A 54,729-nucleotide genomic window follows, 5' to 3' on the forward strand; every position below is an offset into this window, starting at 1 on the left:
AGGGCGTCGTCGACGCGGTCCTTCTTCTCCTTGACCTCGACCTCGGTCGAGCCGCCGACGCGGATGACCGCGACGCCGCCGGCCAGCTTGGCCAGACGTTCCTGCAGCTTCTCCTTGTCGTAGTCCGAGGTGGTGTCCTCGATCTGGCGCTTGATCTGGGCGATGCGGGCCTCGATGGCGTCCTTTTCACCCACGCCGTCGACGATGGTGGTGTCGTCCTTGGTGATGGTGACCTTCTTGGCCTTGCCCAGCATGTCCAGGGTGACGTTTTCCAGCTTGATGCCGAGATCTTCCGAGATCACCTGGCCGCCGGTCAGGACGGCGATGTCCTCCAGCATGGCCTTGCGGCGATCGCCAAAGCCCGGGGCCTTGACGGCGGCGACGCGCAGGCCGCCACGCAGCTTGTTGACCACCAGGGTGGCCAGGGCCTCGCCCTCGATGTCCTCGGCGATGATGACCAGCGGACGGCCCGACTGCACCACGGCTTCCAGGATCGGCAGCATGGCCTGCAGGCTGGACAGCTTCTTCTCGTGGAGCAGGATCAGCGGCTCCTCGAGGTCGGCCTCCATCTTGTCGGCGTTGGTGATGAAGTAGGGGCTCAGATAGCCGCGGTCGAACTGCATGCCTTCGACGACGTCCAGCTCGGTTTCGGCGGTCTTGGCTTCTTCAACCGTGATGACGCCTTCATTGCCGACCTTGTCCATGGCGCGGGCGATCATTTCGCCGACTTCGACGTCGCCATTGGCCGAGATGGTGCCGACCTGGGCGATTTCCGAATTGGCCGAGACCTTCTTGGCGTTGGCCTTGATCTCGGCGAGGACGGCGGTGACCGCCTTGTCGATGCCGCGCTTCAGATCCATCGGGTTCATGCCGGCGGCGACGGACTTGAGGCCTTCCTGCACGATCGACTGGGCCAGGACGGTGGCGGTGGTGGTGCCGTCACCGGCCTTGTCGTTGGTCTTGGAGGCGACCTCGCGGATCATCTGGGCGCCCATGTTCTCGAAGGCGTCTTCCAGCTCGATTTCCTTGGCGACCGAGACGCCGTCCTTGGTCGAGCGCGGGGCGCCGAACGATTTCTGGATGACCACATTGCGGCCCTTGGGCCCCAGGGTGACCTTGACGGCATTGGCGAGGATGTTGACGCCGCGCAGCATCTTGTCGCGCGCATCGGTGTTGAACTGTACGATCTTGGCAGCCATGGAGGCAGCTCCTTTGAAGTAGTGAGTGGTGAGTGACGAGTGGTGTGTGGCGAGGGTGATCGAGGTCAGGTCTGAGCGGCGGGGTCACGCTGGACCGGTCTCGCCACTCGCCACTCGTCACTCGCCACTGGGGCTGAGCCTTAGCTCAGCACCCCCAGCACGTCCGATTCCTTCATGATGATCAGGTCTTCACCGTCGACCTTGACCTCGGTGCCCGACCATTTGCCGAACAGGATGCGGTCGCCGGCCTTCAGCTCCAGGGCATTGACCTTGCCGCTGTCGTCACGGGCGCCGGGCCCGACGGAGACGACTTCGCCTTCCTGGGGCTTTTCCTTGGCGGTGTCGGGGATGATGATCCCGCCCTTGGTCTTGGATTCTTCTTCCACGCGCTTGACCAGCACGCGATCGCCGAGAGGACGAAACGCCATCTGTGATATCTCCCTTTGGAATGGTCTCCCGACCGGGGCTTTGGCAGCCGCAGGGCGAGAGTGCTAATGCGGCCTGCAGGTAGGGTCTGACACCCCGGCGCGTCAAGGGTTCGGGTGCCTGCCGAGCGAGAAAAATCTCAGCGCGGGGCGGTGTCGGCCAGCTGTTCGGCCCGGTCCCAGCTGGCCCGGACCTGCTGGGCGAACAGGGGCGCTGCCCGGCGCAGGGGATCGCCGCCTTCCAGCGCCAGGCCGCTGCGCGTGAACAGGTCCCGCCGCGCCGGCCGCAGCACCGCCAGCGCCTCACCCGGCCGGTCCTGGTCCGACAGGAAGCCCGCCATCGTCCCCGCCAGCCGCACGGCCTCGGGATGCCCCGGCGCCAGTCGCGCGGCCAGGATCGCCTGCGACCGCTGGTACAGGGCCTCGGCCCCGGCGGCGTCGCCGGTCTCTGCCAGCGCCAGCGCCCGCCCTTCCAGCGTTGTCACCAGATCGGGGCTGTCGGCGCCCAGCCCCGGCTCCAGCACCGCCAGCGCCTCGGCGAACAGCGGCAGGGCCTCGGCGTGGCGTCCCTGACCGGACAGGGTGATGGCCAGATTGGCGCGGGCGATACCGGTGAAGGGGTGCTCGGGCCCGGCCAGTTCGACCGCCATGGCCAGCACCCGCTCGAACACCGGCTGGGCCTCGACGTCCCGGTCGGCCACATGCAGATACCAGCCGAAATTGTTCAGCAGCTGCGCCAGCAGGAAGGGATCCCCCACCCCCTCGGCAATGCCCACCGCCCGGGCATAGGCGGCCTCGGCCTGATTCAGCCGGCCGGTCCGGCGCAGCACGTTTCCAAGGTTGCTGAGCACCAGCGCCACGGTGTCGCTGTCGCGGCCATAGGCGACCTCATAGATGCCCAGTGCCCGGCGAAAGATCGGCTCGGCCTCGGCGAACCGCCCCTGGGCCATCAGGGCATTGGCCAACTGGTTCATGGTGTCGGCGGTCAGCGGATCATCGGGCCCCAGCAGGTCCAGCCTCAGGCCCAGCCCCACCCGCGCCGCGCTCTCGGCCTCGGCGAACCGGCCCAGCGCGTCCAGCGCCCGGCCTTCCTCGAACAGCAGTTCGGCAACCGTCGCCGTGTCGGCCTGGTCCGCCAGCAGCGCCCGGGCCCGGGCGATATTGACGAGCGCCGCCTCATAGCGCCCCTGAATGTAGAACAGTCGCCCCTGGATCTGCAGCGGCGTGACCAGAGCCGGATCTGCCGCGCCGCGCGCCGCTTCAATGACGGCGACTGCGGTGGCGAGGGCCTGCTCTGCCTCGGCGGCGCGGTCGGTCGCCAGACGCAGGCGCGCCACCTCGACCCACGCGGCCGAGGCCTCCTCGACCTTGCCGGTTTGCGCGAACGCCGCTGCGGCCTCGACATAGGCAGCTTCTGCGGCGGCCACCTCCCCGGCTTCGCGGGCGGCGACGGCAGCCTGCAGACGTTCGCGGGCAAGGGCATCGGGGCTGGAGATGCGCACATCCGTCGGTCCGGCCGTCGGAGGGGGCGGCGGCGGCGGTGGTGGGGGCGGCGGCCTGTCCTGGGCCAGGGCGGTCCCGGCGATCATCAGGCTGCCTGCCAGCGCCGCACAGGCAGACAGCGCCCGGGTGACCAGACGGCGCAGCGAAGGATCAAGTCGGGGCGGGGCAAAGGACATGACGCGGCAACCTGCGCTGAACGCCGTTCTGAGACAAGCCCGCACACGGGATGAGCCGCTCGATGAACGCGGCATGAACAGACCCCTCTCATCGGGTTCAGGTGGGGCGCGCGAGTATGGGGCCATAGTTTCACCCGACCCTCCACGAAAGGACGGATCCATGACCCGCACCCTGACCTCCGACACCGCCCAACGCACCGCCGTGACGGGCGCCCTGACCGCCGGTGTGCTGGCGCTCGGCCTCATGGTCGCCAACCCGGTCTCAGCCCAGAACTACCGCTATGACCGCTATCCGGACCGCGACCGCTCTTCCAGCGGCGAGGATGTCTTGCTGGGCGCGGCTGTCGGCGCTATCGCCGGGGCCATCATCGGCAATGGCGAGGGCGAATATATTCTGGGCGGCGCTGTCGCCGGGGCCGCCATCGGCGCCACCGCCAACCGGGGCGATGACTGTAACTACTATCGTGGGGGCCGCTGCTACCGGAACCAGGGCCACTGGGAGCGCGAGCACGGCATCAACAGCCGTGATCCCCGCTACTATGGCAATGACCGTCGCGACCAGCGTTACGACCAACGGTACGACCGCCGCTACGATCGTCGCGATGACCGCCGGGATCGCCGCTACGACCGCCGGGATGACCGTCGCGACTACCGCTACGACCGTCGCTGGTAAGGTCTAGATCAGCCGCTCAAACAACGACCGCGTGGACGGGTCCCAGCTCTCTGGGGCCCGTTTCGCTGAGTCGCGGCTCTCTTGCGCAGCCCCCAGCACTCGCTTCGCCAGCACCTTGCCCAGTTCGACCCCCCACTGGTCAAAGCTGTTGATGTCCCAGATCACGCCCTCGATGAAGGTCTTGTGCTCATAAAGCGCCAGAAGCGCGCCCAGCGCCTGCGGCGTCAGCCGGTCCATCAGGATGGTGGTCGAGGGCCGGTTGCCCGGAAAGGCGCGGTGGGGCGCCAGTCGTTCGGCCTCGCCCTGGTCCATCCCCTGCTCCATCATTTCAGCCAGCGCAGCCTCGGCCGTCCGTCCCCGCATCAGGGCCTCGGACTGGGCCACCGCATTCGACCACAGGGGCGCGCCGTCCCGGCCCTCCAGAGTCTGCTTCACCACCACGAATTCGGCCGGCACCACATCGGGTCCCTGATGCAGCTGCTGGAAAAAGGCGTGCTGGCCGTTGGTGCCGGGCTCGCCGAACACCACCGGCCCGGTGCCGCGCGTCGCCGGCTTGCCCTCGCGGGTCACCCGCTTTCCGTTCGACTCCATCTCCAGCTGCTGCAGAAAGGCCGCAAGACGCCGGAGGCCATGGGCATAGGGCGCGACCGTCCGCGCCCGCCGCTTCAGCCCCTCGACATTATAGACCTGCGCCAGCGCCATCAGCACCGGCGCATTGTAGGCCAGCGGGGTCTCGAGAAAGTGCCGGTCCATCTCGCTGGCCCCGGCCAGCAGGCTGCGAAAGACCTCTCCGCCCAGACCGATCGCGCACGACAGGCTGACCGCCGACCACAGGGAATAGCGCCCCCCGACCCAGTCCGAAAAGCCGAACACCTGACCACAGCCGAACGACTCGGCCTTGTCGGGCGCCGCTGACACGCCGACCAGATGCCGCCGCAAGCCCTCTTCCGGCAGGGCGGCGGCCAGCCAGTCCCGCGCGAGCACGGCATTGGTCAGGGTCTCCTGCGTCGTGAAGGTCTTGGAGACGACGATAACCAGCGTCGAGGCCGGATCCAGCCCCGTCAGCGCCTCGGCTATCTCCTGCGGATCGATATTGGCGACGAACCGCACGTCGATCGCCGGGTCCAGCGGCCTCAGCGCGTCCCACACCAGACGCGGCCCCAGATCCGAGCCGCCGATGCCGATGTGAACCACCGCCCGGAACCTTTCGCCCGTCGCACCAGCCTCTTCACCGGCCCGGATCGCTTCGGCATAGGCGACCATCTGGTCGCGCACCTGTTCGACCTCGCGCGACACCGGCTCGCCCAGCGCCTCGAAATGCGCCCCGTCGGGGGCCCGCAGCGCAGGGTGCAGCACCGCCCGCCCCTCGGAGGCATTGACAGCAGCCCCGTTGAACAGGGCCCGCTTCCAGTCGCCGACGTCACAGGCCTCGGCCAGCGCCAGACAGGCATCCAGCCCCTCTGCGGTAAAGGCCTGTTTCGACAGGTCGAGGGTCAGGCCCGCTACCTCCAGCGTCAGCCGCCCGACCCGCCCTGCCTCCTGATCGAACAGGGTCTCGATCCGGGCATCCCCGTCGCGGGCGGCGACCGCATCAAACCGGGTCCAGGCCTCCGCCCGGCGCTTTTCATCAGTCAGGGGCAGGGCGATGGACATGGGCGACTCCGGATCGTGGGGTGGGCGTCAAGGGCTCGTTTACGGCTGGGGCGTAAACCGGTGCAATCCCCAAGGTCGCCCCGATTCGGGAAACGACCAGAAGATTGATGTCATCATGGGCGCTCTGGCGCCCGGAAAGGTTCCCATGTCCTGCGGACTGGCCCTCGCGACTGCCCTGCTGCTCACAAACCCCGATGTGGCGCTGGCCGCTTCGGTGGATCCGGCCACCGTGCCCGCCGACCTGACGGGTCTGGCCGCCGAGCCCCTGTTCGTCGACATCGTCTCCCGGTCCGGACGCCTCAAGGGTGTGGCCGAGGGCTGGGCCGCGTCCGGCGCCGTTCACGCGCCCGGTTTTCTGACCGGCAGCGAATGGCTGACCTTCCGCACCGAGGCCACGGCGCTGGGTGAGCTCAATATGCAGGGCCATCTGATCCTCAAGTCGCGCGAGAGCGAAGGCGACATGACCTGCATCCTGCGCGGCCTGTCCGAGGACCTGCCGGTCCGTCTGGCCGATATGGAAGCCGCCGATAGCGCGGGTGCCCGCGATCTGGCCCTGGCCGAACTGGTGCACCTGTTCGACGACAACATCGCCGTCATCACCAGCCCGGCCCAAACCTTCCCGGAATAGGGGCGTTTCCGGAATAAAGCCGTTCCGGAGTAAGGGTCCCTACGCCCCGTCCAGCTCGTCCGCATATTTGATCGAGCAGCCATAGGGCGTGGCGAACGGGGTCGCGACCGGACGTCCGGCCTCCATGTCCGTCAGCGCCGCCTTTACATAGTTGGTGGCACCTTCCAGATCCTCGATCTTGTTGGTCGGGCGGTCGTCGATGCCGCCCACGAACAACAGTCGTCCTTCCGGATCGATGATCCGCATGTCCGGCGTGGTCTTCGCGTCATACAGGCGGCCGACCGTGCCCTCGGGGTCCAGCAGCAGATGGGTGGCGGCGGCATTGTTGCGCGACTGCCATTCCCGCGCCGCCTCGCCCTCGACATAACCCTGCTGGCCGGGGGCCGAGGATATGATGGTCAGCCACACGACGCCGTCGCCGGTCGCCTCGCGCTGGAGGGCCTGCATGGCGCCGGCCTCATAGTGTTTCTGGACATAGGGACAGCCCTCATTGGTCCATTCCAGAACGACCGTCCTGCCGCGGAAATCGGCCAGGCTGCGTTCCACCCCCTCGGCATCGACCAGGGTAAAGGCCGGGGCCATGTCGGCGGTCGGGGCTTCCGCGGTCTCTGTCGCCCCGGTCTCGGGGGCCTCGGTGGCGGGGCTACAGGCGGCCAGAAGCGCCAGGGCGGCGCCGGTGGCCAGCAGTCGGATGATCATCGCAGTCTCTCCGTCAGGGTGGGCAGGAAATCAGAACCTCATGAACCGGCGTCGCGGATCGCCTCGGCGACCAGTCCCGGCGTCAACAGTTGCGGCAGCACGCGCGGGGCCTCGGCGCCCGGCGCATACAGCAGATAAAGCGGAACGCCCGACCGCCCGTGGCGCTCCAGCTCGCGGGTGATGGCGGGATCGCGCACCGTCCAGTCGCCGACCAGATAGACGGCATTCGTCTCGTCCATGGCCGTGCGGACCTGACCGGACGACAGCGCCACCCGCTCATTGATCTTGCAGGTCACGCACCAGTCGGCGGTGAAATTGACCAGCACAGGGCGTCCGTCGGCCTGTGCCGCCGCAACGGCCTCCGCTGACCAGACCCCGGCCTGTGGCCCGGCGTCTGCCGATGCGGTGGCCTCCGTCGGCGGGACCGGCTCCATCCGGCTGACGACGACCAGTGATGCGATCATGGCGACCCCCGACACGGCGGCGAGGATCAGGGCCCAACGTCCTGCCCCGGCCTGCCGCACGCCCCACAGCCACAGGGCAAGGGCCAGCATCAGCCCGGCGATCAGCCCCAGCGCCAGCACCTCACTGCCCGCCTGCCGCGCCGCCACCCAGGCCAGCCACAGGGCGGTCGCATACATGGGAAAGGCCAGCAGGCCCTTCATCCGGTCCATCCACAGCCCCGGTCGGGGCAGCCGCGCCAGCAGGGCCGGGCTGAACGCCACGACCACGAACGGCAGGGCCAGTCCCAGCCCCAGCATCAGGAACACGATCAGGGCCGCGGCCCATGGCATGATCAGGGCCGCCCCCAGCGCTGCGGCCATAAACGGGGCGGTGCAGGGCGCGGCCACGGCCACGGCCAGCACGCCGGTAAAGAAAGCACCCGTGCCCCCGGGCAGGCGCGACAGTCGCGCCTCGCCCAGCCCCTGCAAGGACTGGCCGATGTGATAGACGCCCGACAGGTTCAGCCCGACGGCCAGCGTCAGCAGCGACAGCGACAGCACCACGACCGGGCTCTGCAGCTGAAAGCCCCAGCCAACCGCCTCGCCCGCCGCCCGCAGCCCCAGCATCAGCCCGGCCAGCAGCAGGAAGGTCACCAGCACCCCGGCCAGGAACATCAGACCGTCGCGCCGCGCCTCCTGCGGGGCGTGTGCCGCCCGCGCCAGCGCCGCCGCCTTCATCGCCAGAATGGGAAACACACAGGGCATCAGGTTCAGGATCAGTCCCCCGACCAGCGCCAGCAGCGCCGCCTGCATCAGGGCCGAGGGGTCGAATCCGGCCGGACCGGCGGCATCTTCCGCCCGCAGGGTGCCGCCGCCGCTGATCCCGTCGGGCAGAGGGCCGGGCTCGGCAACGATCTCGAAGGCGCCCTGTCCGGTGGTGATGACCCCGGCCACCGGCCCGATCAGCCCGCCCGCGCGCACCTTGCCGCCGGGTGTCAGGTTCAGTCTCAGCCCCTCGGGACCCCAGGTACCGGTCTGGGTCGCAGCATGGTCGATGATCCCGCCCTCGAAGGGGAAGAAGTAGACAGGCCCGGGGCCCTCGGGCCCCTGAACGGCCTCGCCGGTGATCGCCAGGGTGAGGCTCCCGTCGTCGCCGCGCGCGACCCGGGCGGCCAGCCCTGCCGGACGCGGCGAGGACTCCAGCACAGTCTGAATGGCGCTCGCATGGCGGGTCTCCAGCGGGGTCTGGTCCGCCGCCCCGACCGGGAGGCGCAGGCCCAGCGTCAACTCGTCCGGTACGCACATCTCGGCGCTGCACACCAGAAACAGGGCCGTGACCGACAGGTTCAGAATCCGGCCCGGCTCGGCGTCGGCGGGCACGGTGATCGGCACCGGCAGATAGACCACGTCCGAATAGCCATAGTTCATCAGACCCGAGAGCGGCTGCCGCTCCGGCAGGGGCCAGACGATCTCGCCCGCCTCGAGGCCATCGGGCAGGCGCCAGTCCAGGGTGGTGGCCCCGCCCGAATCTCCGGGATTGCGCCAATAGGTATGCCAGTCCGGCTCGATGTCCTGACGCACGGCCAGGATCAGCGTCGAGCCGGGCGTCGCGCTCGCGGTCATGGAGACCAGTTCGGCCGTGATCCGTTCGGTCGAGGCCGGACCGACGGTCGACGAGGCGTCCTGCGCCGGGACCGGCACGGCCACCAGCGCCAGCCAGCCCCCGATCAGGAGGGCGAGCAGGCAAGCCACAAGGGAAGTCGGTCGCCGCAGCCTCGTCACCCGGATCCTCGTCAACAATCGATCTGGGCCTACCCTAGACAGGGAAGGGCCGACAGGTCACGCCCCGGGGCTCTGTGCGACGGCAGGTCGCGGTTAGCGGCGCGGGGCCGCGTCCACGATGACCTCGGTGCGGCGACGCAGCGGCTCGGCTGTGCCATCGGCAGTGACCGCTCCGGTGTCGCCCTCGACCGCGATCTCGAACGCCGGCAGGGGCCAGCCCTCGGCCTCGAGCGCCTCGGTGACGGCGACCGCGCGCCGCTCTGACAGGCCCTGATTGGCCGCCGACGACCCCGTGGCCGAGGCCAGGCCGACGATCTGCACCTTGCGGATGTCGCAGTCCCTGAGCTGGTCAGCGGTCATGCGGATCGCCCGCCAGGCGGGATCCGTCAGCTGGGCCTGGCCTTCACCAAAATAGATGTCGAACCGCTTGGTCGTGCAGGTCGTCGGCGTCGAGACCAGATCGCTCCTGTCACGGAAGAGGCCCGAACCCTCGCACCCCGTCAGAACCAGGGCCGCGGCCCCCGCTACAGCCATAAAACGCAGCGTCGATATCGATGACATGATCAGCTCCCACCCGGACAGGGCTCCACCCTAACAGAAAAAGGCGGCCCTCCCGCATGGAAAGGCCGCCTGTCTCATCAGATTATCACACCGGGATCAGTACCGCGGCGGGTTCCGGCGCGTCCCGTCTTCCCAATAGCAGTCCCCTTCCGGATAGCAGTAGTAATAGGCGCCGCGCTGCTGGTCATAGTTGCGGCGCTGGTTGGCGCGGTCTTGCTGCGACCCGCGGATGGCGCCGGCGGCCCCGCCAACGGCAGCGCCGATGGCGGCGCCCGTTCCGGCACTGCCGTCACCCACATTGTTCCCGATAATGGCGCCGGCAACGGCACCAATGGCGGCACCGGCAGCGCCCTGCCGGACGGTCTGGTTCGGATTGCCATACGGATCACTGGCGCAGGCCGAGGTGAGCAGACCCGCAGCCGCAACGGCCAAAAATACCTTCTTCATCGTCAATCCCTTTTCCCTTCGGTTCGCCCCCGAGGTGAGAACGCTGGATTACTGTCCCGGTTCCTCGACTATATCTCGCATTAAGACTGTATTAAGGTCCGGGAGACGGGGCCGGGGGGCGTCTGTGCCACCGGTACTCCCGAACGTAGGGGGTTTAGCGTATGCGTTTCAACCAGATCACTCGCATGGCCGACGATGGCCACACCGGTCCTGTCTGGGCCCGCAAGAGCCGCCGGTCGGGCGGTGGCCTGTCGGGCATCTTCGGCCTGATCGTCACCCTTCTGGCCGTGTTCGGGGCCCTGACGGCCGCGCTCGGTGTCAAGGAACAGTCGCTCGCCGAGGGCGGGGCGGTCCTCGACAGCTGGATCACCAAGGGCGTCGATGGCGCCAGAGGTCTCGTCGGCCAGGCCCCTGAGGCCGCAGAGGCGGTGGCGGATGATGCCGGCGACCTCGCGGAAAAGACCGGGGATGCCCTGGAAGCCGGAGCCGAGAAGACGGCCGAAGAACTGTCCAACCCCTGAGCGGTCGCGCGTCGCGCATCGGGTTGGAACGCCATGGCCTGTCGGCACGTTGACGGGCCATGGCTGAAACCTTGACCGTAGATGAGTCGTCGCCCGAGCGCACGCTGACGACAGCCGTGCCGCTGGGCACAATCGTCGTTCTGGTCAATCCTCTGTCCGGGGGTGTCGGGGCCAATGCGGTGGCCGAGGTGGAGGCTATTCTGGCCGACTATCCCCTCACGGCGACGGTTGTCGCGCTGACGCCCGACGATTTCGACGACCAGGTGGACGCGGCCTTCGAGGCGAAGGTGGATGCCCTGTTCGTGCTGGCGGGCGACGGCACGGCTGGCACCATCGCCGCCCGGGCCGGGCCCAAGGGTCCGCTGGTGGCCCCCTTGCCCGGCGGTACGATGAACATGTTGCCCAAGGCGCTTTACGGCACGGGTGACTGGAAAGAGGCTCTGCGGCGGGCGCTCGAATCCGGCACCGAAATCGCCGTCGCCGGAGGACGCGTCGTGGATGCGACCGACTCCCGACCCTTTTTCTGCGCCGCCATTCTGGGCGCGCCCGCCCTGTGGGCCCCTGCGCGGGAAGCGGTCCGCACCGGACGTCTGCGACTGGCGTGGCTTTATGGCGTGAGGGCGCTGCGCCGCGCCTTCAGCGGACGGCTGCGCTATACACTGGTCGGTGAGCATCCGTCCCGAACCGAGGCCCTGGTCCTGATCAGTCCGACGATCTCCCGCGCAATCGACGCCGGTGCCGGGCTGGAAGCTGCCGCCATGAACACCACCGGCGCGGCCGAGGCCTTCCGGCTGGCGGCTCACGCCCTGTTCGACGACTGGCGACGGGATCCGGCAGTCCGGACACGCCCCACCCGCTATGCCAGCGTGGCGGCCCGCTCGCGCATCCCCGCTGTGATCGACGGCGAACCGACCCTTCTGGACTCCGAAGCCGAGGTCATCTTCGACGCCGTGGCCTTCCGCGCCCTCGCCCCCGCCCCCGAGCCCCAAGCCGAGGCGGAGGCAGGCGTCTGATGGGACGGATCGTCCAGATATCCGACATTCACTTCGGCTGCGAGATCCCCGAGGCGGTCGCGGCCGCCCATGACCTGCTGCACGACATACGACCGGACCTGACCCTGATCACCGGCGATATCACCCAGGTCGGGGCCCGCTCCGAATTCCTCGCGGCGGGCCGCTGGATCGACAGCCTGCCGGCACCCGTGTTCGTCACGGTCGGCAACCATGATGTGCCCTACTGGGACGTCGTGGCCCGGATCTTTCATCCCTGGACGGCGTTTGAGGCGGCGGTCAATCATCCTGCTCACGACCATCAGTTCAGCGCCCGCCTGACCGATACGGCCCTGATGGTGCGCGGTATTACGACGGCGCGTGGCTGGCAGGCCCGCCTGAACTGGTCGAAGGGCGTCATCGACCTCGACCAGACCGCCCGTGCTGCGGACGCCCTGTCCAGGGCTCCGGCGGGGGCACTCAAGATCGTGGCGGTCCATCATCCCCTGATCGAGATGGAAGGCGCCCCCGTCACCGGCGATGTGAAGCGCGGGCGACGGGCAGCCGAGCTGTTCGCGGACGCCGGCGTGGACCTGGTGCTGAGCGGCCATGTGCATGTGCCCTTCGCCCTGCCGATCCAGCTGGGCGATCACCGGTCCTACGCCGTCGGCTGCGGAACCCTGTCCCATCGCCTGCGCGGCGTGCCCCCCAGCATGAACCGCATCGAATGGGACGATGAGACCATCACCGTCACGGTGCTGGCCTTTGATGGACAGTCCTTTGTCGAGGACACGACCTGGACCCTGTCGCGCCGTCAGGACACCCGCAGTGCCGCGACCGCCCCCCGCCCCGAAGCCGTGGCCGAAGAGATGCGCCAGCTGGCCGAGGACGACCCGGACTGAGGTCGAACGGGGTCTTTTGCGCAGGCGTCCGGGCGGTGCTAGATGCGCGGCCATCCCGCCGCCTCCCCGCGCCCTCCAGACCGAGCCCACTCATGCCCGCCGCCCCCGACTTTCCGCCCGCCCCCGATGCCGTCCGCCCCGTCCGGGCGCTGATCTCCCTGTCTGACAAGTCGGGCTTGGTCGAGGTTGCACAGGCGCTCAACGATCTGGGCGTGGAACTGGTCTCGACCGGCGGCACGCGGGGTTCGATCGAAAAGGCCGGCCTGCCGGTGCGCGACGTCGCCGACCTGACCGGCTTTCCGGAAATGATGGACGGCCGGGTCAAGACCCTGCACCCGGTTGTGCACGGCGGGCTGCTGGGGGTCCGCAATGCGCCGGCGCATGCCGAGGCGATGGATCAACACAGCATCGGGCCGATCGATATCGCCTGGATCGATCTCTACCCGTTTGAGTCCACAGTTGAGTCGGGCGCGGGCTTCGAGGCCTGTATCGAGAACATCGACATCGGCGGGCCGGCCATGATCCGCTCGGCGGCCAAGAACCACGGCCACGTCGCCGTCTGCGTCGACCGCGACGCCATGGATCAGGTGATCGCCGCCCTGACGGCAGATGGAGCGACCTCGCTGAACCTGCGCAAGCAATTGGCCGCCCGCGCCTTTGCCCGCACCGCCGCCTATGACGCCGCCGTCAGCGGCTGGTTCGCGGCGCAGGTCGAGGACGCGGCTCCGCTGCGCAAATCCATCGCCGGCACCCTCGCCCAGACCCTGCGCTACGGCGAGAACCCGCACCAGACGGGCGCCTTCTACCGCACGGCCGACCGTCGTCCCGGCGTCGCCAACGCCCGCCAACTGCAGGGCAAGGAACTGGGTTACAACAACATCGCCGACGCCGACGCCGCCTGTGAGCTGGTGGCCGAGTTCGCCGAGCCCGCCTGCGTGATCGTCAAGCATGCCAACCCCTGTGGAGTGGCGGTCGGCAATGACCTGTCGAGCGCCTATCAGCGCGCGCTGGCGTGCGACCCGGTCTCGGCCTTTGGCGGGGTGGTTGCGGTCAATCGGCCCCTGACCGAGGCGGACGCGCGACTGATCACCGACATCTTCACCGAGGTGGTCATCGCCCCGGGTGCGGATGAGGGCGCCCGGGCCATCTTTGCGGCCAAGAAGAATCTGCGGCTGCTGCTGACCGACGGCCTGCCCGATCCCGTGCAGGCCGGGTCGGTGTTCCGCTCGGTCGCCGGGGGCTTCCTCGTCCAGTCGCGCGATCTGGCGCGGATCCCCCCCGCCGACCTGACCATCGTCACCAAACGCCAGCCGAGCGACGCCGAGGTGCGTGACATGCTGTTCGCCTTCACCGTGGCCAAGCACGTCAAGTCCAACGCCATCGTCTATGCGAAGGACGGCCAGACCGCCGGCATCGGCGCGGGTCAGATGAACCGGCGCGACAGCGCCCGCATCGCCACCATCCGCGCCCGCGAGGCCGGAGAGGCCCAGGGCCTGCCCTCTCTGGCTGAGGGTTCCGCCTGTGCGTCCGAGGCCTTCTTTCCCTTCGCCGACGGCCTGCTGGAGGCGGTGGCCGCCGGGGCCACCTCGGTCATCCAGCCGGGCGGCTCGATCCGCGATGCCGAGGTGATCGCCGCCGCCGACGACAAGGGCATCGCCATGGCCTTTACCGGCGTCCGAGTGTTCAGGCATTGATGGTCGATGGACGCGCTTGCGGAACGCTGGGCCCGGCTTGAGCCGCACGTCACGGAGGTCGGGCCGGACGACGACCGGCCGCGTCCGGCGGTACTGTTGTTCCACGGTTGCGGGGGGATCCGCGATCATCTGCCCCTCTATGCCGAGGCGGCGAAGGCGGCAGGCTGGCGGGCATACATCGTTGATTCCTTTGCGGCGAGGGGGTGGAGCCGCACCTTTGCCATGGCCACGGTCTGCACCGGCGTCCATTTCCGGGGACACGCCCGGGGCGGGGATGTGCTGGCCACGATCGACGGCCTGTCGCGCAAGCCCGAGGTCGACGCCGGCCGCCTGTGTCTGGCCGGGTGGAGCCACGGCGGCTGGGGCATTATGGAAGCAATGAGCGCCGACCCCCGGCCCGGGGCGCTGGGCCTCTCTGACCCCGCCGCCTGCGATCTGGCGGGGGTGAAGGGGGCCTGGCTGGCCTACCCCTACGTCGGCCTGCTGGCAGCCAACCGGATGAAGCCGTGGCGGCACTGCCCCCGGACCATCGGGGTCATCGCCCGGACCGACCACCTGACCACGGTCCGCAACGCCGAGCGGGTCCACGCCATGGTCCGCGACTGCGGCGTCGAGGTCGAGACCTGGATCGCCGAGGGCACCCATTCCTTTGACGAACCGATGAGCGCCCCGCCCATGCGCCACGACCCCGAACTGACGCAGGAAGCGATCCGGCGCTTCACCGCCCTGCTGACCGACCTCGCCCCCTCATTCCAGGATACGGGCCTCTAGACGGGCTCGATGACCACCTCGCTGCGGATGGAATTGGCCAGATAGCAGGCCTCATGCGCCCGGTGGTGCAGGTCGTCCAGCACCTCGGCCGAGGGGGCCTCGCCGCCCCAGCGGATGTCGGGGCGCAGGGTCACCCGCGTGATCGACACCTTGCCCCGCTCGTCCCGGCCCATGCTCGCGACAGCCGCGTCCGTATAGCGATCGACCGTCAGGCCCGCCTTGGCTGCATAGGCGAGGAAGAACAGCATGTGGCAGGCCGAGACCGCCGCGACCAGCGCCTCTTCCGGATCCACAGCCGCGGGGTCCGAACCGGGCACCGGTGGGGCGGACGAGCCGCGCACCACGGCGCCCCCGTCAAACCGCCACTCGTGACCGCGGGAATAGGCCCCGTCGGTGAACGATTGATCGCCGCGCGACCAGTCGACGGTTGCGGTGTGCTCGCTCATCCTAGGCCCTCCAGAAGCCCACGATCCGTTTGACCTCGTCGACGACCGGATCGGCGACGGCTGAGGCGCGTTCGGCGCCGTCAGCCAGCACACGGTCGATCTCGGCGGGGTCGGCCATCAGGCGGCGCATCTCGGCGGTGACCGGGGCCATGGCGGCGACCGCCACCTCGGCCAGTTTGGGCTTGAAGGCGCCAAAGCCTTGCCCGGCGAACTCGGCCAGCACGGCCTCCTTTGTCTGGTCCGAGAGGGCGGCATACAGGGTGACGAGGTTCTTCGCCTCGGGCCGTCCCTCCAGCTCGTCCATGGTCTCGGGCAGGGGCTCGGGGTCGGTCTTGGCCTTCCTCACCTTGGCGGCGATGGTGTCGGCATCGTCGGTCAGATTGATGCGGCTGAGGTCGGACGGGTCGGACTTGGACATCTTGGCCTGACCGTCCCGGAGGCTCATCACGCGCGGGGCCGGGCCCTGGATGACGGGGTCGGGGATGGGGAAGAAGCCCGGCACGCCGAAGTCACTGTTGAACTTCTGGGCGATGTCACGCGTCAGCTCGAGGTGCTGTTTCTGGTCCTCGCCGGTCGGGACCTCGGTCGCCTTGTAGACCAGGATGTCGGCGGCCTGCAGCACCGGATAGGTATAGAGGCCGACCGAGGCGCGTTCCTTGTGCTTGCCCGACTTCTCCTTGAACTGGGTCATGCGGTCCAGCCAGCCGAGGCGGGCGACGCAGTTGAACACCCAGGCCAGCTCCGCATGGGCACGGACGGCCGACTGCGGGAAGATCACCGACCGCGCCGGATCGAGGCCCGAGGCCAGATAGGCGGCGGCGATCTCGCGCGTCTGGGCGGCCAGCTTTTGGGGCTCCTGCCAGACGGTGATGGCGTGCAGGTCGGCCACGAACAGGAAGCAGGGGGCCCCCGCGTCCTGCAGCTGGGTGAAGCGCTTCAGCGCCCCCAGATAGTTGCCGAGGTGCAGGGCACCCGAGGCCTGGATGCCGCTGAGGATGCGGCGCGGACCGGAATAGACGGGAGGCGTATCAGTCATGGTCAGGGCCATGCCCCAGCCGGGGCGGGAGGGCAAGTGGGGGCATCAGGCCTTGCCTCCATTGCCGCGCTGGACCAGCGCCTTCAGCTCGGAGATGCGGACCGCGCGGGTGGCGAGGGCGAGGACGGCATAGGCCAGGCCGCCGACGGCGGTGACCAGCAGGACCGAAAGCTCCTTGGCGCCATGGTCAAGGCCGAGGCCGGACAGGGCCTGTCCGATGGAGGGCTCATAATACGGCCGGGCCCAGGTGGCGACGGCGACCAGCAGGCCCATGCCGGCAGCGGCAAAGGCGATGCGGATCAGGCGCGAGACCAGCGCCGGGCCGGGCCGGTAATGGTCCCGCCGCCACAGGGTCAGCGCCAGCAGGCCGGCATTTGACCAGGCGGCGGCGCTGACGGCCGCGGCGATGCCGGGCACGCCCATATTGGCCCCGAAGAACAGTCCGACGGCCAGCGTCACATTGACGACCACCGAGACCAGTGCAAAGCGCATCGGGCTTTTCGTATCGCCGCGGGCAAAGAAGGCGGGCGCCAGAATCCGGATCAGCACAAAGGCCGGCACGCCCCAGCCGAACTGGAACAGGGCTTCGGCCGTGGCGCGGGCATCGACGTCGAGGAAGGCGCCCCGCGTGAACAGGGCGTCGATCAGGAAATAGGGCATGCCCATCAGGGCGGCGGCAGCCGGAAGGGTCAGGGCCATGGACAGCAGCACGGCCTGATCCATCGAGGTCTTTTGCCGGGCGCGGTCATTGGAGGCCACGGCCGCCGACAGACGCGGCAGCAGGGCGATGCCGATCGCCACCCCGACCAGCCCGAGCGGCAACTGATACAGCCGGTCTGCGGTCGCCAGCCAGCTGCGGCCGCCCTCAACGAAACTGGCCAGATTGCCCGAGACGAAGACGTTCAGCTGGGTCGCCGAATTACCGATGGCGGCGGGGATGGCGGTGATGATGATGGCCTTGACCGCCGGCGTCAGGCGCGGGATCGCCAGATGGATGTTGGCCCCGGCCTTGCGCACGGCCCACCAGCACAGGCCGGCCTGGGCCACGCCCGCAGCCAGCACCGCCCACGACGCCGCATAGGCCGCGCCGACCTGTCCGCCCGTGGCTGGAATGACGGCGGCCAGCATGATCAGGTTCAGCAGGATCGGATAGGCGCCCGAGACGATGAACCGCCCGCGCGCATTCAACACACCCGACAGCAGGGCGGCGACGGCCATGCAGGGCAGATAGGGCATGGTGATCTGGGTCAGGACCACGGCCAGCTTGAACCGCGCCGGATCGTCGAGGTAGCCGACGTTGATGACCGTCATGATCCACGGCATGGCCAGCTGGGCGACGATCGTCAGGATCACGGTGACCATGGCGACCATGGCCAGCGCCTGGGTGGCGACGCGGTCGGCGGCCTCGGGGCCTTCGGTCTCCAGCGTACGGGCATAGGCGGGGACGAAGGCGGCGGCAAAGGCCCCCTCGGCAAAGATGCGCCGGAACAGATTGGGGAAGCTGAGGGCCGTATTATAGGCGTCGGCGGCAGGCCCGGCCGAGGCCCCGAGCGCCGCCGAGATCACCACATCGCGGGCAAAGCCGGCCCCGCGACTGATCAGGGTCAGGCCGCTGAAGATGGCCGAGGACCGCATCATGCCGCCCTCACGACGGGCGGGCGCTGCCGCCGGGGTGGTCCCGCCGGGGGTGGTGGTGGCCGTGGCCTCGGGCGTCGGAACGGTCTCGGGCGGCAGGCTCACAGGATCGGGCTCACGGGCGTTGGCTCTGGCAGGCGGAACACCAGCCATAGGCCGATTTCAGATGCGTTGCACTCATCGAAAAACACCGTCTGAATAGTCTGAACCGTCTGGAATGCATTCTCCGCCCGCCAGACTTCATCCCTTCTCCCGATGGGAGAAGGTGGCGCGTGAGCGCCGGATGAGGGGCGGAGGTGTCCGTCGGTGAACGCCGTGGCAGCGCCTGCATGCGGCAAGAACCCCTCCACCACTCCGTGGTCCCCCTCCCCATGAATGGGGAGGAGATGAATTTATACCGTCTGAACCGTCTGAATAGTCTCAATTCGCCCTCCTCCGGTCGGGGTATCGGCAACCGGACAGTATGGGGGATGCGGCGGCCAGGGCGGGCAGAACGCTGCGAGACGCGGCAGGGGCCTTGAACGGGCTGGGGATTCGGGCGGCGGCTATCGCAATTGCAGTCTCCTCCCTGGCGAAGCCGGGGAGGTGGCGCGGCGCATTGGCGCCGTGACGGAGGGGATCTTGAGGGCGAGCGCGCGGTGAAGAACCCCTCCACCGCTTCGCGGTCCCCCTCCCCATCAAGATGGGGAGGAGACGCCGGGCCTCAGTCCTCGGGGGCAGCCTTGAGCTCGGCGTCGACTTCGTCCATGGCCATGCCGAGGGCATAGTCGGCCATGAGGCCGTAGGTGGCCTGATGTTCGGGGTCGTCGATGGCCCAGGCGCCGTTGGTCATCATGCCCTGACCCACGGCCATCGCCTCGGCGATGCCCATGCCGCCGGCCTGATCGGCCTCGGCCAAAGCCTCAGCCACGACCGCCTCGATGTCGACTTCGGCCAGCGCCTCGGCGACGATGCCGGACACGGACACCGAGACCGTCTGGGTGAAGGCCAGGACGTCGGGCTGATACTCGCCCCACAGCGCCATGACGGCGGCTTCCTTCTGGTCCTCGGTCAGGCTGTCGTCTTCCGAGATCGCTTCGGCGCGTTCGGCGAACTCGTCCATCCGGCCCTCGAAGACCTCGGCGGCGGCTTCCAGAGCGGCTTCAGCGGATTCCGGCTCGGCGGTCTGGGCTACGGCGGCGGAAACCGGCAGCAGGGCCAGGGCGGCGGCAAGCGACAGGGCACGGATCATGGTCAGACCTCCTGAGCGAGATAGGGGCGGCTTATTCGCCTTCGGCGGCCATGGCAGCAGCCAGTTCACCGGACAGCAGACCGGGGACCAGCATTTCGACGAACATGTCCTCGATCATGCCAGCGGCCAGTTCGGCGTCCTCGGCGGTGCCGCCCTCGTCGAGGGTCTGCTGGCGGACGAAGCCCGACAGCATGGCGACGAAGCCGTCGATTTCGGGCTTCTTGCGGTCGATGGCGGCCTGCATGCGGGCCTGACGGTCTTCTTCGGTCAGGCTGGTGTCGGCGCGGATGGCCTCGATCTCGACGACCAGCGCCTCGAGCGTGACCTCAAAGGCCGCGGCGCGGGCTTCAAGCTCGGCCTCGGTGACCGGGTCCTGGGCGATGGCAACCGCCGCAACGGGCGCGGCTAAGGCGGGCAGGGCGAAGGCCGACAGGCCGAGGGCGGAGACGGCAACGGCGGAGAGGATCAGACGACGCATGGGAGGGCCTTTGGGCTTGGGGATAATCGTTACCCCAAGACTTTACCCATCAGGCCCGCCCTTCAAGTGAAATCGCGGTAAGGCTGCGTCAGGTCCCGGATCAGGCCCCGCCGGTCCGGCGATTCCGGCGCTCCAGAACCCGCAGGCGCAGGGCGTTCAGCTTGATGAAGCCCGCCGCGTCGCGGTGGTCATAGGCCTGGACGCCTTCCTCGAAGGTCACCAGGTCCTGATCATAGAGGCTGAGCGGGCTCTCGCGGCCGATGACCGTGGCATTGCCCTTGTAGAGCTTGACCCGCACGGTGCCGGTGACCTGCTCCTGGCTCTTGTCGATGGCCGCCTGCAGCATCTCGCGCTCGGGGGCGAACCAGAAGCCGTTGTAGATCATCTGGGCATAGCGGACGGCCAGTTCGTCCTTCAGATGCATGGCGCCGCGATCCAGGGTGATCGACTCGATGCCCCGGTGGGCGGCCAGCAGGATGGTGCCGCCCGGCGTTTCATAGATGCCGCGCGACTTCATGCCGACGAACCGGCCCTCGACCAGATCCAGACGGCCGATGCCGTTGTCGCGGCCCAGATCGTTCAGGCGAGCCAGCAGGGTGGCGGGCGAGAGGGCCTCACCGTCGATCGAGACCGCGTCGCCGCGCTCGAAACCGATGGTGATGACGGTGGCCTGATCGGGCGCATCCTCGGGCGCGATGGTGCGCTGATAGACGAATTCGGGCGCCTCGACCGCCGGGTCCTCCAGCACCTTGCCCTCGGACGAACTGTGCAGAAGGTTGGCATCGACCGAGAAGGGCGCCTCGCCGCGCTTGTCCTTGGCGATCGGAATCTGGTGCTTTTCGGCAAAGTCCAGCAGGGCCTCGCGGGACTTGAAGTCCCATTCGCGCCAGGGGGCGATGACGCGGATGTCGGGCTCCAGCGCATAATAGCCCAGCTCGAAGCGGACCTGATCATTGCCCTTGCCGGTGGCGCCGTGACAGACGGCGTCGGCGCCGACCATGCGGGCGATCTCGATCTGGCGCTTGGCGATCAGCGGCCGGGCGATGGAGGTGCCCAGCAGATACTGGCCTTCATAGAGGGCATTGGCGCGGAACATGGGGAAGACGAAGTCCCGGACGAATTCCTCGCGCAGGTCGTCGATGAAGATGTTCTCGGGCTTGATGCCCATGCGGAGCGCCTTTTCGCGCGCGGGCTCCAGCTCCTCGCCCTGGCCCAGATCGGCGGTGAAGGTCACCACCTCGGCGCCATACTCCGTCTCGAGCCATTTCAGGATGATGGAGGTGTCGAGCCCGCCCGAATAGGCAAGGACAACCTTCTTGGGCTTGAAGTCGGACATGGTGGATACCTCGGGGCCGGGGCGCGGGGAGGCGCACGAAACGATGGCCGCGCTTAAAGAACCAGACGCCCGCGAGCGCAAGCCCCGGCTTGTTCTAACCCCACGGCCCGCGCGGGGCGGAGGGGGTGGCCGGCACGGTGGTGCCGGGCGCGGCACTGACCGGCGGGCGCGGATGCAGGGGCGTGGCGCCCGTGGAAACGGCCAGCGCCATCAGGGCCTTGATGCGGTTGCCGGTCGCCGGGTGGGTCGAGAACAGGCTGTCGGCCCCCTTGCCGGCCAGCGGATTGATGATGAACAGCTGGCCCGAGGCCGGATTGCGCTCGGCCACCGGATTGTGGATGCGACGGGCATAAGCCTCGATTTTTTCGAGAGCGGCGGCGAGGGCATGCGGGTCGCCGGCGATCCCGGCGCCGATACGGTCGGCCTCGTACTCGCGGGTGCGGCTGATGGCCATCTGCACCAGACCGGCGGCCAGCGGGGCCAGCAGCATCAGGGCAATCGTGCCGATCAGACCGCCGGTGCGCTCGCGGTCGCCGCCAAAGAACAGGGCGAAATTGGCCAGCGCCGAAATGGCGCCCGCGACCGTGGCGGTGACCGTCATCACCAGTGTGTCGCGGTTCTTCACATGGGCCAGCTCATGGGCCATGACGCCGCGCACCTCGTCCCGCGTCAGCAGGTCCAGCAGGCCCGAGGTGGCGCAGACGGCGGCGTTCTCCGGATTGCGGCCGGTGGCAAAGGCATTGGGCTGGTCCGAGGGGATGATGGCCACCACCGGACGGGGCAAGCCGGCGCCCTCGGCCATCTGCAGGACATCGGCGACATAGGCCCGCACGACGGCATTGGGGTGGGTCTCGTCGACCGGCTGGGCCCGGTACATCCGCATGACGATCTTGTCGGCGTTCCAGTAGCTGACCAGATTGAGGGCCGCCGCCAGACCCAGGGCAATGACCATGCCCACGGCGCCGCCGATCAGATAGCCGATGCCGACGAACAGGGCCGTCAGGGCGGCCAGCAGGATGAAGGTCTTGGCGTGGTTCATGACCGGACGGGAACTCTGACTGTTGGTCGGCGAGACGGACGGACTGGCCGTCGTGTCACCGGTCTCCTATGTGTCCTCAGCCCCGCCGCGCCTCAAGAGGACCCGCCTGTGACCGAAGCGCCCACCCCCACCGATGACGTGCCGGACGCCGTGGTCCACAACGCCGACCTTCCGGGGGCCACGCCGCACCGGCCCCTGACCGATCTGGAGCGCCGCGTGCTCGAGGAGGCCGCCGCCCGCAATGCCGAGGCCGATGCGGCCGGGCCCCCCTCGGACGAGGTCGGCGGCCCGCGCGGCCCCGAGCCGACCCGCTACGGCGACTGGGAGCGCAAGGGGCTGGCCGTCGACTTCTAGGTCATGCCCTGAGCGAATCCGTCGCCTCCCGGGAGAAAAACGAACGATCCGCCGGGCATGGCGTTAACGTTTCGTTCATCCCCGCCGCACCGGCGATTTCGAGGATAAGGCGATGCCGACTCCGCGCTCCTTTCGCGCCCTGACCCCCCGCACTCTGGCACTGGGTGCCGGCCTTGCGGCCCTGACGCTGGCCGCTGCCACGCCCGCCGCGGCACAATACCGGGATCAGTATCGCCCGCCGGCGCAGGCCTATGCCAGCTATGGCAGTTACGGCCAGTCCTATGGCCGGGCCGATACCCGGGTGGTCGTCACCTACGGCCAGCCCTCGCCCTATGACTATGGCTACAGCTATCCGCGCACCGGGGCTGCGGGTGCAGTCTATGAAGGCGAGACGCGGGTCTATGCCGCGACCGGGGCTGCGGCCACCGGGCGGGGTAGCTACGGCTATGACGACTACGGATACGGTGGAGGCTATTACCAGTCGCCGCGTCCGCATGACGGCTATGCCTATCGCTACCGCCAGCGTCACGACAGCTATGGCCTTGGTCACGACCGGGATTACGACCGGGGCGGGCGCTATGGCTACAGCCGCTATCAGGGCTATCGCGACGAATACGGCTATCAGGACGACCGGCCCCGGTCCGACCACCGCCGTGATCGCTATGACGACCGCTATGACCGGAGGGACCGTCGCTATGACCGCCGGCGCGACTGCGACTGCTCCGACGTCTATATGTACGACCGCTAGACTTCGAGCATTTCGGCGGCAATCCGCGCCGCCGCCATCGATGGACTGTCTGCGGCCACCACCGGGCGCGCCACCACCAGATGAGTGGCCCCGGCCCTGAGCGCGTCTGACGGGGTTGCCACCCGCTGCTGATCGCCCCTGTCGGCCCCGGCCGGCCTTACGCCCGGGGTGATGATCAGGAAGTCCGGCCGGCCAGCCGCCTGTGCCAGCGCGCGCACCCGGGCGGCTTCGAGCGGGCTGGACACCACCCCGTCCATGCCCAGATCCAGCGCCTGACGGACCCGCCGCTCGACCAGATCGGACGCCGACTGGCCGTAACCGATCTCGACCAGATCCGTGTCGGACAGGCTGGTCATGACGGTCACGCCCAGAAGTTTCGTCCCGGTCCCCGCCGCATCGCGCCCCCGGATCGCGGCCGCCATTACCTGCGGCTCGGCATGGACGGTCAGCAGGTCACAGCCGCCCTCGGCCACGGCGCGCGCCGCGCCCTCTACCTGGGCGCCGATGTCGTGAAGCTTCCAGTCCTGAAACACCGTCTTGCCGCGCGCCCGCAGTTTTTGGGCGAACGCGACGCCGCCCGGACGGGCCAGCAGGCTCAGCCCGACCTTATAGGCCAGAACCCCGTCGGCAATCCGGTCGACCAGTGCCTCGGCCGCCTCGACCGACGGCAGGTCCAGCCCGACGATCAAACGCGGATCGGCCAGAACGGGAGAGGTCATCGACGGGCTCCTTGCAAGCGGCTATGGGGAGGACATGGGTGCGCCGTGGCGCGCCACACCATCACCGGACGGATTTACACAGGGGACTTTCAGCCATGGGCGCGGTCGATCTTGGCGTCAACCTGTTCGTAGCCCTGTTCGCCCTGGTCGATCCGATCGGCAACATCCCGATTTTCGCGGCGGCCACAGCGGGGGCGACCCTCAGCCAGCGGATGTCGGTGTCGGCGCTGATCTGCCTGTTCATCGTCGCCTTTCTGGTCTTCTTCTTTTTCACCGGTCTGGCGCTGCTGGAGTTTTTCGGCATTTCGCTGGCGGCCTTCAGGATCGCCGGCGGCATTCTGCTGCTGCTGCTCGGCCTCGACATGGCGCGCGAGGACTTCCTCAAGATCTTTGCCGATGCCGATTCCCAGTCTGATCTGGCCGATGTGCGGGGTTATGCCCGGCGACGCTTCCAGCGGCTGATCGTGCCGTTCGCCATGCCGCTGCTGATCGGCCCGGGCGCCATTTCCACCATCATCATCCAGGCGGGTGAGGCGACCAAGATCGGCCCGTCCGGTCAGGTCGCAGGCGTGGCCGCCATCGTCGCCGCCGGTCTGGCCACCTTCATCTGTTTCGCCATGACCGGGCCGATCAGCCGCCTGCTGGGCGAAGTCGGCATGGCCATTGTTGTGCGGGTTCTGGGCCTGATCCTGTGCGCCCTGGCCATTCAGTTCATCCTGGCGGGCCTCGGCGAGGCCATCCCCGGCATGTTCTCGGGCGCCGTGACCGCGCCCTACCCGGCCGGCGGGCACTGACAGAGGCGTGAATAGTGAGTGGTGAGTCGTGAGTAGTGGGGCCTCCGCCTGCTCAGCCGGCCCTGCTCACCAATCACTGCTCACTACTCACCCTTCGCTCAGATCCGCTTCAGCCGTTTCGCGTGACCGCCGACCATGGACAGGGCCATGCCGTCGGGCAGGTGTTTGGCGAGGCCCGCCATGAGATTGTTCATGACGCCCGGGGTCACCTGAGGGCGGTTGGCCTCGCAGGCGCGCCAGCCGACCCGGGCCACATGGTCCGCAGTCTGCCACATCCATGAGGGATAGGCCGAGGACACCTCCTCGCGGGTGCCGTTGACGTCGTGAAACTCGGTCAGCGTATAGCCGGGACACAGGGCGGTGACGTGCACCCCCGTGCCACGCATCTCCAGCCACAGACCCTGTGAGGCCTTGATCATGAAGCTCTTGACCGGGCCATACAGGGTGTCGCCGCCGGTTGCGGGCATGCGCCCGGCCAGGGAGGCGACATTCAGCACCCGGCCGAAGCTCCGCTCGACCATGCCCGGCACCAGCGCCCGACTGAGCTGAACCGGCACGGTCAGCATGACGCGGATCATGGCCTGCTGATCTTCGGGCGGGGTCTTCAGAAATCCCTCGGTGCGGCTGAAGCCGGCATTGTTGATCAGGCCGTCGACCGTCAGCCCCTGCGCCTGAATATCGGCCGCCAGCTGGTCGGCCGCGCCCTCGACCCCCAGATCGGCGAGGATGACCCGGGCGTCGCAGCTATGGGCCGCGCTCAGCTCGGCCGCCAGCGCATCGAGGGGCGCCTTGTGACGCGCCGTCAGGATCAGGTCCCAGCCCTCGGCGGCATAGACGGTGGCCAGCGCCCGGCCGATGCCGGCCGAAGCGCCGGTGACCAGCACCCGCCTGCGGGTCATTTGCCGGCTGCGACCGGCAGGGCGAAACCGGCCAGGGAGGGCGGGTTGTCGGCCAGAAGGTCGGCGATGGTGATACGCGACAGGGCCTCGCCCGCCGCCCGGTCTGCGGCGATCAGCGCCCGGGCGACCTGTCGGGGGATATGTTCGCCGACCGGACAGCCCTTGGCCCCGGCAGGCGGTGAGCCCAGATGGGCGCAGCCGTGTACCGCCTTCAGCACCTCGTCCAGACGAATGGTGTCGGGACGGCGCAGCAGCCAGGCCCCGCCGCTGGCCCCCGAGCGCGTCTCGATCAGGCCGGCGCGCGCCAGAAGGCCGGTCACGCGGCGGATCACCACGGGGTTGGTGGGCACCGAGGCGGCCAGAATGGCGCTGGGCACCGCCTGCGCAGGTCCATAGGCGCCCTTGTGGGCCAGATAAGCCAGGGCGTGGGCCGCGACGGGGAATCTTTGACTGTCGGACATGGGTTTCGGGTTCCGTATGCGGACTTAGGCGTTTGTCGCAAGAATCACAAACGCACGCGCGCACGGTGCGGTGCAGGGGGCCACGATTGAACCGTCCGACGAAAGGGTCTAAAGCCCCGCGGCTTCATGGAAGGGTCCGTCCTCCCACGGCACCCGGAGACTAGGCATGACCGGGGATACCCCCAGGCCCGACGCATCGCCCCCGGGTGACGCGTCCGGCCCCGCAGCGCCTCAGGCTACATCCGATACGACCGCGCCCGGAAACGGGCACGGCAGTCACGGACTGGCGGCCAAGGGCAAGCTGGGTCTGGTCATCGGGGCCATCGGTGTGGTGTTCGGCGACATCGGCACCAGCCCGCTCTACGCCATGCGTGAAGCTCTCAGTCACAGCCGCTCGGGCGGCGAGGCCGAACTGGCGGTGCTGGGAACGGTCTCGCTGGTGTTCTGGGCGCTGATCCTCGTGGTGACGGTCAAATACGTCGTTTTCCTGATGCGTGCCGACAACAAGGGCGAGGGCGGCAGTCTGGCGCTGATGGCGCTGGCCCAGCATGCGATCGGCAAGCGATCGGCGCTGGTGTTCTTCCTCGGCATCTGCGGCGCGGCCATGTTCTATGGCGATGGCGTGCTGACGCCTGCGGTCTCCGTGCTCTCCGCCGTCGAAGGTCTGGGCCAGGCCCCTGGCATCGGCCGCAATCTGATGCCCTTCGTCGTGCCCATCGCGGCCGGCATTCTGGTCAGCCTGTTCATGGTGCAGTCGCGCGGCACGGCCAGCATGGCCCGCGCATTTGGCCCGATCACCACCGTCTGGTTCCTGATTCTGGCCAGCCTCGGCGTGTTTCACATCTTCGACGATCTTTCGATCCTGAGGGCGCTATCCCCCCACTACGGGGTGATGTTCCTGATCGACAACGGCGTGCTGGGCTTCATCCTGCTGGGCAGCGTCTTTCTGGCCGTCACCGGCGCCGAGGCGCTCTACACCGACATGGGCCATTTCGGTAAGGCGCCGATCCGCGCCGGCTGGCTGTGGTTCGTCCTGCCGTGTCTGATGCTCAACTATCTGGGTCAGGGCGCGCTGGTGCTCAGCGATCGTTCCGCCGCCGCCAACCCCTTCTGGGAGATGATCCCCCAGCCGATCTACTGGCCCGTGCTGATCATGGCGACGCTGGCCACCATCATCGCCAGCCAGGCGGTCATCACCGGGGCCTTTTCCCTGACGCAGCAGGCGGTGCAACTGGGCCTGCTACCCCGCATCAGCATCCTGCAGACCAGCGAGACCCAGGCCGGCCAGATCTACATCCCCGCCATCAACGGGATCATGCTGGTCGGCGTGTTGCTGCTGCTGGTCATGTTCCCGACCTCGTCGCAGCTGGCCGGGGCCTATGGTGTCTCGGTGACCGGGGCCATGCTGGTCGACAGCCTGCTGGCGTGGTTCATCGTCAGGCGTCTGTGGAAGTGGAGCCTGCCGCTCAGCATTGCGGCCATCACCCCTTTCCTGATCATCGATATAGGTTTCTTCGGCTCCAACCTGATGAAGGTCCCCGATGGAGCCTGGGCGCCGTTGCTGATGGGCGCCGGTATCGTTCTGATCATGTGGACCTGGGTGCGCGGCACGCAGATCCTGACCGCCAAGACTCGGCGCGACAGCCTGCCCCTGTCCGACCTGATCGACATGCTGACGGCCCGTCCGCCGCACCGCACGCCGGGGACGGCCATCTTCCTGACCTCGGACCCCGGGGTCGCCCCGGTCGCCCTGATGCACAACCTCAAGCACAACAAGGTGCTGCACGAGAAGAACATCATCCTGACGGTCAAGACGGTCGACCGGCCCAGGGTGCGCGACGACAACCGCATCGTGATCGAGCCGATCAACGACGACTTCAAGCGGGTGGTGCTCTCCTACGGCTTCATGGAGCAGCCCAATGTGCCCAAGGCGCTCGGCCTGTGCCGCAAACAGGGGCTGAAGTTCGACATCATGTCGACCAGCTTCTTCCTCGGCCGCCGGTCGGTCGTGCCCTCGTCGACCCAGGGCATGCCCCTGTGGCAGGACCGGCTCTATATCTTCCTGATGCGCAACGCCGCCAATCCGACCGACTTCTTCCACATCCCGCCCGGCCGCGTGGTCGAGCTGGGCACCCAGGTGTCGGTCTAGGATGACGGATGATCCCGGGATCCAGGCGCGTCATGCCGCAGGCCTGCTGCTGAACGCCGCGCTGGAGCGGCGCAATGGCCTCGACGAGGCCCTGTCGAAGCCGCCGGTCTCAAGTCTTGAGCCACAGGACCGGGCCTTTGCCCGCGCCGTGGCCATGGCCGCCCTCCGACGTCTGGGTGAGATCGACGCCATCCTCGATGCGCGGCTGAAGCGGTCGCCTCCGCCCGCGGTCCGCACCCTGATGCGCACCGCCCTGGCCCAGACCCTGACGCTGAAGACGCCCGCCTTTGCCGCCGTCTCCAGCGCCGTCAAACTGGCCGAGCGCGATCCGGCCACCCGGCCCTACAAGGCGCTGATCAATGCCGTACTGCGCGGGATCGACCGCGACGGCACCGGGCCCACCGATCCGGTGGCCAACTTTCCCGACTGGCTGACCGCACGCTGGCGACAGACTTACGGCGAGGCCGCGCTGCAGGCCATGGCCCGGGCCGCCAGCCTGGAGCCGCCCACCGACCTCAGCCTCAAGCCCGACACGGACGCCGAGGTTCTGGCCGAGGCGCTGGAGGCGCGCGTCCTTGGGCCCGACACCCTGCGCACCGACCGCCGCGGCGATCTGCGCGACTGGACAGGCTTCGAGGACGGCATCTGGTGGGTACAGGACGCCGCCGCCGCCGTGCCCGCCCGTTTACTGGAGGTGCGACCCGACCACGCGGTGCTGGACCTGTGCGCGGCCCCTGGTGGCAAGACGCTGCAGCTGGCGGCCACGGGCGCGACCGTCACGGCGCTGGACCGGTCGGACAAACGCCTGGATCGCCTGCGCGACAATCTGAAACGGATGGGTCTGTCGGCCGAGGTCATCGCCTCGCCCGCCGAGGACTGGACCGATCCGCGCCAGTTCGACCGGGTGCTGCTGGATGCGCCCTGTTCGGCGACCGGCACCTTCCGTCGCAATCCCGAGGCCCTGCGCGCCACCCGGCCCGCCGATATCGGCAATCTGGCCGATGTGCAGCACCGCCTGCTGGATGCGGCAGCGGCCCGGGTCGCCCCCGGCGGGCGGCTGGTCTATTGCACCTGTTCGCTGGAGCGTGAGGAGGGTGAGACCCAGGTCACGGCCTTCCTGCGCCGCAATGAGGCGTTTCGCACCGTGCCGGCCGATCCGGCGGCGGTGGGCGCCCCGGTTGAGGCCCTGACGTCCGAGGGCTGGCTGCGCATCCTGCCCGGTCAGTGGGCCGACCGGGGCGGGCTGGACGGCTTCTTCATCGCCGCGCTGGAACGCGTGGACTAAAGGCGGATACCGGCGGCCTCGGCCAGATCCTTCAGCGAGGTCATGGGGCGCGGGCCCCAGTGCGAGATGACCTCGGCGGCGGCAATGGCGCCCAGACGCCCGCAGGTCTCCAGCGGCAGGCCGCGCGCCAGACCGAACAGCACACCGGCGGCATATTGGTCGCCTGCGCCGGTGGTATCGACGACCTTGCCGACCGGCTCGGCGGCGATGTCGGCCCGCTCGTCGCCGCGCACCAGCACCGAGCCCTTGGGCCCGTGGGTCACGGCCACGACCTCGACCTTTTCAGCCAGGGCGCGCGTGGCCGCCTCGACGTCATCGGTCTCGAACAGGGCGCAGGCCTCGGCCTCATTGGCGAAGACGATGTCGGTCGAGCCGTCGAGGAAGGCCAGCAGCTCACTGCGCCAGCGGGCGACGACGAAGGTGTCCGACAGGGTGATGGCGACCTTGCGGCCCGCCTTGTGCGCCGCCTCGGCTGCCGCCTCGAAGGCTGCGCGGGCCGGGGCCGGGTCGAACAGATAGCCTTCCAGATAGACGATGGCGCTGTCGGCCACCTGAGCCAGATCGACGTCTTCCGGGGCCAGCTGGTTCGCGGCACCCAAGAAGGTGCACATGGTGCGCTGGCCATCCGGCGTGACATTGATCAGGCAGCGGCCCGTGCCCTGCCCCCCGGTCAGCACCGGCGTATCGAAGGTCACCCCCGCCGCGCGGATGTCGTGGGCGAAGACCCCGCCCAGCTGGTCGTCGGCGACCTTGCCGATATAGGCCGCGCGTCCGCCGAGGCTGCCGATGCCGGCCACCGTGTTGCCCGCCGATCCGCCCGAGGCCTCGACCCCGGCCGCCATGGCGTCATAGAGGGTGGCGCTTTCGGTCTCATCGACCAGCCGCATGGAGCCGGGCTCCAGCCCCTTGTCGCTCAGGAATTCGGGGGTGCACGGGCTCAGCACATCGACGATGGCATTGCCGACAGCGCAGACGTCGTGGGTGGGGGCGGAATGGGTCATGGGCGCCGCTTAGCCCGCCCCACCGCAGATGGCCAGTGGGGGCGCCGGAAGGCGGCTTTTCCGCGCCGCATTTTCCGCTAAGAGGCGCCCATGACCGATATCGTGATCCTGACCCCCAACCCCGACGACCCGTCCTTTGCCGGCCAGTGGCCGCAGGTGCGCGACCGACTGATCGGCGCCCTTGCCGAAGGCGGGCTGGCCGCCCGGTCCGAGGCCTGGACCGACCATATCGATCGCGCCGACGGTCTGGCGGGCGCCGATCTGGTGATGCCACTGGTCGCCTGGGGCTATCACCGCGACCATCTGCGCTGGATTCGGGCCTGTGCGACCTGGCAGGCGGCGGGGGTCCGCATGCTGAACCCGGCCGGGGTGCTGGCCTGGAATTCCGACAAATCCTATCTGAAGCGGCTGGGCGAGGCGGGCCTGCCCGTCCCGCCGACGATCTGGAGCGAGCAGGTCACGCCGGATCAGGTCGCCGACGCCTTTGACGCGCTGGGCACCGACGATCTGGTGGTCAAACCCCGTGTCTCGGGCGGCGGCTGGCAGACCACGCGGCTGGCGCGCGGCGAGGCCCTGACCGAGGCGCCGGATGGCCCGGCGCTGATCCAGCCCTTCATCGCGGCGCTGGAGACCGAGGGCGAGCTGTCCCTGTTGTTCTTCGGCGGTCGTTTCAGCCATGCGGTGCGCAAACGCCCCCGCGCCGGCGAGTTCCGCATCCAGCAACAGTTCGGCGGCCTCTATGCGCCCGAGCCCGACCCGGACCCTGTGGCCCTCGCACTGGCCGAACGGGTGCTGGCCACGGTCGAGGAAGAGCTGTTGTACGCCCGGATCGACCTTGCGCGCGGCCCCGACGGCCAGTGGCTGTTGATGGAGGCCGAACTGATCGAACCGGACTTCTATCTCAACCATGCACCGGACGGGGGGAAGGCCTTCGTCACCGTGGTTGCCGCTCGCGTCAATCGTTGACCACGGGCGAGACGGACGGGCACAGGTCGCGGATCACGCAGGACTCGCATTTCGGCTTGCGCGCCACGCAGGTGTAGCGGCCGTGCAGGATCAGCCAGTGGTGGGCTTTCGGCAGCCATCCCGCAGGCACGATCTGATGCAGCTGGGCCTCGACCTTGTCGGGGGTATTGGCATTGGCCAGCGCCAGCCGGTGCGAGACCCGGAACACATGGGTGTCGACGGCGATGGCCGGTTCGATCTCCAGCTCGTTCAGCACCACACTGGCGGTCTTGCGGCCGACACCGGGCAGGGCCTGTAGCTCGCCCCTAGTCAGGGGCACCTCGCCGTCGTGCTGCTCCAGCACCATGCGGCTGAGGGCGATGACGTTCTTCGCCTTGTTCCGGTAGAGGCCGATCGAGGCGATGTAGGGGATCAGGCCTTCCTCCCCCAGGGCCAGCATCTTTTCCGGCGTGTCGGCGACGGCGAACAGCCGGTCGGTGGCCTTGTTGACCGAGACGTCGGTCGCCTGGGCCGACAGGGCGACGGCAACCACCAGCGTATAGGGGCTGCTGAAATTCAGTTCGGTCTTCGGCTCGGGCATGACCGCCGCCAGCCGGGCGAAGAGGGTCTCGACCCGTGCGGGATCGGGCGGCCAGCCGCGCGCGCCCCGCGCCCGGCCGTTCTTCGCCTTAGCTTTCGTTTTCACGGTCGTCCGGGCCAGATCCGCCTCCCTCAAGCGCCGTTCCTGCCAGCCCGTGCCCGCCGGGCCAAGCCGCGATTTGTCGGCTGCGACCAATCGGCGTATGCGATTCTGGCCCGTGGGGGCCCCAGTCCATTATCCTGCCCTGTATCTGAGTTCCGGAGTTTGTCATGCTGATCCACCTGTCGTCCTGGCCCGAGATCGAGGCCCGGCTGAAGACCAACAAGACGGTCATCGTGCCGATCGGCTCGAACGAACAGCATGGCCCGACGGGCCTACTCGGCACCGACTGGCTGTGCCCGGAAATCATCGCCCACGCCGCCGAAAGACAGGACGACGGCCTGGTCATCGCCCCGACCTTCAACATCGGCATGGCCCAGCACCATCTGGCGTTTGCGGGGACGATCTCGCTGCGCCCCTCGACCTTCATGGCCGCCATTTCCGACTGGGTCAGCTCGCTGACGCGTCACGGCTTCGAGCGGATCTATTTCCTCAATGGCCACGGCGGCAATGTCGCGACCATCGAGGCCACCTTTGCCGAGATCTATGCGGAGTGGAGCTTCCTTGAGGAACGCGCGCCCTTCGCCCTGAAACTGGTCAATTGGTGGGACCTGCCGGGGGTGCACGCCCTGTGCAGCTCGATCTTCCCGACCGGCCACGGGATGCACGCCACGCCCTCCGAGATTGCCGTCACCCAGGCCGCCTATCCGGACCGGATCAAGACCGCCGACTATTCGCCCAAGATCGCCCCTGTCGGCCCGATCCGCGATGCGCTGGACTATCGCGCCCGCTTCCCCGACGGGCGGATCGGCTCGGACCCGGCCCAGGCCAGTCCCGAAAAGGGCCAGCGGATCATCGACGCCGCCGTGCCGGCCCTGATCAAGGATGTGGCGGCCTTTACGAATGAAGTCGTCCCTGACTGATGGAATGGTCTAGGCTGGGCGCATGACCTCCCCCAAATCGATGACGCGTGACGGCAAACACATGGCCCGCAATGCGCGGACCGCCCTCGGCACAGCCACCGACAGCCATGAAATGCTGACGGCCTCGTCCGACGTCATCGCCGCCCGGATGGAGATCATGGCCCGCGCCCTGGCCGATCCGCTGCGTGCCGACGTCACCGAGTTGTCGCTGATGGGCACCGAAAAGCTGGAGGCCCTGAGCGCCTCGGCCGCTTCGGTGGCCGGAAACGTCAGCACGCTTGCCGCCCGTGCCTCAAAGTCGGCGATGGACGAGGTCGGTCATGCCCAGCGCGCCGCCACCGCCATGGCATCGGCCCGGACACCGGCGGGTCTGGCTTCAGCCCAGTTCAGCTACGCCATGGGCTGGTGGGGCCGGGCGGCCGGCCAGATGCTGACCTTCAACACCGGCCTGCTGAAAACCCAGGCCGAAGCGCTGAAGCCCCTGCACACCGCCGCCGTCGCCAACGCCAAACGCCTGAAGCGCTAAGCTGTCCGCACGACCCCGCCCGAGGCCTCGACCGGCCACGGCGTGAGGCGGGCCCCGGCACAGGGTCCGCCGACGCAGGCGCCGTCCAGTGGCTCGAACACCGCCCCGTGCCAGCCGCACAGGATCAGCGAGCCGTCGGGCGTCAGATAGCGGTCCAGCTCGATGGCCATGGGGAAACCCTGATGCGGGCAGCGGTCGACCCAGCCCGCCACCTGACCGTCCTTGCGCACCACAAAGCCATGGAAATAGGCCTCGCCGATCTGCAGCACAAAGCCGCGCGAGCCGGGCTCGGCGATGTCGTCCAGCGCGCACAGGGCCACGCCTGCGGGGGTTTTCCAGACACGTTTCCGCTCCAGGTCCGGGGCCTCGGGCTTCGCCTCGTTGGTCATCCGTCGGTCTCGGCCCGCAGGGGGCGCGACAGCAGGCTGCCGATCACCTGATCAACCGTTGCTTCCCCGGCCAGCAGGGCGGCGACGCCATAGGCAATCGGCATGTCGAGGCCCAGTTTCCGGCCCAGATCGCGCACGGCCGGCGCGCTCTGATAGCCCTCGGCCACCGAGCGCTTTCCGGCCAGCGCCTGCTCGACCGTCTGGCCCTCGCCCAGCGCCAGCCCGAGGCTCATATTGCGCGATTGCGGGCTGGAGCAGGTCAGCACCAGATCGCCCAGTCCACATAGACCCGCGACCGTCTCGGCCCGGCCGCCCAGCGCCACGCACAGACGGGTCATTTCGGCAAAGCCCCGGGTGATCAGGGCGGCGTGGGCGCTGCGGCCCAGTTGTCGCCCCTCGACAATGCCACAGGCGATGGCCAGCACATTCTTGAGCGCCCCGCCGGCCTCGGCCCCGATCAGGTCGTCGGTCAGATACAGGCGGAAGCCCGGCGGCGACAGGCGCGCCATCAGGGCCTCGCCCAGACGGGCATCGGCCACCGCCAGGGTCACGGCGGTCGGCAGGCCGCGCGCCACCTCGCCCGCGAAACTGGGGCCCGACAGCACGGCCGGCGTGGCCTCGGGCAGGGTTTCCGCCAGCACATCGGTCATCAGCTTCAGCGTGCCGCGCTCGATCCCCTTGGAGCACAGGATCACGGGCGTTCCCGCCCGGAAATGCGGGCGAAAAGCCTCAAGCGTGCCGCGCAGGTGCTGGGCGGGCGGCACCGCCAGCACCAGATCGCAGTCGGCCAGATCGGCCATCTCGGTCGTCGCACGGATGGCCGGGTCCAGTTCGATGCCCGGCAGGAAGGCGGCATTGACCCGGTCGCGCGTGATGCTGTCGACCACTTCGGTCTCGCGCGCCTGAAGCGTTACCGCCAGCCCGGCGCGCGCCACCACCTGGGCCAGGGCCGTGCCCCAGGCGCCGCCGCCGATCACCCCTGCCGTCTTCATCTGCATTGCTCTGTTCCGTTGTGACAGGTCATGACTTGGCGCCCTTACGGCCCGGCGCATGGGTGGGATCAGACAACGCCCGGGCCTCGTCCAGCGGCCAGCGGGGGCGCGCGGCCACCGCAAGATCACTGGTCAGACCCAGCCGCAGCCGTTCGGCTCCCGCCAGGGCGATCATGGCAGCATTGTCGGTGCAATAGGCCATGGGCGGGGCAACAAAGTCGAATCCGCGCGCCTCGGCTACTGCTGTCAGGCGAGCGCGCACCGTGGCATTGGCCGCCACCCCGCCGGCGACGACAAAGGCGGGCCGGTCGAGGTCTGGATGGCTTTCGGAAAACAGGTCCAGAGCCCGAACCGAACGCTCGGCCAGCTGGCGGGCGATCGCATTCTGGACGGCGCGGGCCAGATCGGCCTTGTCGGCCTCGGTCTCCGGCCCCTGCGACAGGCGCGCGGCGGCGGTCTTCAGCCCGGAGAAGGAAAAGTCGCAATCGCGCCGCCCCAGCAGCGACCGGGGCAGGTCGAACCGCTCAGCCCCTTCATCGGTGCCGGTGGCCGCCAGCCGCTCCAGCGCCGGCCCGCCCGGATAGCCCAGCCCCATGGCCTTGGCGATCTTGTCAAAGGCCTCGCCTGCCGCATCGTCCAGCGTCGTGCCCAGCCGGCTCATGTCGCCGATGCCGCGCACCTCCAGCAGCTGGCAGTGGCCGCCGGACACCAGCAGCAGCAAAAAGGGATAGGCCACCGGCCGGCCCAGCCGGGCCGAGACCGCATGGCCCTCCAGATGGTTGACCGCCACCAGCGGCAGGCCGCGCCCCATGGCCACACCCTTGGCATAGCTGAGCCCGACCATGACCCCGCCGACCAGCCCGGGCCCGGCGGTCGCCGCCACCCCGTCCAGCCCGCTCCAGTCACAGCCGGCCTCTGCCAAGGCGCGCTTCACGACGCCGTCGATGGTCTCGACATGGCTGCGCGCGGCGATCTCAGGCACCACACCGCCATAGGCCGCGTGATCGTCGATCTGGCTGTGGACCACCGAGGACAGGACCTCGACCGTACCATCCGCGGCCTGACGCACCACCGAGGCGGCTGTCTCGTCGCAGCTGGTCTCGATGCCCAACAGGACAAGCGGCCCGGTTGCCGTGCCCGGCCCCGTGCTATAGGGCGCGGCTCTGGTGTCCATGCTCATCGGGGTGGCCACAATCCTGTTCACCGGGTCGAGGTAGCGGCCCGCAACCCGCGACGCAACGGCGACGATCCGACCATGACGCTCACCCTCCGCATCGGCACCCGCCGCTCGACCCTGGCGATGACCCAGACCGGTCACGTCCGTCAGGCTCTGGCCGGGGCGCTGGGCGTGGACGCGGCCGACATCGACGCCCGCCTGCCGCTGGTGCCGATCGTCACCACCGGCGACCGGATTCAGGACCGGCGGCTGCTCGAGGTCGGCGGCAAGGCCCTGTTCACCAAGGAGATCGAGGCCGCCCTGATCGACGGGCGCTGCGATCTGGCGGTTCATTCGCTCAAGGATGTGCCGGTCGAGCCTCCGCCCGGCCTGAAACTGGCCGCCATTCCGGTGCGCGAGGACCCGCGCGATGCCTTCGTCAGCGAGCGCTTCGACAGCGTCATGGACCTGCCCGAAGGGGCTCGGGTGGGCACCGCCAGCCTGAGACGGCAGGCGCAGCTGCTGGCGCTGCGTCCCGACCTGCGTATCGAGCTGCTGCGCGGCAATGTCGATACCCGGCTGAAGCGCGTCGCAGACGGCGAGTTCGAGGCCATCCTGCTCGCCGCCTCGGGCCTCAACCGGCTGGGTCGCGGCGACCGCATCCGCGCGCTGCTGCCGGTCGAGGATTTCGTCCCGGCGCCCGGTCAGGGGGCCCTGGCCCTTCAGACGCGCGAGGACGGTGCGCCCGGCCTTGAGCACTGGGGCCCGGCCCTGAACCACCCCGCTACGGCGCTGGCGATCATGGCCGAGCGGGCCGCCATGCGGGCGCTCGAGGGCTCCTGCCGCACCTCCGTCGGCGCCCATGCCTGGCTGGAGGGTGAGTATCTGGTCCTGATCGCCGAGCGCCTGCGCCCCGACGGCACCCGCCGCTGGCGCGAGACGGCCCGCATCCCGCTGTCCTCCGACGTCGAGGCGGCAGCCGAAGCTCTCGGCCAGACGGTCCAGAACCGCGCCCTCGTCGACGGCGAGCCGTTCGAGAACTAAAGCCCCATGCGCCTCTGGATCACCCGCACCCGGCCCGCCGCCCGCGACACCGCGGACCGGCTGGCGGCGCGGGGCCATGATCCGGTGATCGCCCCCCTGCTGGCCGTCCGCGTCCTGACAGGAGAGGGGCCCGTCCCCGCCCATGCGGCGCTGGCCTTCACCAGCCGCAATGCCGTGTCCGTCTGGGCCGGGATCAGCCCCGACCGCGCCCTGCCGGTGTTCTGCGTGGGCGATGCCACGGCTGAGGCCGCCCGGGCCGTCGGCTTCACCGATGTGCGCTCGGCATCCGGCGATGCCCGCGCCCTCGCCGCCCTGATTCGGGACGCGGCCCCCGGCCCGGTTCTGGTGCCCGGCCCAACCCGACCGGCTGCCGACCTTGCCGCCCTCGTGGGTCCCGATGTGCCGGTCCTGCCGCGCGCCGTCTATGAGACGGTCGAGGCCGATATCGCCGCCCCCGCGCCCGTCGACGGCATCCTGTTCCATTCGGCGCGTGCCGCGAACGCCTTTGCCCGCCACCATGCCGCCTCGGCCCCAGGACGCCGGGCCTTTGCCCTGTCCGACGCCGTGGCCGAACCCCTGCGGGCGCTGGGCTTTGTCGAGGTCCGCGTCGCCGCCCACCCGGACGAGGACGCCCTTCTCGACACGCTTGGGCCGGAGACGCTTGGCAAGCCGCCCGGCCCCGTATAAACACCGCCCTCGCGCCGGGCCGGTCACGCCCGCCGACATAGGCCGCCTTAGCTCAGCCGGTAGAGCATCGCATTCGTAATGCGGGGGTCAGGTGTTCGAGTCACCTAGGCGGCACCACCTTTCCAATGGCACTCTCAGTAGGAGGTAGCCGGCCTCTGAGCCGAGCGGCCCGTGAGGTTGGCAGTTCGGTGGGTCTGCGCTGGGTGTGGCTTCAGGCGGAACGATCGAAGCGAAGCCTTCAGACCTTCTTGCCGCGCATAACGCCACGTCACCGGGGATCGAAAAGGAGGGCAATGAGGCGCCCGGCCCCTCCGTCATGGCGCGATCACGTGAGCCCTTACAGGCCCCAGCTGAAGCCGGTGTCCTTCTCGGATCGCTCCCAGAGTTTCACCATGACGGGCTTGTCATAGGCGTGAGGGTTCAACGTGCCCTTGTCGACCGGGCCGACGAATTCCCGGGCCCCGGTCGGGCCATAGAGCGCGCGCTGTTCGGTCAGCGCCTCTTCGGTCGCGCACATGACCTCGGGATAGGAGCCCTGCTCGGCAGTCTGGACCATCGGCGTTTTGGTCATGAGCCACCAGATGAAGCGCATCGTCCGGCTGCCGCTGGTGGTGATCAGCGATGTCGCCGAGGAACCGGGATGGCAGACATAGACCTCGACGTCGGTCCGGCCGGCCGCGCCCAGCCTGTCCTGTAGCTCGTAAGCGAACATCATCTGCGCCAGCTTGCTTTGGGAATAGGCCGCGTTCGGGCCATAGCCTTCTTCCCAGTTCATGTCGTCGAGGCGGATTGTCTTCAGCCCCATGTTGTAGCCGAGGCTGGCGACCACGACGATCCGACCTTTCGATTCATCGATCCGGTCGAAGAGCATGCCGCAGAGGGTGAAATGCCCGTAGTGGTTGGTGCCAAGCTGGCTCTCGAAGCCATCCGGGGTCAGCTTGCGCGTCGGCACCTGGGCGATGGCGGCGTTGCAGATCAGCGCGTCGATGCGGGGCACGGTCTTCAGCACGTCTTCGGCCGCCCGGCGGACAGAGGCCTGGTCGGCTAGGTCCATGCGCACGAAGCTCACTTGGGCATCCGCTCCGAACTCCCGCTTCAGCTCCTGCACTGCAGCGATGGATCTCTCGGCGCTGCGATTCAGCATCACGATCCGGGCGCCCTTGCCCAGCAGGATGCGCGCTGCCTGGAAGCCGGCTCCCGCGTTGGCACCGGTGATGACGTAGGTCTTGCCGACGAGGTCTCCGAGGCGCTCGGGCGTCCAGCCCTTTGGTCCGAATTGGGTATGATTCATCGAAGTTTCCTCTCGCACCGCAGCCCTAGCATTTGTAAACTGAAATGTTTACATAAATGGGAGCGGGCAAAATGTAAACCCTACTGTTTACAATGTCGCTGCGTTCAGGGGCGAAATCGATGAAGCTGACTGAAAGAAAAAGAAAAAATATTCTAGAGGCAGCGATCCAGGAGTTCCGGGACCAGGGTTTTCCGGCCGCGCGGGTGAACCGGATTGCGGAACTGGCCGGGGTGTCGAAGCGCACGCTCTACAAGCATTTCGAGAGCAAGGAGCTGTTGTTCACCGCGATCACCGACATCCTGCTCGAAGAGATCGCGGCGGTGCCGAAGCTGCGGTACCGGTACGACGTACCCTTACGCGAGCAACTGGTCTCGGCAGTGCAGGACTACGTCGGTCATCTGACTGTCGAACAATACATGGGTCTGAACCGGCTGGTGATGTCGGAGCTCCTGCGCGACCAGCAGTTGGCGAGCGCCTTCTTCGCCAAGGCGGCGATGCAGGACGGCCCGATCTCGGCGCTGATCGCCGACGGAATGCAGGCGGGCAGGCTGCGCGAAGTTGAGCCCAGCTTCGCCACGGGCCAACTGCTGTCGATGGTGAAGCATTTCCTAGTCTGGCCGCAGTTCCTGATGGGGGCAAAGCCGGATATCGATCCGGATGCTGTCATGGCCGACTGCGTGGACATGTTCCTGGCCCACTACACGCCAAAGGAGTGACCCCCCTCACGCCAGGCGGCATGATCGAGCATCGCGATACGCCGGCAACCTTCGGCCCACCGCCTCCTTGGTTACCCTAGGCCACCAACTCGCTTTGCGAACACCCCGATCCGAACTTTTCGGGGCTCTATGGATGTGCCCCCTGCAAACTCCGCCATGGATAGCGAGTGATCAACCTCTCGAAAGGTCCGAAGGAGTGGCCGGTCATCGCCCCCGCTCTCGCGTTCGCAGGTATGGCGCAGGTCGGAATTTCGGCGTTTCCCACATTAGAATGCGCAAACCAGGAAGCGCTCTCACGGTCCCGACGGGCCAGTTTGGGAGGTGGCTGGGAAGGCAGCGAAACGAGTACCGAAGCGCGGTTGAGAGCCTTACGGGGGCTGGCGTCTAAGACAGCCCTCGAGTAGCCTTCGTAATGCGGGGGTCAGGCGTTCGAGTCACCTAGGCGGCACCACCTTCTTCCATGACCCCATCTCCTCTTGTTCGTCATCTTCCGGCCCTTGCCGCCACCCTCGGCTTCGTGGGGTTGATCGCGCTTGGGGCCCGGGTCGATGTGGCGGTGCCGGGGTCGCCGGTGCCGCAGTCGCTGCAGACGCTGTCTGTGCTGGCGGCCGGGCTGGCGCTGGGGCCGCGGTGGGGGCTGGTGGCAGGCCTGATCTATCTGGCGGCGGGCGCGCTGGGTCTGCCGGTGTTTGCGGGCGGGGCTTCGGGCGTGTCGGCGATTTCCGGGCCGACCGCCGGCTATCTGGTCGGCTTTCCGCTGGCGGCGCTGCTGGTCGGGATCGGGAGCCGCACCCTGTCCCCCGGCCCCGTGTGGCGCACCATGCTGCTCATTTTTGCCCTCGCCCTGGCCGGTCATCTGGTGATTTTGGCGCTTGGCTGGGCGGGTCTCGGCCTCAGGATTGGCACATCCGAGGCCCTGTCGGCGGGCGTCACGCCCTTCCTGTGGGGCATGGCGGTCAAGTCTGCGGCGCTGGCCCTGATCGCGCCCCTGCTGCTCGCCCTACGAGACCGCTTGAACATATAAGCATATCTTTATATGTCTGCGGCTCCTGTCATGCGGAGTTCGCCCCTTGTCCCGTACCTCCTTCCATTTCACCTCGGAAAGCGTCTCCGAGGGACACCCCGACAAGGTCGCCGACCGCATCTCGGACACCATCGTCGACCTGTTCCTGTCGAAGGATCCCGAGGCGCGCGTCGCCTGCGAGACCCTGACCACCACCAATCGCGTGGTGCTGGCCGGCGAGATCCGCGGCAAGGGCATCTGGGAGAACGGCGCCTGGGCCCCCGGCATCGAGGCCGAGATCGAGACGGCCGTGCGCGCGGCGGTCAAGGACATCGGCTATGAGCAGGATGGCTTCCACTGGGAGACGTTCGAGTTCTCCAACTATCTGCACGGCCAGTCGGTCGACATCGCCGTTGGCGTCGACGCCGCCGAGGGCAAGGACGAGGGCGCGGGCGATCAGGGCATCATGTTCGGCTATGCCTCGAACGAAACGCCCGAGCTGATGCCCGCCACCCTAGCCTACAGCCACCGCATCCTGCGCCGTCTGGCCGAGCTGCGCCACGGCGGTGAAAAGGCTCTGGAGCCTGACGCCAAGAGCCAGGTCACCCTGTTCTACGAGAACGGCCTGCCGGTGCGCGCCACCTCGATCGTCGTCTCGACCCAGCACGCCCGGGGGATGTCGCAGGGCGACGTCGCCGCGCTGGTCAAGCCGGTGGTCGAAGAGGTCCTGCCTGAGGGCTTCATCACGAACGAGACCGTCTGGCATATCAATCCGACCGGCGTGTTCGAGATCGGTGGCCCCGACGGCGACTCGGGCCTGACCGGCCGCAAGATCATCGTCGACACCTATGGCGGGGCGGCCCCGCACGGCGGCGGCGCCTTTTCCGGCAAGGATCCGACCAAGGTCGACCGCTCGGCGGCCTATGCCTGCCGCTATCTGGCCAAGAATGTCGTGGCGGCGGGCCTCGCCGACCGCTGCACCCTGCAGCTCAGCTATGCCATCGGTGTGGCCAAGCCCCAGTCGATCCACGTCGACCTGCACGGCACGGGCAAGATTTCCGAGGCGGTGCTCGAGGACAAGCTGCTGGGCCTGATCGGCGGCGGCACCCCGCGCGCCATCCGCGAGCACCTGGGCCTGAACAAACCCATCTATGCCCGCACCGCCGCCTATGGCCATTTCGGCCGCGAACCCGAGGCTGACGGCGGCTTCTCGTGGGAAAAGACCGATCTGGTCGATCAGCTGAAGGCGCTGGCCTGAAGAAAGTGGCGAGTAGCGAGTGGCGAGTGGCGAGACCCTTTCAACCCACCCGGTGACGCCCTATGGCTGGCACGCCTGCTGAGCCGTACGCCGGTTCGGAACCGCAGCGCCTTCCTCGCCACTCGCCACTCGCCACTCAGAACCCATGTCCGACCCCTCTTCCCACGGCCCGATCCGCAGCTTTGGCCGCATCAAGTCGCGCGCGCTGAAGCCGCGGCAGGCGGCGCTGTTCGACACCCTGCTGCCGGCGGTGGCCCTGCCTGACCCGACCGACGGGCCGCTGGATCCCGCCGCCCTCATGCCCGGGGCCAAACAGGTCTGGCTGGAGGTCGGCTTTGGCGGGGGCGAGCATCTGGCGGGTCAGGCGGCGCGCCACCCCGATACGCTGATGATCGGCTGCGAGCCCTTCCTGAACGGGGTCGGCTCGGCCCTGCGGCATATCGAAGAGGGCGGGCTGAAGAATGTCCGCATCCACGCCGATGACGCGCGCGCGGTCCTGGCCGCCCTGCCGGACGCCTCGGTTGACCATGTGCTGATCCTGTTTCCGGACCCCTGGCCCAAGGCGCGCCACGCCAAACGCCGTCTGGTGCAGGCCGATGTGGCCGCCGAGCTGGCCCGTATCCTGAAGGACGGCGGACGCCTGCGCTTCGTCACCGACTGGAAGGCCTATGCCGACTGGGCGCTGGCCCGCTTTCTGGAAACGCCGGGGCTCGACTGGATGGCCGAGGCGGCCGACGACTGGCGCATCGCCCCCACCGACCACATCCGCACGCGCTATGAGGACAAGCGCCTGGGCGACACCGAGCCGGTCTTCTTGCTCTTTGAACGACGGGCGACTGCGGCGGCCTGACGTTCGGCAAAGGCGTGGATGAAGGCGTACTGGCTGTCCATTTCGGGCACGGTGCGCCCGCGCGCGGCCCCGACCCGGAGCACGGCCTCATCCGGGTGCAGCCCCCCGGCGACCAGAAGACAGCAGGCCAGGGTCGGCGCCCGCCCCAGACCGGCGTTGCAGTGGATGACCATCCGGTCTCCCGCCTCCAGTCGTTTCCGCAGCCGCTTCACCAGCCGGTCAAAGGCCGGAACATCCGGGGGAATGTCGTGGTCGGGCACGGGCAGATTGTCGAAGGCGACACCGTGCGCCTTGCAGACCTCGGCCTCGCGGACGATGTCCAGCCGCTCGACCTCGTCGGGCTCCAGCAGGGTCACGACCCGGTCGACATAGCCCAGCTGGGCCACCAGAACGGCCTCCATCGCCTCGCCTCCCGGCGGTCGGCGCGAGACGCCGAGGCTGCCGGGCGTATCCTGCGGTATCCAGTGTATTTCCATGAGGATGGGCTCTAGGCGAGCCGACGAAAAAAGCAAACACCCCGAGGGGGCTGACAAGCCGCGCCCGGGGCGCTATACGGCGGGCCACATCGTTAGACCGGCGTCAAACGGCGTCGTGATCAAGCGGCGGCCCTGAGACGGTCGGCCGCTTTTTTATTGGGAGTACGCCCCGCGTGCGCGCCAGGACCGCCGAAGACCGCGCCCTGATCGAGATGATCGACCCCGTCGCCGAAACGCTCGGCCTGGCGGTGGTGCGTGTGCGGCTGATGGGCGGCACCCTGCGTCGTCGTCTGCAGGTCATGGCCGAACGTCCCGCCGACAATGACATCTCGGTCGAGGAATGTGCCCGGCTGAGCCGCGCCATTTCCGAGGTGTTCGACGCCGCCGACCCGATCGCCGGCGAATATCTGCTGGAGGTGTCCTCGCCCGGGATCGACCGGCCGCTGACCCGTCTGTTCGATTTCGACCTGTTCGAGGGCTATGAGGCGCGGCTGGAAACTGATCGCATGATCGAGGGCCGCAAGCGCTTCAAGGGCATCCTGGCCGGCACCGAGGACAATAACGTCTGTATCGACCTCGACGGCGAGACCGACACGGCCCTGATCCCCTTCGACTGGCTGATCGATGCCAAGCTGGTCCTGACCGACGAACTGATGAAGGCGGGGGCTGAAAAGCGCGCCGCCCGCAATGCTTCCGATCCTGACGCTGACACCCACTCTACCGACTCCGAGGACTGACCCATGGCCGTGACCGGCGTTTCCGCAAACCGACTCGAACTGCTCCAGATCGCCCAGGCGGTGGCCCAGGAGAAGAATATCGACAAGGAGATCGTCATCGAGGCGATCGAAGAGGCCATCCAGAAGGGCGCCAAGTCGCGCTATGGCGCCCACCACGACATCCGCGCAGCCCTGGACCCCAAGACCGGCGAGCTGGCCCTGACGCGTCACGTCACCATCGTCGAGGACGACTGGCAGCCCGAAGACGAGCTGGAAGAGTTCAATGACTCGGCCATGGTGCGCCTCAAGGATGCGCTCAAGCGCGACCCCGAGGCCGTGGTCGGCAAGGAATATATCGAGGAGCTGCCGCCGTTCGAATTCGGTCGCGTCCAGACCCAGATGGCCCGTCAGGTCGTCACCGGAAAGGTCCGCGAGGCCGAGCGCGCCAACCAGTATGAAGAGTTCAAGGATCGCGTCGGCGAGATCGTCAACGGCACCGTCAAGCGCGTCGAATACGGCAACACCGTCGTCGACCTGGGTCGGGGCGAGGGCATCATGCGCCGCAATGACTCGATCCCGCGCGAGCTGTTCAACATCGGCGACCGCATCCGCACCTACATCTATGACGTCCGGCCCGAGGCCAAGGGCCCGCAGGTCATGCTGTCACGCGCCCATCCCGGCTTCATGGCCAAGCTGTTCGCCCAGGAAGTGCCCGAGGTCTATGACGGCGTGATCGAGATCCGCGCCGCCGCCCGCGACGCCGGTTCGCGCGCCAAGATGGCCGTCCTGTCGAACGACAGCTCGATCGATCCCGTCGGCGCCTGCGTCGGCATGCGCGGCTCGCGCGTGCAGGCGGTTGTGGCCGAGCTGCAGGGCGAGAAGATCGACATCATCCAGTGGAACCCGGACGAGCCGACCTTCATCGTCAACGCCCTGGCCCCCGCCGAAGTGTCCAAGGTCGTGCTGGATGAAGAAGCCGACCGCGTCGAGGTGGTGGTGCCCGACGAACAGCTGTCGCTGGCCATCGGCCGTCGCGGCCAGAACGTGCGCCTCGCCTCGCAGCTGACCGGCTGGCAGATCGATATCATCACCGAGACTCAGGATAGCGAACGCCGCCAGCGCGAGTTCGCCGAGCGCACCACCCTGTTCCAGGAAGCCCTGGATGTGGACGAGGTCATCGCCCAGCTGCTGGTCACCGAAGGCTTTGCCACGGTCGAGGATCTGGCCTTTGTCGAGCCCTATGAAATCTCGGACATCGAAGGCTTTGACGAGGAAACCGCCGAGGAACTGCAGGCCCGCGCCCGCGATTTTCTCGACAAGCAGGCTCAGGCCCTGGATGCCCGCCGCAAGGAGCTGGGCGTCGAGGACGGCGTGCTGGAGGTTCCCGGCGTGACCCTGCCGATGGCGGTGGCGCTGGGCGAGAATGGCGTGAAGACGGTCGAGGATCTGGCCGATCTGGCCACGGACGAAATCCGCGGCGGCTACGAGATGAAGAACGGCGAGCGGGTCAAGGTGCCCGGCGTGCTGGAAAGCTTCAGCCTGGCCCAGGAAGACGCCGAAATGCTGATCCTGCAGGCCCGTGTGGCCGCCGGCTGGATCGATGCCTCGGAACTGCCGCAGCCCGAGCCCGAGCCCGAATATGAGGCCGAAGAGGGCGAGGACGGCGAGGAGTCCTATGACGCCGATACCGTCTTTGCCGGGTCGAACACCGACGACGAAACGGTAGAGGAAGGCGAGGGTGAGATCCTCGACACCCTCGACGCCGACCTCGACGACCGCGACGCGTGATGGGAGACCGGACCGTCCATGGGGCTCGCCGAAGCACAGGCTGAACGGGAACGCCGCGATCTGGTCACGCGCCAGGTCATGGACGAGTCTGCCCTGATCCGCTTCGTCGTGGGCCCGGACGGTCAGGTCGTGCCCGATCTGGCCCGCAAGCTGCCGGGTCGCGGCCTGTGGGTCGCCGCCGACCGCGCCTCGATCACGGCGGCCGGCAAGGGCCTGTTTTCGCGTGCGGCCAAGGCTCCGGTCGAGGTTCCTGACGACCTCGCTGACACGGTTGAGACCCTGCTGGTTCGGCGGTGTCTGGAGCAGCTGGGGCTTGCCCGACGCGAAGGCGTGCTTATCTCCGGCTTCGAGAAATCGGCCGCTGCGATCAAGGGCGGCCGGGCCGCCTGGCTGGTCGAGGCGGCTGACGGCGCGCGCGACGGACGCCAGCGTCTGATGGCCCTCATGCGACACACGCCTCGCCCCGTGGGCCTGTGCGGTGCATTCGGGGCGGAAGAATTGAGTTTGGCCCTGGGGCTGGAAAATGCGATACACAGCGTGCTGCTTGCAGGCGGACGCGCGGATCGCTGGGCCCTTGAGGTCAACAGATTGGCGGGTTTTCGTCCGCTTCATCCGCGGGAGTGGGATCGGGCCGGGCCCGGCCACACCTCCGGGGACGGACCGAACGACCCTTGTGACGATGGGCTCCCTGGTGGGCCCGGGCAGGCTGTGGACGGGCAGGGTTCCGACTCCTGAAAGGGAGGCGGGGCGCGCTCGCCCTTTTGTGTTTGATACGTGGCGTCGGGATTGTCCCGGCGTCCAGACGAAGCGACCGGATGACCGACGAGAACGACAAGACCCAGGACGGCAAGACGACCGAGACCTCCAGCGCCACAGGCACAGGCAATGCGAGCTCGGGCGCCGCGACCCCGCAAACGGGACCGCGCGCACCGCTGAGCCTGAAGCCGCGCGCGACGGGCTCCGTCTCGACCGGTACGGTCCGCCAGAGCTTCAGCCACGGCCGCACCAAGACGGTCGTGGTCGAGACCAAGCGTCGCGCCGGTGCGCCGGTCCAGCCGCGCACCCAGGGCTTCGACGTGGCCGGTCGCCGGCCCGCCGCCGCGCCCGTGCGTGCCGATGCACCTGCGCCGCGCCCGACCGATGCCGGTGGCCTGTCGTCCGAGGAACAGGAAGCCCGCCGCCGCGCCATCGAGGCCGCCCAGGCCGAACGCGCCGCCCGCGAAAAAGCTGAAGCCGCCGAGCGTGCCAAGCGCGACGAGGCCACGCGCAAGCTGGCCGAGACCGCCCAGAGCGAGGCCGCTGCCGCCAAGGCCGCAGCCGAAGCCGCTCGCGCCGAAGCCGCCAAGCTGAACGCCGCTGCGCCCAAGCCCGCCGCGAAAGCCGCGCCTGCCAAGGCCGACGCTCCGGCCAAGGCTGAGCCGGTTGCCGAAAAGCCGACGCCCGCCCCGGCACCGGCACCGGCCGCGCCGGAGGCCCCGGCCCGTCCGGCCCGTCCGGCGGTCAATTTCGGCCAGCGCGTGCCCAAGCCCGGCCAGCCGCGCCGCGAAACGCCCGAGCGTCCCGCCTTTGGGGGTCGTTCAGCGCGTGAAGTGGCCCTCAGCGGCCCGCCCGGTGGCGCCGCCGGTCGCCCGCGCGTGCCCAGCGAGCCCGTTCGTTATTCCGCCAATGCCCCGCGCCCCGCGCCGGGTGCAGCCCCTGGTGGACGTGGAGCCCCCGCAGGTCGGGGTGCGCCTGCCGCCGCCCCGGCGACGCCCGAGGTTTCGCGTCCCGCCCGCACCGCCGGTGGTTTTGCCGGCCGCGCCAGTCGTCCCGAGGATGACCGGGATCGCCGTTTCTCGGACGCCGGTCCGGGTAAGGCCATCAGCCGCACGCGCGGTGAACCCAAGCGTCGCGAAGGCCGTCTGACCATTCAGGCCCTGGCCGGTGGTGACGAGGACGCCGCCGAACGGATCCGCTCGCTTGCCTCGGTCCGCCGGGCCCGCGAACGCGAGAAGGAAAAGCGCAAGGGCGGCACGTCCGAAGTACCGAACCGTCCGCGTGAAGTGGTCATCCCCGATGTCATCACGGTCGGCGATCTGGCCAACCGCATGGCCGTGCGCGGCGTCGACATCGTCAAATTCCTGATGCGTCAGGGCATGATGATGAAGATCAACGATGTGATCGATTCCGACACCGCCGAACTGGTGGCCGACGAATACGGCATGACCGTCCGGCGCGTGTCCGAGTCCGACGTCGAAACCGGCTTCCTGGCCGAGGCCGATGACGCCGACGCCACCACGCCGCGCTTCCCGGTCGTAGCCGTCATGGGTCACGTCGACCACGGCAAGACCAGCCTGCTGGATGCCCTGCGCACCACCGATGTGGCGACGGGCGAGGCCGGTGGCATCACCCAGCACATCGGCGCCTATCAGGTTCGCCTGAAAGACGACCAGCGCGTCACCTTCCTCGACACGCCGGGCCACGCGGCCTTCTCGGCCATGCGGGCGCGCGGTGCCAATGTCACCGACATCGTCATCCTGGTGGTGGCGGCGGACGACGGCGTCATGCCCCAGACGATCGAGGCCATCCAGCACGCCAAGGCGGCCGGAGCTCCCCTGATCGTGGCGATCAACAAGGTCGACAAGCCGGGTGCCAATCCGCAGAAGGTCATCAACGAGCTTCTGCAGCACGAGGTCATCGCCGAAAATCTGGGCGGCGACACCCAGATGATCGAGGTCTCGGCCAAGGAACGCACCAATCTCGAAGCCCTGCTGGAGGCCGTTCTGGTCCAGGCAGAGGTCATGGACCTGCGCGCCAACCCCGACCGTTCGGCCGAGGGTGTGGTCATCGAGTCCAAGCTGGACAAGGGCCGAGGCCCGGTCGGCACCGTACTGGTCAAGCGCGGCACCCTGCGTCGCGGCGACATCGTCGTGGCCGGTTCGGCCTGGGGCAAGGTTCGCGCCCTGCTGGACGAACGCAATGCCCAGCTGGACGAGGCCGGACCCTCGGTTCCGGTCGAGATTCTCGGCCTGGACGAGCCGCCCTCTCCCGGTGAGGTGTTCGCCGTGGTGGAAACCGAGGCCCGCGCCCGCGAGCTGACCGACTTCCGCGAGCGCAAGCAGCGTGAAAAGGCCACCGCCGCAAACCCGGTGTCGCTGGCCGATATGATGGCCAAGCTGGGCTCGCAGAAGATCAGCGAACTGCCCGTCGTCATCAAGGCTGACGTTCAGGGGTCCACCGAAGCCATCGCCGGATCGCTGCAGGCCATGGGCAATGACGAGGTCCGCGCCCGGGTCGTGTTCCAGGGCGCCGGCGGTATCACCGAGAGCGACGTCAACCTGGCCAAGACCGCCGGAGCCCCCATCCTGGGCTTCAACGTCCGGGCCTCGAAGCAGGCGCGGGATCTGGCCGATCGGGAAGGCGTGGAGATCCGCTACTATTCGATCATCTACGACCTGCTTGACGACATGAAGGGCGTGCTGTCCGGCATGCTGGCCCCGATCCAGCGTGAAACCTGGCTGGGCAATGCCAAGGTGCTGCAGGTGTTCGACATCTCCAAGATCGGCAAGATCGCCGGTTGCCGGGTGGCCGAAGGCGTGGTCCGCAAGGGCGCCCGCGTCCGCATCATCCGCGACGATATCGTGGTGCTGGAACTGGGCACGCTCAACACGCTCAAACGCTTCAAGGATGAGGTCAATGAAGTGCCCTCGGGCCAGGAATGCGGCATGCAGTTCCAGGGCTTCCAGGACATCAAGGAAGGCGACCTCATCGAGTGCTTCACCGTCGAGGAGATCAAGCGCGAACTGTAATCGCGCCTGATCGCTCGCTGCTACCGGAGACCGGTCATGAAACGTCTTGCCACAGGCCTTCTGTTGCTCGCCTTCATGGTCGGTCCGGCGGCGGCGGAAACCCGCTTCTGGGCCTATGACGCCGCCGACCGCGTTACCCAGGCCCTGACGCAGGGCATCACCATCGAGATCCGTCGCAACTTCTTCGGCGCTGTCAGCGTCCAGCGGTTGTTCTCGACCACGGCACGCGGCTCGGCCGAGATCCGCCGGGGCGGTCCCCGTGAGACGCGGGCCGCCCTGCCGGCCGGGGTTCGGGCCAATGACGTCTATGGCATCGTCAAGGAAGGCGACGGGCGGGGTCTGGTCCGGGCGCTGTGCCCCGGTGCCGATGATGCCTGGCTGCTGACAGGCCGCATTCGTCAGGGCGACCCCATCACCCTGCACGCCGTGGGTCGCTGGACCGACGGCACCTATCGCCACTGCGTGACGCTCAGCTACACCTATCGCGGCGAATGGACCCTGCCCGAGGGCGCCGCGCCGCAGCCTGACGAAACCTCGCCCTCGGCGCGATAAGGCTTTCGAACCGTCATGGATCGCTGATAGCGTGAATCCATGTGCCCCGACCCGTCCCGCCAGAGCGCCCGATGAGACGCCTCCTCGACCTGTTCGGGGTGCTGGTTCTGGTGCTGCTGCTCTCGGCCTTTGACGAGCGCAGCGCCGAACAGACCGTCACCCGCGCCCGCGCCGAACTGGCCGACGTCTGGACGCGCGTCTCATCCCCCGCCGCGCCGGCCCCGGACCTGCCGACACTGGTTGCGGATCACGCCCTTCACGGGCCGTTCGCCGCTTCCGAATCCACGCCCTGGCCCCTGATGCATGCTGACGGGGCGCAGCTTGAGATCACCGGCCTTGGCGTACTTAAGACCCGCCCACACCGGATCGCCACCGGGTCAGAGCCACCCTTTGCCGCGGCGGGTCTCGCGCCCGGCCAGCAGGTCGAGCTTCGCGAGATCACCGACCTTGAGCCTTCTGCCGGGAGCCAGCCGCTGTGTGCTGAATACCCGGCCCGCTATCTGGCGCTGGCGGCACAAGGCCAGACCCTGCGCCTGCTGGCCTTTGCCGACCGGCCCGAGGGTGACGCCCGGGCTTGCGCCGATCTCGCCTTCCGTATTCCCTGAGCGGCGGACATTGCGGAGATGAGCATGGGCGGGGCATTCCGCTTCCTGATGGCGGGACTGGTCGGGGTGATCCTGGGCCTTGTCAGCTGGTCTGAGTCCGGGCCCAGCCTGTCGCACGGCGGTCCGGACGCGGTGCCGGTGCGGGTCGACAGCAACGGCTTTCACACCGATCTGGTCATGGACCGCGCGCCCCTGATCGCGCGGGGCGGACCGCTGGCCGATCTGGTCGCGGACCTTGGCCCCGGCGGTGCGGTGCGGATCGGCTGGGGTGATGCGCGCTTCTATGTCGACCAGAGCCCGGTCACGTCGCGCTTGCCCGACGGGGTCCGGGCCCTGTTCGCGCCGGACAACCCCTCGGTCGTCATGCTCAGCCCGCTCGGCCGGCTGACCCCGGTCCGGAATACCGACCGGCAGGTGCAACTGCGCCTGTCGCCCGACGCCTTTGAGGCCCTGGCGGCCCGGATCGAGGCCTCGCTGGACCTTCAGGGCGGCGCCCCCCGGCTCAGCGCCACCGGCGCGGACGGACGCACCCGCTTCTATGCCTCGACCGAGACCTTCTGGATCGGCCGGATGTGCAATCGCTGGACCGCCGAGGTGCTGGAAGCGGCCGGCCTGACCGTCCATCCGGGGCGGACGGTCGTCGCGGGCGCCGTGCTGGCCGATGCCCGGTCTGCCGCCACGCTGGACAGGGACGGTCGGGACGACTAAACCGCGCCCCCTTGTCATCCGGTCCCTTGCCGGTCCCTGCTGATCGAGGAAGACCCCGCCATGAGCCGACGCAAACCCGGCGCCACGGCCGGCTACGGCGCCAGCCAGCGCCAGCTGCGCGCCTCGGAATTGATCCGCCACGCCCTCGTCGAGGTCATGCGCGAGAACGAGATCCGCGACCCGGCCCTGATCGGTGTGTCGATCACCGTCACCGAGGTGCGGCTGTCGCCGGACCTGAAACACGCCACCTGTTTCGTCGAGCCGCTGGGCGCCGGGGTCGATACGACCGACGTCGGCGGCCAGGTCGACGAGATCGTCAAGGCGCTGAACGCCCATGCCAAATTCCTCCGCGGCGCCCTGGGCCGGCACATCGACATGCGCTTCACCCCCGACCTGCGCTTCCGTCACGACGTCAGCTTCGAGGCCGCCGAGCGGCTGAACCGGCTGCTGGACGACCCGCGGGTCCAGGCGGATGTGAAGCCCCACGGGGACGAGGGCGAGGACGCCTGATGGCCCGCCGCAAGCGCGGTCAGGCCGTGCACGGCTGGGTCTGTCTCGACAAGCCGCTGGAGCTGGGCTCGACCGAGGCCGTGTCGATCGTCCGCCGCCTGTTCGATGCACAAAAGGCCGGTCACGCCGGCACGCTCGACCCCCTGGCCACCGGCATCCTGCCCATTGCCCTGGGCGAGGCGACCAAGACCGTGCCCTTCATGATGGACGCGGAAAAAGTCTATCGCTTCACCGTCACCTGGGGGGTGTCGACCGACAGCGTCGACGCCGAGGGCAGCGAGATTGCCCGCTCGGACGTCCGCCCCTCGCGGGAGGCGGTCGAGGCCGCCCTGCCCTCCTTTGTCGGCGAGATCGAACAGGTGCCGCCGCGCTTTTCCGCCATCAAGGTCGATGGCCAGCGCGCCTATGACCTGGCCCGCGACGGCGCCGAGTTCGAGCTGAAGTCCCGCCCCGTGACCATCCATGAGGCCGTGATTACCGCCTCGGACGCCGACCGGGTCGAGATCCGGGTGCGGACCGGCAAGGGCGTCTATATCCGCTCGCTGGCGCGCGATCTGGCGGTCATGCTGGGGGCCGACGGGCATGTGACCGCCCTCAGACGCGAGCAGGTGGGGCCGTTCTCGACCGAAAACGCGGTCACGCTGGATATTCTTCGCGAAATGGTGCATAGGGGCGCCGCCTCGGAAGGTCTTCTTCCGGTCGCGACCGCTCTGGACGACATCCCGGATCTGGCCGTGACCGCGACGGATGCTTTCTCGCTTCGGCAGGGACGGCCGATCCTTCTGCTTCCCCGACAGATCGAAACCCTGAAAGCCCGGCTCTCGCCCGGCTCGCGGACCGTTTCGGCCTTCGAGGACGGAACCTTGGTCGCCCTCTGTCAGATGCGGGCCGGTCGACTCGAACCCGACCGCGTATTCAATCTCCAATAAGGAGTTCTACGATGTCGATTACGCCTCAACGCAAGGCCGAAGTCATCACTGAAAACGCTCGCGGCGTTGCCGATACCGGTTCCGCCGAAGTGCAGGTCGCCATCCTGACCGAACGGATCGCCAACCTGACCGAGCACTTCAAGACCCACAAGAAGGACAACCACTCGCGCCGCGGCCTGCTCAAGCTGGTCTCGCAACGCCGGGGCCTTCTGGACCACCTCAAGACCGTCGATGAAGGCCGCTATGCCGCCCTCATCGAAAAACTGGGCCTGCGCCGCTAAGGCCAGGTGACGGGAGGGGCCGCCTTCGGGGGGCCCTTTCTCTTATCCGCCGCAGGGCGGACCGGAGGCAGCATGCCTCCACGACGCGAGGGCCACGCCGGTCCTCTTCCAACCCGCCCGGATGCGACGGCGTATCCGGGTTCCTGGGCCCGAAGGACTGAGACAAGCCCTGACTGTCCGCCCCCATCGGCAATCCGGCCATGGGATTCGAAAGAAAAAATATGTTCGATATCAAACGTAAGACCATTGAGTGGGCCGGTCGCCCGCTGACGCTGGAAACGGGCCGCATCGCCCGTCAGGCGGACGGCGCGGTTCTGGCCACCTATGGCGAGACCGTGGTTCTGGCCACCGTCGTGTACGGCCGCGCGCCCAAGCCCGGCCTCGATTTCTTCCCCCTGACGGTCAACTATCAGGAAAAGACCTTTGCCGCAGGCCGCATCCCCGGTGGCTACTTCAAGCGTGAAGGCCGTCCGACCGAAAAGGAAACCCTGGTTTCCCGCCTGATCGACCGTCCGATCCGCCCCCTGTTCGTCAAGGGCTTCAAGAACGAGACCCAGGTGGTCGTCACCGTCCTGCAGCACGATCTGGAGAATGATCCGGACGTGGTCGGCATGGTCGCGGCCTCTGCCGCCCTGACCATCTCCGGCGTGCCCTTCATGGGCCCGATCGGTGGCGCGCGCGTCGGCTACATCAACGGCGAGCTGGTCCTGAACCCGACCCTCGACCAGATGCCGGAGTCCGACCTCGACCTGTTCGTGGCCGGTACCCAGGACGCCCTGATGATGGTCGAGTCCGAGGCCAAGGAACTGTCGGAAGACATCTTCCTCGACGCCCTGATGTTCGCCCACCGCGGCATGCAGCCGGTGATCGATGCCATCATCGACCTGGCCGAACACGCCGCCAAGGAGCCGTTCGACTTCACGCCCGAGGATCACTCGGATGTCGTCGCCTCGATCAAGAAACTGGTCGGCAACGACATCAAGGCCGCCTACACCCACAAGGCCAAGCACGCCCGCCACGAAGCGGTCGGTGCCGCCAAGAAGAAGGCCGCCGAGGCCCTCCTCAAGACCGAGGAGAACCCGGACGGCGTCGACTCGGGCGCCTTTGGTGCCGCCTTCAAGACCTGCGAAGCCGAAGTTCTGCGTCGCGACATCATCGACAACAGCAACCGCGTCGATGGCCGCGCCCTCGACAAGGTCCGCGACATCGTCTCGGAAGT

General features: G+C 68.4%; 57 protein-coding genes and 1 tRNA gene (1 of these 58 cut by a window edge). 33 read left to right on the top strand and 25 right to left on the bottom strand.

Annotation, left to right across the window (positions count from 1 at the left end):
* The 3 genes from groL to B4K74_RS11470 form a co-directional block, all read right to left on the bottom strand.
* The coding region (groL, locus tag B4K74_RS11460; protein ID WP_286693045.1) for a chaperonin GroEL at positions 1–1,199 on the bottom strand (1,199 nt) is incomplete at its 3' end.
* A 140-nt stretch (positions 1,200–1,339) separates the two neighbouring features.
* Entirely contained in the window at positions 1,340–1,627 is a 288-nt protein-coding gene (gene groES / locus B4K74_RS11465; RefSeq protein WP_286693046.1) for a co-chaperone GroES, read from the bottom strand.
* Positions 1,628–1,764: 137 nt separating this feature from the next.
* A complete protein-coding gene (locus tag B4K74_RS11470) occupies positions 1,765–3,303 on the bottom strand; it encodes a tetratricopeptide repeat protein (protein WP_286693047.1) in 1,539 nt (512 codons plus the stop codon).
* Between the two features lie 160 nt (positions 3,304–3,463).
* On the opposite strand from B4K74_RS11470, the gene B4K74_RS11475 reads away from it, so the two are divergent.
* The gene (locus B4K74_RS11475) at positions 3,464–3,976 is read left to right on the top strand and encodes a hypothetical protein (protein WP_286693048.1); all 513 of its coding nucleotides are present in this window, start codon (positions 3,464–3,466) and stop codon (positions 3,974–3,976) included.
* A gap of 3 nt (positions 3,977–3,979) precedes the next feature.
* Here B4K74_RS11475 and pgi read toward each other — a convergent pair whose 3' ends face one another.
* Entirely contained in the window at positions 3,980–5,629 is a 1,650-nt protein-coding gene (gene pgi / locus B4K74_RS11480; RefSeq protein WP_286693049.1) for a glucose-6-phosphate isomerase, read from the bottom strand.
* 145 nt (positions 5,630–5,774) lie between these two features.
* Between pgi and B4K74_RS11485 the strand changes: the two genes are divergently transcribed.
* Complete coding sequence (locus tag B4K74_RS11485; RefSeq protein WP_286693050.1) at positions 5,775–6,257, top strand: hypothetical protein; 483 nt, start codon at positions 5,775–5,777, stop codon at positions 6,255–6,257.
* Between the two features lie 39 nt (positions 6,258–6,296).
* Here the strand turns inward: B4K74_RS11485 and B4K74_RS11490 are convergent, their stop codons facing one another.
* The 4 genes from B4K74_RS11490 to B4K74_RS11505 form a co-directional block, all read right to left on the bottom strand.
* A complete protein-coding gene (locus tag B4K74_RS11490) occupies positions 6,297–6,956 on the bottom strand; it encodes a redoxin domain-containing protein (RefSeq protein ID WP_286693051.1) in 660 nt (219 codons plus the stop codon).
* 38 nt (positions 6,957–6,994) lie between these two features.
* Positions 6,995–9,151, bottom strand: coding sequence for a protein-disulfide reductase DsbD family protein (locus tag B4K74_RS11495; RefSeq protein WP_286693052.1), 2,157 nt, complete (start codon positions 9,149–9,151; stop codon positions 6,995–6,997).
* A gap of 123 nt (positions 9,152–9,274) precedes the next feature.
* Positions 9,275–9,742 (bottom strand): OmpA family protein, encoded by a 468-nt coding sequence (locus tag B4K74_RS11500; RefSeq protein ID WP_241153215.1) that lies wholly within the window; start codon positions 9,740–9,742, stop codon positions 9,275–9,277.
* 96 nt (positions 9,743–9,838) lie between these two features.
* The gene (locus B4K74_RS11505; protein ID WP_123288109.1) at positions 9,839–10,189 is read right to left on the bottom strand and encodes a YMGG-like glycine zipper-containing protein; all 351 of its coding nucleotides are present in this window, start codon (positions 10,187–10,189) and stop codon (positions 9,839–9,841) included.
* Positions 10,190–10,374: 185 nt separating this feature from the next.
* On the opposite strand from B4K74_RS11505, the gene B4K74_RS11510 reads away from it, so the two are divergent.
* The 5 genes from B4K74_RS11510 to B4K74_RS11530 all read left to right on the top strand — a co-directional run bounded on the left by B4K74_RS11510 (position 10,375) and on the right by B4K74_RS11530 (position 15,066).
* Positions 10,375–10,710, top strand: a complete 336-nt coding sequence (locus tag B4K74_RS11510) for a hypothetical protein (protein ID WP_286693053.1) — start codon at positions 10,375–10,377, stop codon at positions 10,708–10,710.
* 59 nt (positions 10,711–10,769) lie between these two features.
* On the top strand, positions 10,770–11,723 hold the full coding sequence (locus tag B4K74_RS11515; protein ID WP_286693054.1) for a diacylglycerol/lipid kinase family protein: 954 nt from the start codon (positions 10,770–10,772) through the stop codon (positions 11,721–11,723).
* Positions 11,723–12,601: a metallophosphoesterase family protein gene (locus tag B4K74_RS11520; protein WP_286693055.1), complete on the top strand. Its 879-nt coding sequence runs from the start codon at positions 11,723–11,725 to the stop codon at positions 12,599–12,601. The genes B4K74_RS11515 and B4K74_RS11520 overlap by 1 nt, the downstream gene beginning before the upstream one ends.
* A 92-nt stretch (positions 12,602–12,693) precedes the next feature.
* On the top strand, positions 12,694–14,295 hold the full coding sequence (purH, locus tag B4K74_RS11525) for a bifunctional phosphoribosylaminoimidazolecarboxamide formyltransferase/IMP cyclohydrolase (protein ID WP_286693056.1): 1,602 nt from the start codon (positions 12,694–12,696) through the stop codon (positions 14,293–14,295).
* A gap of 6 nt (positions 14,296–14,301) precedes the next feature.
* Positions 14,302–15,066 (top strand): dienelactone hydrolase family protein, encoded by a 765-nt coding sequence (locus B4K74_RS11530; protein WP_286693057.1) that lies wholly within the window; start codon positions 14,302–14,304, stop codon positions 15,064–15,066.
* Here the strand turns inward: B4K74_RS11530 and B4K74_RS11535 are convergent.
* The 7 genes from B4K74_RS11535 to htpX form a co-directional block, all read right to left on the bottom strand.
* Positions 15,063–15,512 (bottom strand): OsmC family protein, encoded by a 450-nt coding sequence (locus tag B4K74_RS11535; RefSeq protein WP_286693058.1) that lies wholly within the window; start codon positions 15,510–15,512, stop codon positions 15,063–15,065. The genes B4K74_RS11530 and B4K74_RS11535 overlap by 4 nt on opposite strands.
* Before the next feature lies 1 nt (position 15,513).
* On the bottom strand, positions 15,514–16,548 hold the full coding sequence (gene trpS / locus B4K74_RS11540; RefSeq protein ID WP_286693059.1) for a tryptophan--tRNA ligase: 1,035 nt from the start codon (positions 16,546–16,548) through the stop codon (positions 15,514–15,516).
* Positions 16,549–16,593: 45 nt separating this feature from the next.
* Positions 16,594–18,186 (bottom strand): murein biosynthesis integral membrane protein MurJ, encoded by a 1,593-nt coding sequence (murJ, locus tag B4K74_RS11545; protein ID WP_286693363.1) that lies wholly within the window; start codon positions 18,184–18,186, stop codon positions 16,594–16,596.
* A gap of 700 nt (positions 18,187–18,886) precedes the next feature.
* Positions 18,887–19,414 (bottom strand): hypothetical protein, encoded by a 528-nt coding sequence (locus tag B4K74_RS11550; RefSeq protein ID WP_286693060.1) that lies wholly within the window; start codon positions 19,412–19,414, stop codon positions 18,887–18,889.
* 31 nt (positions 19,415–19,445) lie between these two features.
* Positions 19,446–19,892, bottom strand: a complete 447-nt coding sequence (locus B4K74_RS11555; RefSeq protein ID WP_286693061.1) for a hypothetical protein — start codon at positions 19,890–19,892, stop codon at positions 19,446–19,448.
* Between the two features lie 100 nt (positions 19,893–19,992).
* The gene (locus tag B4K74_RS11560; RefSeq protein ID WP_286693062.1) at positions 19,993–21,228 is read right to left on the bottom strand and encodes an argininosuccinate synthase; all 1,236 of its coding nucleotides are present in this window, start codon (positions 21,226–21,228) and stop codon (positions 19,993–19,995) included.
* A 94-nt stretch (positions 21,229–21,322) separates the two neighbouring features.
* Positions 21,323–22,267, bottom strand: a complete 945-nt coding sequence (htpX, locus tag B4K74_RS11565) for a zinc metalloprotease HtpX (RefSeq protein ID WP_286693063.1) — start codon at positions 22,265–22,267, stop codon at positions 21,323–21,325.
* Positions 22,268–22,375: 108 nt separating this feature from the next.
* On the opposite strand from htpX, the gene B4K74_RS11570 reads away from it, so the two are divergent.
* Both B4K74_RS11570 and B4K74_RS11575 read left to right on the top strand, forming a co-directional pair.
* Entirely contained in the window at positions 22,376–22,621 is a 246-nt protein-coding gene (locus tag B4K74_RS11570; protein WP_123288120.1) for a DUF1674 domain-containing protein, read from the top strand.
* A gap of 112 nt (positions 22,622–22,733) precedes the next feature.
* Positions 22,734–23,369 (top strand): hypothetical protein, encoded by a 636-nt coding sequence (locus B4K74_RS11575; protein WP_123288121.1) that lies wholly within the window; start codon positions 22,734–22,736, stop codon positions 23,367–23,369.
* On the opposite strand, the gene pyrF is transcribed toward B4K74_RS11575, so the two are convergent.
* Complete coding sequence (gene pyrF / locus B4K74_RS11580) at positions 23,366–24,088, bottom strand: orotidine-5'-phosphate decarboxylase (RefSeq protein WP_286693064.1); 723 nt, start codon at positions 24,086–24,088, stop codon at positions 23,366–23,368. The two genes, B4K74_RS11575 and pyrF, sit on opposite strands and share 4 nt — an antisense overlap.
* A gap of 95 nt (positions 24,089–24,183) precedes the next feature.
* Between pyrF and B4K74_RS11585 the strand changes: the two genes are divergently transcribed.
* Positions 24,184–24,882 (top strand): MarC family protein, encoded by a 699-nt coding sequence (locus B4K74_RS11585; RefSeq protein ID WP_123288123.1) that lies wholly within the window; start codon positions 24,184–24,186, stop codon positions 24,880–24,882.
* A gap of 98 nt (positions 24,883–24,980) precedes the next feature.
* On the opposite strand, the gene B4K74_RS11590 is transcribed toward B4K74_RS11585, so the two are convergent.
* Together B4K74_RS11590 and B4K74_RS11595 are read right to left on the bottom strand one after the other, a co-directional pair.
* Positions 24,981–25,781, bottom strand: a complete 801-nt coding sequence (locus tag B4K74_RS11590) for an SDR family NAD(P)-dependent oxidoreductase (protein WP_286693065.1) — start codon at positions 25,779–25,781, stop codon at positions 24,981–24,983.
* Entirely contained in the window at positions 25,778–26,242 is a 465-nt protein-coding gene (locus B4K74_RS11595) for an Rrf2 family transcriptional regulator (protein ID WP_286693066.1), read from the bottom strand. Before B4K74_RS11595 ends, B4K74_RS11590 begins: the two co-directional genes overlap by 4 nt.
* Before the next feature lie 166 nt (positions 26,243–26,408).
* Between B4K74_RS11595 and B4K74_RS11600 the strand changes: the two genes are divergently transcribed.
* Both B4K74_RS11600 and B4K74_RS11605 read left to right on the top strand, forming a co-directional pair.
* A complete protein-coding gene (locus B4K74_RS11600) occupies positions 26,409–28,391 on the top strand; it encodes a potassium transporter Kup (protein WP_286693067.1) in 1,983 nt (660 codons plus the stop codon).
* 1 nt (position 28,392) lies between these two features.
* Positions 28,393–29,676 (top strand): RsmB/NOP family class I SAM-dependent RNA methyltransferase, encoded by a 1,284-nt coding sequence (locus B4K74_RS11605; RefSeq protein WP_286693068.1) that lies wholly within the window; start codon positions 28,393–28,395, stop codon positions 29,674–29,676.
* Here B4K74_RS11605 and B4K74_RS11610 read toward each other — a convergent pair.
* Positions 29,673–30,677 carry an adenosine kinase gene (locus tag B4K74_RS11610; protein ID WP_286693069.1) on the bottom strand — a complete coding sequence of 335 codons (1,005 nt, stop codon included), beginning with the start codon at positions 30,675–30,677 and terminating at the stop codon, positions 29,673–29,675. The genes B4K74_RS11605 and B4K74_RS11610 overlap by 4 nt on opposite strands.
* A 90-nt stretch (positions 30,678–30,767) precedes the next feature.
* Between B4K74_RS11610 and B4K74_RS11615 the strand changes: the two genes are divergently transcribed.
* A complete protein-coding gene (locus tag B4K74_RS11615; protein ID WP_286693070.1) occupies positions 30,768–31,643 on the top strand; it encodes an ATP-grasp domain-containing protein in 876 nt (291 codons plus the stop codon).
* On the opposite strand, the gene nth is transcribed toward B4K74_RS11615, so the two are convergent.
* The gene (nth, locus tag B4K74_RS11620; RefSeq protein WP_286693071.1) at positions 31,633–32,328 is read right to left on the bottom strand and encodes an endonuclease III; all 696 of its coding nucleotides are present in this window, start codon (positions 32,326–32,328) and stop codon (positions 31,633–31,635) included. The two genes, B4K74_RS11615 and nth, sit on opposite strands and share 11 nt — an antisense overlap.
* 164 nt (positions 32,329–32,492) lie before the next feature.
* On the opposite strand from nth, the gene B4K74_RS11625 reads away from it, so the two are divergent.
* Both B4K74_RS11625 and B4K74_RS11630 read left to right on the top strand, forming a co-directional pair.
* Positions 32,493–33,245, top strand: coding sequence for a creatininase family protein (locus tag B4K74_RS11625; protein WP_123288131.1), 753 nt, complete (start codon positions 32,493–32,495; stop codon positions 33,243–33,245).
* Positions 33,246–33,267: 22 nt separating this feature from the next.
* Positions 33,268–33,771: a phasin family protein gene (locus tag B4K74_RS11630; protein WP_241153227.1), complete on the top strand. Its 504-nt coding sequence runs from the start codon at positions 33,268–33,270 to the stop codon at positions 33,769–33,771.
* Here B4K74_RS11630 and B4K74_RS11635 read toward each other — a convergent pair.
* Genes B4K74_RS11635 through tsaD form a run of 3 tightly spaced genes read right to left on the bottom strand, consistent with a single transcriptional unit; the run spans position 33,768 to position 36,332 of the window.
* Positions 33,768–34,160 carry a Rieske (2Fe-2S) protein gene (locus B4K74_RS11635; protein ID WP_286693072.1) on the bottom strand — a complete coding sequence of 131 codons (393 nt, stop codon included), beginning with the start codon at positions 34,158–34,160 and terminating at the stop codon, positions 33,768–33,770. The two genes, B4K74_RS11630 and B4K74_RS11635, sit on opposite strands and share 4 nt — an antisense overlap.
* The gene (locus B4K74_RS11640; RefSeq protein ID WP_286693073.1) at positions 34,157–35,158 is read right to left on the bottom strand and encodes an NAD(P)H-dependent glycerol-3-phosphate dehydrogenase; all 1,002 of its coding nucleotides are present in this window, start codon (positions 35,156–35,158) and stop codon (positions 34,157–34,159) included. The genes B4K74_RS11635 and B4K74_RS11640 overlap by 4 nt, the downstream gene beginning before the upstream one ends.
* Positions 35,159–35,180: 22 nt before the next feature.
* Positions 35,181–36,332, bottom strand: a complete 1,152-nt coding sequence (gene tsaD / locus B4K74_RS11645) for a tRNA (adenosine(37)-N6)-threonylcarbamoyltransferase complex transferase subunit TsaD (protein ID WP_414630916.1) — start codon at positions 36,330–36,332, stop codon at positions 35,181–35,183.
* 75 nt (positions 36,333–36,407) lie between these two features.
* Between tsaD and hemC the strand changes: the two genes are divergently transcribed.
* From hemC to B4K74_RS11660, 3 genes are all read left to right on the top strand, one after another.
* Positions 36,408–37,352 carry a hydroxymethylbilane synthase gene (gene hemC / locus B4K74_RS11650; protein ID WP_286693075.1) on the top strand — a complete coding sequence of 315 codons (945 nt, stop codon included), beginning with the start codon at positions 36,408–36,410 and terminating at the stop codon, positions 37,350–37,352.
* A 6-nt stretch (positions 37,353–37,358) separates the two neighbouring features.
* Positions 37,359–38,039, top strand: a complete 681-nt coding sequence (locus B4K74_RS11655; protein ID WP_286693076.1) for a uroporphyrinogen-III synthase — start codon at positions 37,359–37,361, stop codon at positions 38,037–38,039.
* A gap of 41 nt (positions 38,040–38,080) precedes the next feature.
* Positions 38,081–38,156, top strand: a tRNA-Thr gene (locus B4K74_RS11660).
* Between the two features lie 220 nt (positions 38,157–38,376).
* Here the strand turns inward: B4K74_RS11660 and B4K74_RS11665 are convergent.
* On the bottom strand, positions 38,377–39,330 hold the full coding sequence (locus tag B4K74_RS11665) for an SDR family oxidoreductase (RefSeq protein ID WP_286693077.1): 954 nt from the start codon (positions 39,328–39,330) through the stop codon (positions 38,377–38,379).
* A 119-nt stretch (positions 39,331–39,449) separates the two neighbouring features.
* On the opposite strand from B4K74_RS11665, the gene B4K74_RS11670 reads away from it, so the two are divergent.
* From B4K74_RS11670 to trmB, 4 genes are all read left to right on the top strand, one after another.
* Complete coding sequence (locus B4K74_RS11670; RefSeq protein ID WP_286693078.1) at positions 39,450–40,046, top strand: TetR/AcrR family transcriptional regulator; 597 nt, start codon at positions 39,450–39,452, stop codon at positions 40,044–40,046.
* A 460-nt stretch (positions 40,047–40,506) separates the two neighbouring features.
* Positions 40,507–41,070, top strand: coding sequence for a biotin transporter BioY (locus B4K74_RS11675; RefSeq protein WP_286693079.1), 564 nt, complete (start codon positions 40,507–40,509; stop codon positions 41,068–41,070).
* 46 nt (positions 41,071–41,116) lie between these two features.
* Positions 41,117–42,307, top strand: coding sequence for a methionine adenosyltransferase (metK, locus tag B4K74_RS11680; protein ID WP_286693080.1), 1,191 nt, complete (start codon positions 41,117–41,119; stop codon positions 42,305–42,307).
* Between the two features lie 145 nt (positions 42,308–42,452).
* A complete protein-coding gene (gene trmB / locus B4K74_RS11685; RefSeq protein ID WP_286693081.1) occupies positions 42,453–43,157 on the top strand; it encodes a tRNA (guanosine(46)-N7)-methyltransferase TrmB in 705 nt (234 codons plus the stop codon).
* On the opposite strand, the gene B4K74_RS11690 is transcribed toward trmB, so the two are convergent.
* A complete protein-coding gene (locus B4K74_RS11690) occupies positions 43,082–43,633 on the bottom strand; it encodes a protein-tyrosine phosphatase family protein (RefSeq protein WP_286693082.1) in 552 nt (183 codons plus the stop codon). The two genes, trmB and B4K74_RS11690, sit on opposite strands and share 76 nt — an antisense overlap.
* Before the next feature lie 173 nt (positions 43,634–43,806).
* On the opposite strand from B4K74_RS11690, the gene rimP reads away from it, so the two are divergent.
* The 11 genes from rimP to pnp form a co-directional block, all read left to right on the top strand.
* On the top strand, positions 43,807–44,370 hold the full coding sequence (gene rimP / locus B4K74_RS11695; protein WP_286693083.1) for a ribosome maturation factor RimP: 564 nt from the start codon (positions 43,807–43,809) through the stop codon (positions 44,368–44,370).
* A 3-nt stretch (positions 44,371–44,373) separates the two neighbouring features.
* Positions 44,374–46,137: a transcription termination factor NusA gene (gene nusA / locus B4K74_RS11700; RefSeq protein WP_286693084.1), complete on the top strand. Its 1,764-nt coding sequence runs from the start codon at positions 44,374–44,376 to the stop codon at positions 46,135–46,137.
* Between the two features lie 18 nt (positions 46,138–46,155).
* Complete coding sequence (locus tag B4K74_RS11705) at positions 46,156–46,872, top strand: RNA-binding protein (protein ID WP_286693085.1); 717 nt, start codon at positions 46,156–46,158, stop codon at positions 46,870–46,872.
* An 80-nt stretch (positions 46,873–46,952) separates the two neighbouring features.
* Positions 46,953–49,925, top strand: a complete 2,973-nt coding sequence (gene infB, locus B4K74_RS11710; protein ID WP_286693086.1) for a translation initiation factor IF-2 — start codon at positions 46,953–46,955, stop codon at positions 49,923–49,925.
* Between the two features lie 36 nt (positions 49,926–49,961).
* A complete protein-coding gene (locus tag B4K74_RS11715; RefSeq protein ID WP_123288157.1) occupies positions 49,962–50,477 on the top strand; it encodes a hypothetical protein in 516 nt (171 codons plus the stop codon).
* A gap of 71 nt (positions 50,478–50,548) precedes the next feature.
* Positions 50,549–51,082, top strand: a complete 534-nt coding sequence (locus B4K74_RS11720) for a hypothetical protein (RefSeq protein WP_286693087.1) — start codon at positions 50,549–50,551, stop codon at positions 51,080–51,082.
* A 24-nt stretch (positions 51,083–51,106) separates the two neighbouring features.
* A complete protein-coding gene (locus B4K74_RS11725; RefSeq protein ID WP_286693088.1) occupies positions 51,107–51,790 on the top strand; it encodes a DUF2459 domain-containing protein in 684 nt (227 codons plus the stop codon).
* Between the two features lie 60 nt (positions 51,791–51,850).
* Positions 51,851–52,300: a 30S ribosome-binding factor RbfA gene (gene rbfA / locus B4K74_RS11730; protein ID WP_286693089.1), complete on the top strand. Its 450-nt coding sequence runs from the start codon at positions 51,851–51,853 to the stop codon at positions 52,298–52,300.
* Positions 52,300–53,229: a tRNA pseudouridine(55) synthase TruB gene (truB, locus tag B4K74_RS11735; protein WP_286693090.1), complete on the top strand. Its 930-nt coding sequence runs from the start codon at positions 52,300–52,302 to the stop codon at positions 53,227–53,229. The genes rbfA and truB overlap by 1 nt, the downstream gene beginning before the upstream one ends.
* Before the next feature lie 11 nt (positions 53,230–53,240).
* A complete protein-coding gene (gene rpsO / locus B4K74_RS11740) occupies positions 53,241–53,510 on the top strand; it encodes a 30S ribosomal protein S15 (protein ID WP_123288162.1) in 270 nt (89 codons plus the stop codon).
* A 221-nt stretch (positions 53,511–53,731) separates the two neighbouring features.
* Positions 53,732–54,729, top strand: partial view of a polyribonucleotide nucleotidyltransferase gene (pnp, locus tag B4K74_RS11745; RefSeq protein ID WP_123288163.1) — the start only. The gene runs 1,237 nt beyond the window's last position; 998 of the gene's 2,235 nt are visible here — the first part of the coding sequence; its start codon is at positions 53,732–53,734; the stop codon falls past the right edge of the window.

Origin of the sequence: Brevundimonas sp. UBA2503 (genome assembly GCF_002341485.1) — a bacterium.
GTDB lineage: Bacteria > Pseudomonadota > Alphaproteobacteria > Caulobacterales > Caulobacteraceae > Brevundimonas > Brevundimonas halotolerans.

What these genes read in the sequence shown, in the direction of transcription:
- B4K74_RS11515 (WP_286693054.1), top strand. Translation starts at nt 10,770, where the DNA reads ATGGCTGAAACCTTGACCGTAGATGAGTCGTCGCCCGAGCGCACGCTG.
- B4K74_RS11535 (WP_286693058.1), bottom strand. Translation starts at nt 15,512, where the DNA reads ATGAGCGAGCACACCGCAACCGTCGACTGGTCGCGCGGCGATCAATCG.
- hemC (WP_286693075.1), top strand. Translation starts at nt 36,408, where the DNA reads ATGACGCTCACCCTCCGCATCGGCACCCGCCGCTCGACCCTGGCGATG.
- B4K74_RS11640 (WP_286693073.1), bottom strand. Translation starts at nt 35,158, where the DNA reads ATGCAGATGAAGACGGCAGGGGTGATCGGCGGCGGCGCCTGGGGCACG.
- infB (WP_286693086.1), top strand. Translation starts at nt 46,953, where the DNA reads ATGACCGACGAGAACGACAAGACCCAGGACGGCAAGACGACCGAGACC.
- B4K74_RS11550 (WP_286693060.1), bottom strand. Translation starts at nt 19,414, where the DNA reads ATGATCCGTGCCCTGTCGCTTGCCGCCGCCCTGGCCCTGCTGCCGGTT.
- B4K74_RS11500 (WP_241153215.1), bottom strand. Translation starts at nt 9,742, where the DNA reads ATGTCATCGATATCGACGCTGCGTTTTATGGCTGTAGCGGGGGCCGCG.
- trmB (WP_286693081.1), top strand. Translation starts at nt 42,453, where the DNA reads ATGTCCGACCCCTCTTCCCACGGCCCGATCCGCAGCTTTGGCCGCATC.
- B4K74_RS11505 (WP_123288109.1), bottom strand. Translation starts at nt 10,189, where the DNA reads ATGAAGAAGGTATTTTTGGCCGTTGCGGCTGCGGGTCTGCTCACCTCG.
- rbfA (WP_286693089.1), top strand. Translation starts at nt 51,851, where the DNA reads ATGAGCCGACGCAAACCCGGCGCCACGGCCGGCTACGGCGCCAGCCAG.
- B4K74_RS11605 (WP_286693068.1), top strand. Translation starts at nt 28,393, where the DNA reads ATGACGGATGATCCCGGGATCCAGGCGCGTCATGCCGCAGGCCTGCTG.
- B4K74_RS11715 (WP_123288157.1), top strand. Translation starts at nt 49,962, where the DNA reads ATGAAACGTCTTGCCACAGGCCTTCTGTTGCTCGCCTTCATGGTCGGT.
- B4K74_RS11510 (WP_286693053.1), top strand. Translation starts at nt 10,375, where the DNA reads ATGGCCGACGATGGCCACACCGGTCCTGTCTGGGCCCGCAAGAGCCGC.
- B4K74_RS11470 (WP_286693047.1), bottom strand. Translation starts at nt 3,303, where the DNA reads ATGTCCTTTGCCCCGCCCCGACTTGATCCTTCGCTGCGCCGTCTGGTC.
- B4K74_RS11575 (WP_123288121.1), top strand. Translation starts at nt 22,734, where the DNA reads ATGCCGACTCCGCGCTCCTTTCGCGCCCTGACCCCCCGCACTCTGGCA.
- pgi (WP_286693049.1), bottom strand. Translation starts at nt 5,629, where the DNA reads ATGTCCATCGCCCTGCCCCTGACTGATGAAAAGCGCCGGGCGGAGGCC.
- B4K74_RS11625 (WP_123288131.1), top strand. Translation starts at nt 32,493, where the DNA reads ATGCTGATCCACCTGTCGTCCTGGCCCGAGATCGAGGCCCGGCTGAAG.
- B4K74_RS11485 (WP_286693050.1), top strand. Translation starts at nt 5,775, where the DNA reads ATGTCCTGCGGACTGGCCCTCGCGACTGCCCTGCTGCTCACAAACCCC.
- nusA (WP_286693084.1), top strand. Translation starts at nt 44,374, where the DNA reads ATGGCCGTGACCGGCGTTTCCGCAAACCGACTCGAACTGCTCCAGATC.
- B4K74_RS11720 (WP_286693087.1), top strand. Translation starts at nt 50,549, where the DNA reads ATGAGACGCCTCCTCGACCTGTTCGGGGTGCTGGTTCTGGTGCTGCTG.
- rpsO (WP_123288162.1), top strand. Translation starts at nt 53,241, where the DNA reads ATGTCGATTACGCCTCAACGCAAGGCCGAAGTCATCACTGAAAACGCT.
- B4K74_RS11705 (WP_286693085.1), top strand. Translation starts at nt 46,156, where the DNA reads ATGGGGCTCGCCGAAGCACAGGCTGAACGGGAACGCCGCGATCTGGTC.
- trpS (WP_286693059.1), bottom strand. Translation starts at nt 16,548, where the DNA reads ATGACTGATACGCCTCCCGTCTATTCCGGTCCGCGCCGCATCCTCAGC.
- tsaD (WP_414630916.1), bottom strand. Translation starts at nt 36,332, where the DNA reads ATGAGCATGGACACCAGAGCCGCGCCCTATAGCACGGGGCCGGGCACG.
- B4K74_RS11590 (WP_286693065.1), bottom strand. Translation starts at nt 25,781, where the DNA reads ATGACCCGCAGGCGGGTGCTGGTCACCGGCGCTTCGGCCGGCATCGGC.
- B4K74_RS11530 (WP_286693057.1), top strand. Translation starts at nt 14,302, where the DNA reads ATGGACGCGCTTGCGGAACGCTGGGCCCGGCTTGAGCCGCACGTCACG.
- B4K74_RS11665 (WP_286693077.1), bottom strand. Translation starts at nt 39,330, where the DNA reads ATGAATCATACCCAATTCGGACCAAAGGGCTGGACGCCCGAGCGCCTC.
- B4K74_RS11475 (WP_286693048.1), top strand. Translation starts at nt 3,464, where the DNA reads ATGACCCGCACCCTGACCTCCGACACCGCCCAACGCACCGCCGTGACG.
- pyrF (WP_286693064.1), bottom strand. Translation starts at nt 24,088, where the DNA reads ATGACCTCTCCCGTTCTGGCCGATCCGCGTTTGATCGTCGGGCTGGAC.
- B4K74_RS11675 (WP_286693079.1), top strand. Translation starts at nt 40,507, where the DNA reads ATGACCCCATCTCCTCTTGTTCGTCATCTTCCGGCCCTTGCCGCCACC.
- truB (WP_286693090.1), top strand. Translation starts at nt 52,300, where the DNA reads ATGGCCCGCCGCAAGCGCGGTCAGGCCGTGCACGGCTGGGTCTGTCTC.
- murJ (WP_286693363.1), bottom strand. Translation starts at nt 18,186, where the DNA reads ATGATGCGGTCCTCGGCCATCTTCAGCGGCCTGACCCTGATCAGTCGC.
- B4K74_RS11595 (WP_286693066.1), bottom strand. Translation starts at nt 26,242, where the DNA reads ATGTCCGACAGTCAAAGATTCCCCGTCGCGGCCCACGCCCTGGCTTAT.
- B4K74_RS11520 (WP_286693055.1), top strand. Translation starts at nt 11,723, where the DNA reads ATGGGACGGATCGTCCAGATATCCGACATTCACTTCGGCTGCGAGATC.
- htpX (WP_286693063.1), bottom strand. Translation starts at nt 22,267, where the DNA reads ATGAACCACGCCAAGACCTTCATCCTGCTGGCCGCCCTGACGGCCCTG.
- B4K74_RS11585 (WP_123288123.1), top strand. Translation starts at nt 24,184, where the DNA reads ATGGGCGCGGTCGATCTTGGCGTCAACCTGTTCGTAGCCCTGTTCGCC.
- B4K74_RS11635 (WP_286693072.1), bottom strand. Translation starts at nt 34,160, where the DNA reads ATGACCAACGAGGCGAAGCCCGAGGCCCCGGACCTGGAGCGGAAACGT.
- purH (WP_286693056.1), top strand. Translation starts at nt 12,694, where the DNA reads ATGCCCGCCGCCCCCGACTTTCCGCCCGCCCCCGATGCCGTCCGCCCC.
- B4K74_RS11670 (WP_286693078.1), top strand. Translation starts at nt 39,450, where the DNA reads ATGAAGCTGACTGAAAGAAAAAGAAAAAATATTCTAGAGGCAGCGATC.
- B4K74_RS11555 (WP_286693061.1), bottom strand. Translation starts at nt 19,892, where the DNA reads ATGCGTCGTCTGATCCTCTCCGCCGTTGCCGTCTCCGCCCTCGGCCTG.
- B4K74_RS11630 (WP_241153227.1), top strand. Translation starts at nt 33,268, where the DNA reads ATGACCTCCCCCAAATCGATGACGCGTGACGGCAAACACATGGCCCGC.
- groES (WP_286693046.1), bottom strand. Translation starts at nt 1,627, where the DNA reads ATGGCGTTTCGTCCTCTCGGCGATCGCGTGCTGGTCAAGCGCGTGGAA.
- B4K74_RS11560 (WP_286693062.1), bottom strand. Translation starts at nt 21,228, where the DNA reads ATGTCCGACTTCAAGCCCAAGAAGGTTGTCCTTGCCTATTCGGGCGGG.
- B4K74_RS11655 (WP_286693076.1), top strand. Translation starts at nt 37,359, where the DNA reads ATGCGCCTCTGGATCACCCGCACCCGGCCCGCCGCCCGCGACACCGCG.
- B4K74_RS11610 (WP_286693069.1), bottom strand. Translation starts at nt 30,677, where the DNA reads ATGACCCATTCCGCCCCCACCCACGACGTCTGCGCTGTCGGCAATGCC.
- B4K74_RS11615 (WP_286693070.1), top strand. Translation starts at nt 30,768, where the DNA reads ATGACCGATATCGTGATCCTGACCCCCAACCCCGACGACCCGTCCTTT.
- B4K74_RS11690 (WP_286693082.1), bottom strand. Translation starts at nt 43,633, where the DNA reads ATGGAAATACACTGGATACCGCAGGATACGCCCGGCAGCCTCGGCGTC.
- B4K74_RS11600 (WP_286693067.1), top strand. Translation starts at nt 26,409, where the DNA reads ATGACCGGGGATACCCCCAGGCCCGACGCATCGCCCCCGGGTGACGCG.
- B4K74_RS11490 (WP_286693051.1), bottom strand. Translation starts at nt 6,956, where the DNA reads ATGATCATCCGACTGCTGGCCACCGGCGCCGCCCTGGCGCTTCTGGCC.
- B4K74_RS11725 (WP_286693088.1), top strand. Translation starts at nt 51,107, where the DNA reads ATGGGCGGGGCATTCCGCTTCCTGATGGCGGGACTGGTCGGGGTGATC.